Consider the following 56,406-nt stretch of genomic DNA (forward strand, 5'->3'; position numbering starts at 1 on the left):
TACTTCGACAAGTTCGATGTGCGACCCGAAACCTCCGGTCAAGAGGCCCGGTGAGCACGACACCCGACCACCACGTCGATCGTCTTGAACCTGTCTATCGCAGCAGGCCCGGCGCTGACGACCTCGCGGGTGCGTCGGCGACGGAGGCCCGCCAGGTGGCGCCCGGCGTCTGGATGTCACCGGGCTTGACCAACTCGTACATGCTGACCACCGGCGAGGGCCGCGTCATCGTCAACACCGGGATGGGATTCGAATCCCCGGTACACAAGGCCAACTTCGACGCCGTCGACAGCGGACCGGTGCGCTACATCATCTACACACAGGGCCACGCCGATCACGTCGGCGGAACCGACGCGTTCCGCGAGGACGGTACCCACATCGTCGCGCAGGCGAACTGGGAGATGTGGCGCGACGACACCGAACGACTCCTGGCGCATCGCGCCCGCAACACGATGTTCGCGTTCGTCGACAAGATCACCGCGACCGTGACGGGTATCCAGAAGCGGTTCGGCGAGGTCCTTCCCGCCCAGGCCGTACCGGACCCCGACACGATCGTCGAGGACACCCTCGCCCTGGAGGTCGGCGGCCGCCGCATCGAGCTGATCGCCACGCCGGGGGGTGAAACCACCGACTCCCTGGTCGTGTGGCTTCCTGACGAGCGGATCTGCCTGTGCGGGAACTTGTTCGGGCCGGTATTCGGGCACATCCCCAATCTCGTCACCATGCGCGGCGACCGCTACCGCGACGCCTTGACGGCCGTCGCCTCCTACGAGCGGGTCCGCCGACTGCAACCCGAGGTACTGGTCACCGGACACTTCGACCCGATCCACGGCGCCGAACTGGTCGATGCCGAGCTGACCCGGCTGCGCGACGCGGTGCAGTACCTCCACGACGCGACCGTGGCCGCCATGAACGCCGGCGACGACGTCCGTGAAGCGATGACCCGGATCACCTTGCCGCCGCACCTGGAGGTCGGTCAGGGATACGGAAAGGTCGACTGGAACGTCCGGGCGATCTGGGAGAACTACAACGGGTGGTTCCACCGGCGGTCCACCACCGAGTTGTACCCCGTCGGCCCCGAATCCGTTGCCCCGGACCTGGTGGAACTCGCTGGAGCACAGGCCATCTGCGACCGTGCCGGCCGGTACCTCGACGCGGGAGACCCACTACGCGCGATCCACCTCGGGGAGATCGTGCTCGAGACCGAGCCCGGACACCAGGCCGCCCGCGCGGTCGTCAAATCCGCCCATGAAGCGCTGCTGGCGGACAGCGAGAACTTCTGGGAATCAGCCTGGCTTCGCAAACAGATCGGAGAGCTCGCATGACCGCACGCGCAACTTATGATTTCACCGGGGCGACCGCACTGGTCACGGGCGGCACCAGCGGCATCGGCCACGCCATTGCCACCAAGCTGCGTGACGCCGGGGCCACGGTGACGACCACCGGTCGCAAGCCCCAGGCCGCAGACTACTCAGTCGACCTGAAGGGAATCGCCTACCACCAGCTCGAATTGACCGACCGAGCGGGAATCCAGGAACTGGCCGCGGATTTCAGCACCCTGGACATCCTGGTGAACAACGCCGGTGCGATCTTCGCGGGCGGACTCGACGAGTCGACACCCGACGGGTTCCGCGCCACGGTGGATCTGAACCTGTTCGGACCGTTCGAACTCACCTCCGCGCTGCACGATGCGCTCGCCCGATCGACGGCCAAAGGCGGTGCCAGCGTGATAGGACTGTCCTCGTTGTCGACGGTGCGGGCGGTTCCGATGGTGCCGGCCTACGGCGCCGCGAAGTCCGGTGTCCTGTCGATGACGAGGAACTTCGCGATGAAGTGGGGGCCGGACGGAATCCGGGTCAACGCCGTGACGGCGGGATTCATCGACACCCCGATGACGTCGCCGGAACTGGTCCCTGAATACATCGCCGAGCAGTGCGCACGCACCCCACTGGGTCGGCTCGGAACACCCGACGAGGTCGCCGAGGCCGTGATCTTCCTGTGCACCGAGAACAGTGCCTTCATCACCGGATCCGTCGTCACCATCGACGGCGGCTACTGCGTCAGCTGATCCAACCCACGACCCCTAGGAGATGCCATGACAGCAGAGACTGTGCTGCCCCGCCCCGATACCCATGATCTGGGCACGGATCCGATTCCGACGGGTCCGTACTACCTGCCCGAATACTTCGGCGCCGAACGTGAGGCGATCTTCAAGCGGACGTGGCTGGAGATCGGCCACGTCTGCGAACTCGCCGAACCCAACAGCTACATCGTCCGCGACCTCGAAGTGGCCAACACGACGGTGCTGATCACCCGCGGCAAGGACGGTGAGATCCGCGCCTTCCACAACGTGTGCACCCACCGCGCCACCCAACTGGTACTCGATCGAGGTGGGCGACGGTCGTCCTTCAGCTGCCAGTACCACGGATGGAACTTCACCCCGGACGGCCGCCTGCGGTCCGCCCCGGACTTCGGGAACTTCTACATCGACAAGGCTGCGTGCGGTCTGCCCAAGATCTCCGTCGACGTCTGCGCCGGGCTGATCTTCATCAACCTCGATCCCGAGCCGAGGCAGAGCCTGCGCGAGTTCCTCGGGCCGATGGCGGCCAAGCTGGAACTGCTGCCGGTCGCGCAGGCAACGACGTTCACCGAGTACGTGTACGAGATCGACGCGAACTGGAAACTCACCTTCGACAACTTCCAGGAGAACTACCACCTGCGGTTCATCCACCCCCGCAGCGGAGGCAATGGACCCACCGGGCCCGACAATCCGTTCGGGTATCCCACAGACATCGGGTTCTCCGGGCCGCATCGATACCAAACCGTCTGGACCAATCCGGAATTCACGCCGGCCGAGGTGCAGGGTATCGCGCTGATGAAGCAGCTGGAGGGAGCCATGGCCAGGCAACTGGAATTCAACATGGACTACCTGGTGCTGTTCCCGAACTTCTTCATCTTCGGCATGGCCATCCAACATTTCTCCCACGTCGTCTACCCCGTGTCGGCGACGAAATCACGCGGCGTCGTGCGCCTCTACTGGGTGGGCGAGGACGCGAACGCCAGTGAGCGGTTCGCCCGCGAGTACGCCGCATGCACCACCCTCGACATCCATTCCGAGGACCGCGAGGTGATCGAGGCCGGGCAGCGCGGAATCAGCAGTGGCGCACTGAGCCACATACATTTCCAGGCTCAGGAGGTGCTGCTGCGGCACCTCTATCTCCAGGTCGATGAGGCAGTATCGGACTACCGGGCGGAGGCGGGACGATGACCACCGAACAGTTACCACCCGGATTCGAGACCCTGGAACCGTTCGTCGAGCGCTGGGCGGTCGACTCCGCTGATGATCGGCTCAAGCGCAGGCTCAACAGTGCGGAGTCCGAGCGCGTCGCGTTCTTCAACGCCGCCAAGGACCGCCTTCAAGATGGACTGACGCACCTGGACAAGAAGCCGTTCGACGAGTACCACGACGACGAAACGCGGCTGATGCAGCTGTTTCTCAGCTTCGCGCACATCGCGCTGGCGGTCGAGGTACAAGGTGACGCCGAGCCCAAGCACGCCGAGGGCGCACGCCACATGACCATCACCTCGGCACCGTCGAGCGGGCGGCTGGAACGCAGCTAGGGCGCTAGGTAGGAACGAGGACGCGGGCAGCCGCCACGCAGGGACCTAACCGGTCGAGGGGTCCCACGCCGGCCTCAGCTGACGTCCGCATGGGTACTTCGAGCCCGACGTGCACATCCCGGGGCAACGCGTCGAGGATGTCTGCAAGCGGCAGAGTCCCGGTACCGGGAATCATCCGCTCGAACGTCGCGGCCATCAGGTAGTCCTCCATACCGCTGATGACCGGCATGTCGCTCAGCTGTACGTAACCGATGACCGCCGGATCCAGGGCCCGGATGTCGTCGGCACCCGCGCCGGAATACCCAAGATGCATGGTGTCGATGAGCAACCGGAAGTCGTGGCGCCCCACATGCCGTACCGCGGCGAGTGCGGTATCCAGGTCGCCCACCACGGATCCGGGCATCATCTCCAGTGTCGTCTGCATGCCACGTTCGGCGGCCAACTCGGTGAGTATGGCGAACTGGTCGAAGGTTCGGTCGCGGTCCGGGTCCAGACCGAGGGTGTTGATCCGGGGTGCGCCGAGCTCACGCATCAAGTCCAGGTCGGCAGCGTACGCGCGGCAATCGGCGCCCGGCACGACGAGAAAGCCCTCCCCCAGTGAGATCTGCACGCCGCACTCATTCATCGCCACACGCAGGTCGCGCCGCAGACCTGCATCGTCGCGCAGCGAGAAGGGAGGGTAATCGAGCGACTCCAGCGGCATCGCGGTCAGACCTGTGGAGATCTGCCCGACGCCGAGCTCGGCAGCCAGACGCACGAATTCGACCGGCGGCAAACCGAACACGCTCAGGTACTCGATGGCAAGCCTGTCGTCGGTCACAGGCCGGCCTTCAACGCGGCGCCGGCATCGATGAACAGTTGCTGCCCGGTGACGTAACGCGATTCATCGGATGCCAGATAGACCACCGCGTGCGAGATGTCGGCCGAATCGACGTAGGGAACCGGAATGGCGTGCATGAACGTGAATCCGATCTCGGCGTCGGCTCGCGTCGGCTCGGCAAGGTCGGGCCGGAAGGTCCGGTAGATCGCGTCGATGTGCAGCATGTCGGTGTCCACGTTGGTCGGGTGGACCGCGTTCACCCGGATCCGCTGATCCGCCAAGACCAGTGCGAGTGACTTCGTGTAGCCGCACAGCATGCTCTTGGCCAGGCCGTACCCGGCCGCGCCGGGACCCTGCAGGCCGAGTCCATCGCTCCTGTTGACCTGCGATGCCAACGCCGCGATCGAACCGATGGCGATGATCGAGGAACCCTCCGGCAGATGCGGCAGAGCGACGCTGACAGTGTTGACGACGCCGACGAAGTCGACGTCGAACGCATCGACGAAACCCTGTACGGGGACGGCCGGACCGAACGCGGAGATGCCGGCGTTGGCCACGATGACGTCGAGCCCACCGAGTGCTGCCACGGCATCGTCGACTGCGTCGGCGAGCCTGACTCGGTCGCGCACATCGACGGTCGCAGTGACGATGCGTCGACCGGCCTCCTCGACCAGGCGCCGGGTCTCGTCGAGATCGGCTTCTGTGGCCAACGGGTTGGGTGACGACGCGATATCGTCGCAGATGTCGATGGCGATGACATCGGCGCCCTCGGCGGCCATGTGCAGAGCGTGACTTCGCCCTTGGCCGCGGGCGGCGCCGGTTATCAAGGCGACCTTGCCCTCGAGTCGACTCATACCGCCTGTCCTGCTCTGCATTCGACGAGAAGTTGCACTATACGACTGTATAGGATCAGTGCGGCGACAACTCCGGATCGGGCCAGAATATTGCGGCGCGCGTGCTATACAGTTGTACAACTCGACGCATGCACGACCCGTGGAAGGACACCATGACGAACTCCGATGAACTCGACCAGTTGCGCAACCGCGTGCAGTACCTCGAGGACCGCACCGCCATCCTCGACTGCGTGATGAAGCAGGCCCGTGGGCACGACCGCCACGACTCCGAGTTGATGGGCAGCGTCTACTTCGACGACGGCGTCGACGAGCACGGACCCACCGTCAAAACGGGACCTGAGTACGGGGATTGGGCTAACCAGGCGCACACCGCGGTGTTCGAGGATCATTTGCACAACGTCACCACCCACACCTGCGAGATCGACGGCGACGTCGCCCATGCCGAGAGCTACGTGATGGGCGCGATGCGGGTCAAGGGCGGCAAGATCGTGTCACTGATGGGTGGCCGCTACCTCGACCGCCTGGAACGTCGCGACGGTGTGTGGAAGATCGCCCTGCGTCGGTGCACCATCGAGTGGATGATCAGCGGCGACTCCTCGATCCTGGGCAAGGGCGCGGTCAAGGGCTTCATCAAGGGCAAGTGGGACAAGACCGACGCCTCCTATCTTCGCCCGCTGAAGCTGGACGATCCCGTCGACCGGTGGTGACCGCGTGAGACTCGCGGGCCGGGTCGCGCTGATCACCGGCGGGGCGTCCGGCATCGGCCGCGCGACGGCGGTGCGGTTGGCCGCCGCGGGTATGCGGGTATGCGTGCTCGACCTCGACGGCGCGGCCGCCACCGCGGTGGCCGGTCCACTTGATGGCCTCGGATTACGTTGCGACGTCAGTGATGCCGACCAGGTCGACGCGGCCTTCGACGCCTGTGTCGCCGAGCTCGGTGTGCCGGACCTGGCGTTCCTCAACGCCGGTGTCACCATCGACTGGTCCGGTGACATCGGTTCACTGGACCTGGCCCAGTACCGGAGGTCGGTCGGCGTCAACCTCGACGGGGTGGTGTTCGGGGTGCGGACCGCCGTGCGCGCGATGCGGTCGCAGGCCGCTGAAGACCGGGCCATTCTGGCGACAGCCTCCCTGGCCGGCCTGATGCCCTGGCATCCCGATCCGGTCTACTCGCTCGGCAAGCACGCGGTCGTCGGGCTCATGCGTTCTATCGCCCCGAGTCTCGCTGCCGAAGGCATTGCCGTGCACACGATCTGCCCGGGAATCACCGAGACCGGTGTGCTCGGCGACCGGCGTCCGCTCGTCGAACGCATCGGGGTGCCGGTGATGGAACCGGAGACGATCGCCGACGCGGTGCTGGTCGCGCTCGACGCCCCGGCGGACGCCACAGGGACGTGCTGGGTGGCGCAGCACGGAAAGACCGCCTGGGCCATGGACTTCGCGTCGGTGGACGGTCCCGACAACAGGCTCAACGTGCCGGTGGCCTGCCGCTAGTCGGCGCGCGCAGCCCGGCGCGAGCGACGAGTTCGTCGTCGTCGACCAGAACCAGCATCGGTTGTCCCGGCACGCAGAACATGGTGACCACAAAGCGGCTGCGGATGTCGTTGCGGTTGTTGGCATCCGAGTAGTGAATGACGTCGCCACCGGGCTCCCAGAACGCCTCACCTGCCCGGATGACCCTCGGTGGTTCACCCTCGAGCTCGAACAGCATCTCGCCCTCCAGGACGTAGCCGAACGCCGGCCCGCCCGGGTGGCGGTGCGGCGGGGTGCCGCGACTGCCGGGCGGGTACTCGACCACCACCGTCATCGCTTCGACGTCCGTCGAAATCGCGGGCGGACTTACGCACTGCACGACGGTGACCGCCGTCTTCCACTCCTCGCCATACGCTGCGGACATCGGTGCCTCCTCAGGCCGCGCGCTGGACTGCGGTTACGAAACTGCCGCGTGCGCAGTCGCTGTCGACCAGGGCGCGACGCAGCTGGGTCCGTGCCCTCGACACCCGAGACATCACCGTGCCGATCGGGATGCTCATCAACGCCGCGGTCTCCGCGTAGGTGTAGCCCTCGACGTCCGCGTAGTACAGCACGGTCCGGAAGCCTTCCGAGAGGTGTACCAGCGCGTCGCGGACGTCGTCGTCGGGCAGGGACTCCAGCAGCTCGGCCTCGGCGGAGCGCAGCCCCGTCGAGGAGTGCGCACCGACACCGGCCAGCTCGCGGTCGGTGATTCCGTCGGAGAGCACCTCGGCCGGGCGGCGTTCCTTCCACCGGTACGCGTTGATCCACTGGTTGTACTGGATCCGGAACAGCCACGCCTGCAGGTTGGTGCCCGCCCGGAAGTTACCGAAGCCGGTGTAGGCGCGGATCAGCGTCTCCTGCAGCAGGTCCTCGGCGTCGGCGTCGTGGTGGGTGAGTCGGCGGGCGCCCCGGAGCAGCACGTCGACCAGCGGCAGGACCTCCGCGGCGAACCGGGCCTTCAGTTCGTCGCTCGACTCGGGTTCGTCGGTGTCGATGTCGATGACCTTCATGGGACTACCTCCGGTTGAGTTCTCCGGCCCCGGACGGGCCGTCGAATTCAGACTGGCGGCCGTCCGCTCCGAGGGGACCCTTGGTAGTCCGTAGTCCTGGCCCCTAGTGGGACCACGTGACGGTGCGCAGCTGCCTGCGGGAGGTGATCCCGAGCTTGACGAACACCTTCCGTAGGTGCCATTCGACGGTGTGGACGCTGATGAACAGCTGGGCGCCGATCTCGGCGTTAGTCAGCCCGTCGGCGGCCAGCCCGGCGATCTGGGCCTCCTGGGCGGTCAGCGCGTCATGAGTGCTCAGCGGGTGCTTGCGGACCTTCTCACCGACGGCGATGAGTTCCCGGCGGGCCCGCTCGGCGTAGCCGTGCGCCCCCATCCCGACGAAGATGTCGTGGGCCTGTTTGAGGTCCGGCGGGCGTCGGCGCGCCGGTTGACCCGCCGCAGCCATTCGCCGTAGCCGAGATGGGTCCGCGCCCGATGCACCACCACGCGTGACCGGCTCAGTTGGTCCAGCGCCTCGGTGAACAGCCGGTCCGCGTCGGCATCGTCGGCCAGCAGCGCCCTCGCGTGGGCCATCGCGCCGAGCCCCCACGGGGTTCCGCTGGCTCCGGCGCGTTCCTCGATGTGGCCGATGGCCTGCTGGGCGGCGTCCTGTTCACCGATGTGGACGGCGGCCTCGACGAGTTCGTGCAACGCCCAGGTGTAGAAGCCCAGATCTTCGTAGGCGCAGGCGTCCTGAGCGGCGGTGAAGGCTTCCCGGTAGCGGCCCAGCCCGTTGTACAGCACCGCAGCCGCATACCCGGTGAGCCCGACGAGTCGCCCTTCGCCGCGGGCGGCGCCGTCGGCCGCGGCGGCCTCGATCAGCCGTGTGGCGTCCGCGGGATCACCGCGCCACGCGGCGATCACCAGGAAGTAGTAGCGGACGGGTCCGGCGTGGGTCGTGGCCGCGGTGATTGAGTGCGCCTCGGCGATCAGGGTGGCGGCGGCGCTCAGTTCGCCGAACAGCACATGCACGCCGGCCCGGTACACCAGTGCCTGGGGAAGGCCGGCCAGCGCGCCGCTGTCGCGTGCCTGCCGGACGACGGCGGCCGACAGGGTGTCGACGAGGTTCTCGTCCCACAGTTCGTGGGCCGCGGATTCCTGCAGGATCGGGAACGCCGGGACGAGCCACCGTTGCAGCTGGCCGGGATCGGTCACCGCCAGTGCGGACATCGCGTCCAGTGCGGTGCGCAGGTGCTGCACGCCGCCGTCGATGCCCCCGGTGATCCGCTCGGCCATCCCGCGGAAGAACAGGTCGACGGCCCGTGGCAGGTCGGCGGTGCGGGCCATCGCCTCGCGGGCCGCCTCGGCGGCGTTGAGAAGTGCCCCGGGCTGTCCCAGCCGACCGGCGTACATCAGCGCCGCGAACGCTTCCAGATAGCACTCCCGGGAGGCGGAGTCGTCGACGTCCTCCAACTGCTTGGCGGCCTCGAGCAACGCGGGTGCGGTCTCCCCCACCGACGGTGCGCCCGCCTCGCCCGTCCGGCTGCTGACGAACGCGATCTGGGCGCGCAACCGCGCCGCCCGCGCGCGTTGGAGCTCGGACAGCGGTGCCAGCTCGGCGATGGCCAGCAGTTCGTATGCCTCCGCGGCCGCCGCGGAGTCCCGTTTCGCCTGTGCCGCGGCCAGCGCGCGGTTCCCGCGCAGCTCGGGATCGGCGGTGAGCACCGCGGCGCGCGCCAGGAATGCGGCGGCCGCGGCGATGCCACCGCGGCTCTGCGCGCGGTCCGCCGACGCCTCCAACTCCGCCGCCACCGAATCATCCGTTCCCGCCACCGAATTGGCGGCGTGCCAGGCCCGCCGGTCGGGATCGGAGGCGGCGTCGGTGGCTGCGGCGAGTGCCCCGTGGATCGCGCGACGATCGGCCGCGTCGGCGGTGCGGTAGGCGGCCGCACGCACCAGCGGGTGGTGAAAACGCATCCGCGGGCCGAACTCGATGACCCCGGCCGACTCGGCGGGTGCCAGCGCGTCCACCGCGACTCCCAGCAGCGCGGCCGCGCGCAGGAACAGCGCCGAGTCGCCGACCGGTTCGGCAGCCGCGAGCAGCAGCAGCCTGCGGGTGTCGTGCGGCAGTTCCCGCAGGCGCAGGGCGTAGCTCTCCTCGATCCTGCTGGGCGAGGTCAGTGTGCCGACAGTCCAGAATCCGCCCGCCAGTTCCGCCGGGGAATAGCTGCGCGGCACCTCCAGCAACGCCAGTGGGTTGCCACGGGTTTCGGCCACCACCCGGTCCCGCACATGGGGGTCGATGCCGCCGATCATCGCCTGATCCAAAAGGGTCCGCGCGTCGGCGTCGGAGAGACCGCGGACCGGCAGCTCCGGCAGCCCGGCCAGTACCTCGGCGCCGCCGGAGCGGGCGGCGAACACCAGTGCCACCGGTTCGGCCACCAATCGGCGGGCGATGAAGCCGAGCGTCTGCAGCGAGACCTGGTCCAGCCACTGGGCGTCGTCGACGACACAGAGCAGAGGCTGCGTTTGCGCGGCGGCGGCGAGCAGGGTCAATGCCCCCAGCCCGACGAGGAACCGTTCGGGGGCCGGTCCGGATCCCTGCCCGAACGCGACCGCGACCGCGTCCCGCTGCGGAGGCGGCAGGTCGTCGAGGTGCCCCAGCAGCGGGGCGCACAGCTGGTGCAGCCCGGCATAGGGCAGCTCCATGTCGGATTCGACCCCGGACACCTGGACGCAGCGCAATCCATCCGCCTGGCCGAGGAGATCGTCGAGCAGCGCGGTTTTTCCTGCGCCCGGTTCGCCGCGCAGCACCAGCACCTGCGACCGGCCCGCCCGCACCGTCGAGATCAACTCGCGCAGCGTCTCGGTTTCCGCCGTGCGTCCGCACAACGGCCGTCGTCCCCGCGCCTGGCTCGACATCGCCTCACCGTAGCCAGGCGATGTCCCGCGGTCTAGCGGTCGGTGACGAAGGTGACCGTCTCCGACAACGGCGCTCGGCGCGTGCGCGGGTGGCTGATGCCCGGGTCTTCGTAGCCGATGGACAAGCCGCAGAACAGGATCACCGTCTGCAAGTACACCCCGACGTCGGCCCACTGCGGCAATCCGAGCCCGCGGTCGACATAGCAGAACAGTGCGGCAGGCGCGCCGAAGCATCTCCAGTTGCCGATTGCCGCGCGGTGCCTGGCTTCCCAGTCGTCGCGGGTGATGCCGAGTGCACCGTAACGCTGCTCGGCGAAATCCCGGCGGCGGTCACGGTAGGGCGCAGCGAGATCAGCCGGATACATCTCGAACTCGCGTTCGTCCACGATTCTCCGGAGGTGGCGCGCTCGACGGCCCGTTTCTTCAGCCGCTCCAGCGGTTCACCGGTCACCACGTAGCTGCGCCAGGGCTGCAGGTTGGAACCCGACGGCGCCCACGCCGCTGTGGCCAGCACCCGCAACAACGTCTCGGTGGGCACAGGCCGGTCACTGAACCCGCGTACCGCGCGCCTACTGCGGACCGCCTCATAGATATCCACCGTGCGCCCTCCATCAGTCGTCGGTGACCTGCTCAGCCCCTGGCTGCGGTCTCCAGCACCCAGTCGCTGAAGCGGGTGTCGAATAACGTGGCGCCGTCCCCGGGAACCAGGGTGTCCTCGTCGATGTCCACGCCCCAGTACCCGGCGTCGGGATCGGCGACCACCTCGCGGGTGTCCCCCCGCGCGGTGAGCGCGGTCCGGATCAGTTCGGGCAGCCGGAACTTCTCGGGCCCGCCCACTTCGGTGATGCCGTCGACCGGGTCGTTGACCGCGGCGATGGCGACCGCTTCGGCGACATCGGCCGAGGCCATCGGCTGGAACGCCGCGTCCGAAAGCCGCACGGTGCCATCTTTGGTCGCGGAATCGGCGATGGTGGTGAGGAATTCGAAGAACTGGGTGGCCCGCACGATCGTGTACGGGGTCGGCCCGGCGCCGATCAGGCGCTCCTGCGCCAGTTTCGCCTTGAAGTAACCGCTCTCCCGGGCGAGTCGTTCGGTGCCGACCACCGACAGCGCCACGTGGTGGGCCACACCGGCATCGGCCTCGGCGGCGAGCAGATTGGCCGTCGACGCGGTGAAGAACTCCCGGGCGGCGGCCTCTTCGAAGCTCGGCGAGTTGGTCACATCGACCACCACCTGTGCGCCGGCGAGCACGTCCGCCAGCCCCTCCCCGGTGACTGCGTTCACACCGGTCGACGGTGCTGCGGCCACCGCGTCGTGGCCGTGCTCGGTGAGACCGTCCACCACCTTCGATCCGATCCGGCCTGTGCCGCCGATGACAACGATCCTCATGGTGGTTCCTTTCTGCTGACTGGGCCGAGGCCGCGATCGCTGCCTCGTGCGCCAGAACCTGCGCGCCGCGGCCGATTCATCCCGGTGGCGGTCGTCACTGCCGGATGACTGCCCGGACAGTCGCTGGTTCCAGCCGATGACACAGGAGAGGACCACTCATGGAGCTAGAGGGATTTCGGGCGCTCGTCACCGGCGGAACCGCGGGCATCGGTCTGGCCAGTGCCCGGCTGCTGGCCGAGGCCGGCGCCGACGTACTCATCGCCGGACGGCACACCGGGCACGGCGAGGCCGCCGCCGCGACCCACGGCAGGCTGCGTTTCGTCCGCGCCGACCTGGCCGATCCGGCATCGGTGGAGATGCTCGTCCGCCGGGCTGGTGACGTCGACGTGCTCGTCAACAACGCGGCCAGTTTCCCCGGCGCGATGACAGTCGACCAGGACGCCTCGTCGTTCGCCCGCACCTTCGACACCAACGTGCGCGGCACATACTTTCTGACTGCCGGGCTGGTCACGGGCATGCTCGCCCGGCGACGGGGCAGCATCGTCAACATCACCTCGATGGTGGCGGTCAAAGGCGTACCGGCGGCCTCGGTCTACAGCGCGTCGAAGGCGGCCGTGGAGTCGCTGACCCGCACGTGGGCCGCCGAATTCGGAAGCCACGGTGTCCGTGTCAACGCGGTCGCCCCCGGTCCCACGGGGACCGAAGGCGTGCAGGCGGAATGGGGCGACACCAACGACGAACTGGGCCGTGCCCTGCCGCTGGGCCGGGTGGCCGAGCCGGTCGAGATCGCACACGCCGTGCTGTTCCTGGCCTCACCGCGGGCGAGCTTCATCACCGGAGCGACCCTGCACGTCGACGGCGGCGGCGCAGCAATCTGAGCCGACGGGATGACTCTTGACGACGACGGCCGTTCTGGCGGTCGCACGCATTCCCGACCCGAAGGAGAAACCATGAGCATGACCGAAGTCCGTCTCGACGAGTTGGTCCCGTCCCGCTACGCGGTGCAGATCGGCGACATCGAGGTACTCGTGATCAGCGACGGAGTGCTGCCGATCACCGCCACGACACTGGCCACCAACGCCGAATCGGCGGAACTGGCGGGTTGGCTGCACGACATGTTCCTGCCACCGGACGTCCTGGACTGGCCCCTGAATGTGGTCGTGGTGCGCAGTGGCGGCCGGACGATCCTCGTCGACGCGGGACTGGGGGTGGAATTCCCCGGCTTCCCGCGCGCCGGTCAGACCGCCTCGCGCTTGGCGGCCGCGGGGGTCGACCTCGGATCCGTGACCGACGTGGTGCTCACCCATTTGCACATGGACCATGTCGGCGGGTTGCTCACCGACGGGCTGCAGGCGCAGTTGCGCCCGGATCTGCGGGTTCACCTGGCCGCCCGGGAGGCGGAGTTCTGGACCGCGCCGGACTTCTCCCGCACGGCCATGCCGCAGCCGGTACCGGAGGTTCTCCGGTCGGTCGCGTCCCGTTTCCTGGACGAGTATCACGGCCGGCTGCGGCCGTTCGAGACGGAGTACGAGGTGGCGCCGGGCGTGCTGATCAGCCGCACCGGTGGCCACACCCCCGGTCACAGCGTGGTCCGGTTGGCCTCCGGCGGGGACGCGCTGACGTTCGCCGGCGACGCCGTGTTCGCGCCCGGATTCGACAACCCGCAGTGGCACAACGGCTTCGAGCACGACCCCGAGGAAGCCGCCCGCGTCCGCGTCGCACTGTTGCGTGAGCTCGCGGCGACCGGGGAGTCGATGGTGGCCACGCACCTGCCGTTCCCGTCGGTCTGCCACGTGGCCACCGCAGGCACGGCGTTCCGTTGCGTGCCCGCGGCCTGGGACTACTGACCCATCAGCGCGGGCATCGAATCCCAGCCGCGCACCGTCGCGGTGGGGGCGCGAACCGCGTTGTCCTCATCGATCGTCCAGTCCGGCCAGCGCTTCAGGATCTCTTCGAGGGCCACCTGGGCCTCGATGCGGGCCAGGGACGTCCCGAGACAGAAGTGCGCGCCCCGACCGAACGTCAGATGGTTGGGGTTGCGCCGGATGTCGAAGACGTCGGGGTCGTCGAACCTGCGCTCGTCCCGGTTTGCCGCACCCGCCATCAACAGCAAAGCACTACCGGCCGGCACGGCCTGGCCGTGGTATTCCACGTCTTTGGCCACGTATCTGGCGATACTGTGGACCGGCGGTTCGAAGCGCAGCACTTCCTCGATGGCGCCGGGAATCAGGGACGGGTCCGCCGCGAGCTCACGGCGCTGGTCCGGATGGTCGGCGAGCACCTTGCCGAGCCAGCCGAAGAGGCCCACGGTCTCGGTCCCGGCGTTGGCGATGACACCGAGGAACACCAGCAGTTCCTCCTCACGCAGCTTCCGCTTCTGACCGTCGACGTCGTCGAACTCGACGTTGAGTAGCTCGGTGACCAGATCGTCGGACGGATTCTCTTTACGCCACGCGACGTAGTCACGAAACATGTTGCCGTTGAAGTACTTGTCTTTCTTCACCGGCAACGGCTCGCCCGGCTTGTTGCGCAACCGCTCGCCGGCGACCTTGCGAACGCTGCGCTGGAGCGAGTCCGGCATCCCGACCAGCATGCCGATCACCCGCATCGGCATCTCCGACCCCAGGTCGAGTGTGAAGTCGAAGCGGTCACCGCCTGTCAGCGGATCCAGGCATGCCGCGCAGAACGTCCTGATCTGCTCCTCGATCTCCTTCATCTTCCGCGGGGTGAAGGCGCGCGATACGAGCAGTCGGTGCACCGTGTGCACCGGCGGGTCCTCGTTGATGAACACCCCTTCCGGCATCACCGGTTCAGCCTTCACCACCTCCAGGATGTCCCCCTTGGCGTTACTGAGGTTATCGACGTCGCGCAGCGCGGCTTCCACGTCGCCGAACCGGCTCAGCGCCCAGAAGTCGAACTTCTCGTTGTAGTACAGCGGCGCTTCGTCGCGGAGCCGCGCGTACACCGGATACGGGTCGACATCGATCTCGACGTGGTAGGGGTCGTAATACAGGCCACTCACCTGTACGATCGTACAGCACAGTTGCGCTGCGAGGGAGAGTCGATGCACATCGGATTCGTCAGCATGAACACCCCGGACGACCTCGACCCCGGGACCTTGGCCCACGAGCTCGAGGAGCGGGGATTCGAGTCGCTGTGGGTCGGTGAGCACCCCCAGATTCCGGTCGCGGCCGCAGGCACCATGCCGACGCCGCTGCTGCATGCCCAGCAGCGGATCTGGGACCCGCTGTTGTCCCTGCTCATCGCAGCGCAGGCCACGTCCACGCTGCGGCTCGGTACCGCGGTCGCACTCCCGTTGGAGCATGAATTGTTCACGTTCGCTAAGCAAGTCGCGACCTTGGACCGGTTCAGCAACGGCCGTGTGGCGCTCGGCGTCGGTGTCGGCGTACGTGCCGAGCTCGCCGTCTCGAACCGGATCGCGTGGGCGGACCGCTACCGGGCGCTGGCCGACATGGTGGCCGCGCTGCGAGTGTTGTGGACCAGGGACGAGGCGTGCCATCACGGGGAGTTCTACGACTTCGATCCGGTGTGGTGCCATCCCAAGCCGCAGCAGCAGCCGGGCCCGCCACTGCTCGCCGCAGCCACGGGACCCAGGGCGATCGGCGAATGTCTGTCATGGGCCGACGGGTGGCTCCCCGGCGACGCCGCGTACCGCGATCTCCCCTCGGCGGTGCAGGATTTCCGGCGGCGCGCCGAAGAGGCGGGACGGGATCCCGCCGAACTGGACCTGACCGTCATGGCGTGGGGTGATCCGTCGGCGAACCGCCTCGCCCGCTACCGCGACCTCGGTTTCACCCGCGTCGTGATCGGTGGCGGTCGCCGCGACAGCGGGGACCCGACGACCACGCTGCCCTTCCTCGACCGGTACGCGGCGATGGCCACCGAGCTCCGTTGACCGGTGACCATCGCGGCGGGCTCTCAGGAGGCAGGTACCGGACGCACCCGTTCGTTCACCAGCTCGATCAGCTGACCGTCGGGATCCCGGACCATGCAGGCGAACCCGCCACCCGGGTCTGCGACGACGGATCCCCCGGCGGCCGTCACCGCAGCCTGCGTTGCGGCGAGGTCAGCCACCGCGATCGACAGATGGGTCAGCCCCGCGCCGACCATTCCGCGCTCAGGCTCATCGGGGGCGGGATGCCCGGCGAACGTCAGCAGCTGTAACACGACTCCGCCGTTGCGCAGATACACCGCCTCGAAACCGATCGGCGGCGCCAACCCCAGCAGCCCCTCGGCCACCTGGTCGGGCACGGTCAAGCGCTTCACCTCGGCGAATCCCAGTGCCTCGTAGAACTTCTGCGACGTGTCGAGGTCGCGTACCCGGACACCGATGTGGCTGAGATCCATGCTCACACCCCCGCCGGACCGGGGCCGCCGTGCATGTAGAGCGTCTGCCCCGAGCAGTAGCTCGACGCGTCGGAGGCGAAGAACAGCACTCCGTAGCCGATTTCGTCAGGATCGGCGATGCGGCCCGACCCGTTGGTCTGGCCGATCATGTCGATGTCGAAGCCCTGGCGTTGCGCGTCGGCCTCCAGACCGGGCGTGCGGATGGCACCGCAGGCGATGCAGTTGACCCGCACGCCTTTCCTGGTCCAGGCCGCGGCCATGGATCCGGTGAGGTTATTCAACCCGGCCTTGGCCGCGGCGTACACCGGCGCCTGCGGCATGGCCAGCAGGCTCGCACCGGACGAGATGTTCACGATCGCGCCCCTGCCCTGCGCGATCATCGGCTTGGCCGCCGCGCGCGACAGATACCAGGCGCTGGACAGGTTCAGGTCCAACACCTGGTGCCATTCGTCGTCGGTCCACTTCATCAGGGACTTGGTCTGGCCGCCGCCGGCGTTGTTGAGCAGCACGTCCAGCCGGCCGAACTCGGCGAGCGTGGCGTCGACGAGCGCCTGGCACTGACCGGCATCGGTGACGTCTGTGGGGACCGCGATCGCGCGCCTACCGAGTGCCTCGATGTCGGCGGCAGTCGCCTTCAACGGCTCCTCACGCGGCCGGCGAGCACGATGTCGGCGCCGTGCTGGGCCAGCACCAGTGCCGAGGCCCGTCCGATGCCGGTGCCACCGCCGGTGATGACCGCGACCCTGCCTTCCATCGAAAACCTATCGCTCACAGCATGACTCCTGTCGGCCGGGACCACTTTGCAGTACGACTGTACAGCATTGTGGTACTGGACACTCCGGCTTGCGTCGAGTACACCAATGGTCATGCCGCATCCGACGAACGACGTCTGGGAAGTGCTGTCCACCGCACGATCGATCCGGCGGTTCACCGACGAGCCCGTCGACGCCGAGACGCTGGACCGCTGCCTGCAGGCGGCGACCTGGGCACCCAACGGCGCCAACGCCCAGCTGTGGCGGTTCATCGTGCTGGACGGGGCCGAGCAGCGCGCGGCGGTCGCCCAGGCGGCCCAGATCGCATTGCAGTCAATCGAATCCATCTACGGCATGACTCGTCCCGACGCTGACGACGGCAGCCGTGCCGCACGCAACAACCGCGCCACCTATGAACTGCACGACCGCGCAGGCGAGTTCACCTCGGTCCTGTTCGCCGCGTACAAGAACGAGTTCTCCTCGGAGTTCCTGCAGGGCGGCTCGATCTATCCCGCGCTGCAGAACTTCTACCTCGCCGCGCGCGCCCAGGGCCTCGGCGCGTGCATCACCAGCTGGGCGTCCTACGGCGGCGAGCAGGCGCTGCGCGACGCGGTGGGCATCCCCGACGAATGGTTCCTGGCCGGGCACGTGGTGGTCGGATGGCCGCGCGGACAGCACGGTCCGGTGCGGCGACGACCGTTGTCGGACGTGGTGTTCCGCAATCGCTGGGATCCCGAGCGCGCCGACATCACCTACGGCCGGGGAGCCAGACCCCGCGGCAAGTGAGCGTCGCCGCGCACCGCCTCACCGCATCACGTGGGCCTGCTGCTGCACCGGATGCACATCGAAAAGTTCCCGATACGAAGGTGGTTGGCGGTCGCCCTCGTCCTTGATCCCGTACTTGGCCGCCAGCTCCGCTCCGATCAGCGTCTGGCCGCTCACCGCCATGACGTCGGGGTCTCGGTACAGCTCCCAGATCACGTGGCCGGTCAGCTCCGGTGTCTCGGCGCTGTCGAGGATGTGGCCGAACTTGTCGGGATTGCTCGCGACGATGGCGCGGACCCGGTCGGTGAGCAGCGAGCCCATCCAGATCGACACCGCCGCGATGCCGACGTCGCGGAAATCGTAGGCCATGTCGGCGGCCATCTTGTCCACGCCGGCCTTCGGCACACCGTAGGCCGGCCCGAACGCATAGTGCACGGCACCGGAGGACGAGGTGAACACCACCAGGCCCGCACGGTTGGGCACCATCAGCGGCGCGGCCAGAACGGTGGCGGCGTAGCTGCTGCGCAGACCGACGTCGAGGGTGTCGACGACGCTGAGCGGTTCTTCCCAGAACTTGGTGCGGCCCATCATCTCGTCACGGATGATCGCCGCGTTGTTGACCAGGATGTCGACGCGGCCGTGATCTCGCGCCACCCGGTCGAAGAATGCGGCGACCTGCTCGTCGTCACCGTGGTCGACACAGACCGGGATGCCCTCTCCGCCTGCGGCGGTGACCCGGTCGGCCGTCTCTCCGATGGTGCCGGCCCGCGTGCCGCCGGGGTCGACGGTGCGTCCGGTCACGTAGACGGTGCAGCCGTGCGCACCCAGCGCGTGTGCGATGCCTGCGCCCGCGCCGCGACTGGCTCCGGTGACCACGGCGACCGGGCGTCGGGGGGTCATGCGGTCTCCCCGATGCGCGCAGCGGCCTTGAGTGCGGTGATCGGCCGTGCCGGGCCCTGGTCGTTGGACACGTACGGACAGCGCGCCAACTCGAACACGGCGTCGCTGCCCGCGGCCACCCAGTGCCCGTCGTAGGTGTCGGTCCACGCCGGCGGGCACGCGCCGTGCATCTCCTGGGTGATGTCGAGGAACCTGTCCCGGTGGTCGGGGCCGTGCCGGTCGAAGTGGTAGCGCGGCACGGACTTCGCCGAGCCTGCGCAGAGATCGCCGTTTTCGTCCAGAACACGATCTGTGCGCACTCCCGGTGCCTGTGCACGTTCAGTATTCACAGGACCGCTCCACCGTTGACTCCGATGACCTGCCCCGTCACATAGCCGGCGACATCCGAGCACAGGAACGAGCACACCGCCGCGACGTCCTCGGGACCGCCGGCCCGCCGGGATCGCCTGCGTCAAGTACTCGTCCGGGGGCAGCTTGCCCTCGGCTTGCTGCTGACGCAGCATCGGTGTCTCGATCGCGAAGGGCGGCACGGAGTTCGCGGTGATCCCGTGCCGGGCGTAGTCGCGCGCCACGGTCTTGGTCATCGCGATCACACCACCCTTGGCCGCCGAGTAGTGCCCCTGCCGCGGTGCGCCCTGCTGACCCGCGGCCGATGAGATCGTCACGACCCTGCCCCAACCCGCAGCGACCATGTCCGACAGTGCAGCCCGGATGCACAGGAACGTGCCGGTCAGGTTGACCGCCAGATAGCGGTTCCACTCGTCGAGGGTGATCTTGTCGAATCGGGTGAATCCCCCGATCGCGGCGCTGGTCACGAGGACCTCTACCGCGCCGAATTCGTCTCGGACAGCAGCGAATGCGGACTCCACCGCCGATTCTTCCGCAACATCGACCGGCACCGCGACGGCCTGCGCCCCGGTGTCGCGCAATCCGGCGGCGAGCCGGCCGGCCGCGTCGGCGTTGACATCGAGGATGGCCACTCGATGGCCGTCGGCGGCCAGACCGGCGCTGATCGCCTCGCCCAGGCCCGACGCCCCGCCGGTCACCACCGCTACTCGACTCACCGTTTCTCCTCATCGCCGCTGTACGAATGTATAGCACATGCCCCGTCGCCGAAATTGCATTCCACGCGGCCAATCCCGGGAATCCGCCGCGTGGAATGCAATTTCGGCGGGAGTTGGGTCAGTGGCCGTCGAGGATGAAACCGGCTGCCCGCCAAGCCATTGCCATGACCGGCCCGTTGAGGTTTCCGGCGACCATCGTCGGCATCACCGAGCAGTCCACCACCCGCAGCCCGTCGACGCCGCGGACGCGCAGCTGACTGTCGACGACGTCCTCGTCGTCGGGTCCCATCGCGCACGTACCGACGGCGTGGTAGCCGCAGTAGCCGCCTGCCAGCGCGGCGTCCACCAGATCCTCGTCGCTGCGCACGTCGGTTCCGGGGTAGGTCTCGTGACTGATCCGCTCGGCGATCGGTGACTGTTCGAAGATCATGCGCATCCGCCGCAGCAGATTCGCAGTCGCCTCGCGGTCGTGGGCGGTGTCCAGGTAGTTGGGGTTGATCCGGAGTGCCGCAGCAGGATCGGCGGCTGTGATCTCGACATAGCCCTGGGACGTGGGTCGCAACACCATGCCCAGACAGGACAACCCCGGTTCACGTTCGATGACCACCGGCTCGCCGGTGTTGTACGGCGGCAGCGTCCACGGGCCCATCATGATCTGCGCGTCGGGCCGTTCGGCGTCGGGTTGCGCTTTGACGAAGCCGACGATGTCGAACGACGGCGCGGCCAGCGGACCCTTGCGGGTGGCCAGGTACTTCATGCCGGTGAGCGCCTGCCCGAAGCTTGTCGCCAGCCGCTTGTTGTAGCCGAGGTCCTCGTTGAGCCGGTATCGGACTGTGGCACACCGGTGCTCACGCATCCGGCGTCCCACGTTGTCCCGTTCCAGGTAGACCGCGACGCCGGCGTCCGTCAGCACATCGCGCGGACCGAGGCCGGAAAGCTGCAGCACCTTGGGCGAATTCAGGCTGCCCAACGACAGGATGACCTCCCGGTCGGCGCGCAGTTGTTCAGACCCCGACCCGGCGGTCACCTCGACGCCGACCGCCCGCCCGCCCTCGAACAGCACACGTTCCACCACGACACCGGTGCGCAGAGTCAGGTTCGGCCGGCGCAGCGCGGGTCTGAGAAACGCGGTGGCGGCGCTGACCCGGCGTCCGCGCCGGATCGTGGAGGTGGCGTAGCCGACGCGTTCCCCGTCGGACTCGTTGATGTCGGGCACCCGCCAGAGCCCGGTGCCCGCGGCCGCGTCGATCATCTCCTCGCACAACGGGTCGGGGTCACGCGGCACCGAGATGTGCAGCGGACCCCCGACGCCACGGGTCGCCGACGCGCCGAGCTCGTTGTCCTCGAAACCTTTGAAGATGGGCAGCATGTCGTCCCAGCCCCAGCCTTTGTTGCCGAGTCGTTCGAGGCCGTCGTAGTCGGCACGGTGGCCGCGGTTGTAGATCATCCCGTTGATCGAGCTCGACCCACCGATCACCTTGCCGCGCATCCACTGTTCGACGTGGGTGTCCGGACCGAACGGCGTGGTCTCGTAGTGCCACATGTGCCGTTCACTGTCGAACAGCTTCCCCGAGCCCTTGGGGATGTGCAGCCACAGGTTCCGGTCCCCGCCGCCCGCCTCGAGCAGCAGCACGCTGACCTTCGGGTCCGCGGACAGCCGGTTGGCCAGCACACACCCTGCCGAGCCGGCCCCGGCGATGATGTAGTCATAGCGCGTCACAACCAACGTCCGCCTCTCCGCCCACCCGCTGTACGGACGTATAGTACGTGGGCTCCGTGGGGTTCGTCGGCAAATCGTCCGGGCCGCGGTTGGACCCGCGCGGACGTGGGTAGTCCGCCGGGGTGGAGCGGGCACGGATCGCCGCGGTAGGGGTCGCAGCACTGGTGCTGGCGGCGTGTGGGACGACCGCGCAGCAGGACACCCAGAGTTCCCCGCCACCGCCGCCCACCCCGACCGCCGCGAGCCCCGCCCCGACGAGTGCGCCGCCCGCAGCCGCCCCGTCGACGTCGGGCTTCGCGGACGTGGTCGAGCGGGTCAGCCCCAGCGTCGTCACCATCCAGATCGAGGGCGGCGTGGGCAGCGGCGTGGTGCTGCGCCCCGACGTCATCGTCACCAACGCGCACGTGGTGGGCAACGCCCGCGAGGTGACCATCGGCTTCGCCGACGGCGTCACCGCCCGCGGCCAGGTGCTGGCCACCGACGACGTGACCGACCTCGCGGTGGTGCGGTCCGAACGCGGCGAACTCCCGGTGCCTGAGTACCGCAGCGAACTGCCCCGCCCCGGCGAGATCGCGATCGCCATCGGCAGCCCGCTCGGGTTCGAGAACACCGCCACCGCGGGCATCATCTCCGGGCTCAACCGCAACATCCCCGACTCGGCGCTGGAAGGTTCGTCGCTGGTGGACCTCATCCAGACCGATGCGTCGATCTCGCCGGGCAACTCCGGCGGCGCGCTGCTCGACGCAGACGGCCGGGTGGTCGGCATCAACGAGGCCTACATCCCGCCCACCGCAGGCGCGGTGTCTCTGGGGTTCGCCATCCCGACGTCGACCGTGCTGGATGTCACCGGGCAGTTGCTCGCCGACGGCCGGGCTACGCACACGTTCCTCGGCGTCTCCACCAGCCGTCTCACCCCGGCGATCCGGCAGGAGCTGCGGGTGCCTGTGGACAGCGGGGCCCTGGTCCGCGGCGTGGAGCCGGGCAGCCCTGCGGCCGCCGCGGGAGTGCGCCCCGGAGACGTCATCGTCGAACTCGGCGACGACTCGGTGAAGTCCGTGGAAGACCTCCTCGGCGCGCTGCGCCGGACCGCGCCCGGGTCCCGGCAGCCCCTGGTTGTCGTGCGCGGCGGACAGCGGGTCACGCTGCAGGTGACCGTGGGGTCGCGCGGCTGAGCCCGTCGGCGCGGTGGCGACAATGGTGTCGATGAATCTGCCCGTCATGCCTCCGGTGTCGCCGATGCTGTCGAAATCGGTGCCGTCGATTCCGGCCGGCGCCTCCTACGAGCCCAAGTGGGACGGGTTCCGCTCCATCGTGTTCCGCGACGGCGACGAGGTGGAGCTCGGCAGTCGCAACGAGCGGCCGATGACCCGGTACTTCCCCGAACTCGTCGACGCGGCGCTGACGGAGCTGCCGGACAAATGTGTGGTCGACGGTGAGATCGTGATCGCCCGCGCCGGCGGGCTGGACTTCGAGGCACTTCAGCTGCGGCTGCACCCCGCGGCATCGCGGGTGAAGATGCTGGCCGAGAAGACGCCCGCGGCATTCGTCGCGTTCGACCTGCTGGCCCTCGGCGACACCGACTTCATGACGCGTCCGTTCGTCGAGCGGCGGGCCGCGCTCGTCGCCGCGCTCGCCGATGCGGGCCCGACGTTCCACGTCACGCCGGCCACCCGGGACGTCGAGACCGCGACACGGTGGTTCGACGAGTTCGAGGGAGCGGGGCTCGACGGCGTGATCGCCAAGCCGCTCGACGGCCTGTACCTGCCGGACAAGCGCGCCATGTTCAAGGTCAAGCACCAGCGCACCGCGGACTGCGTGGTCGCCGGGTACCGGCTGCACAAGTCCGGCCCCGACGCGGTCGGCTCGCTGCTGCTGGGCCTGTACGACGACGCCGGTTCGCTGGCGTCGGTCGGGGTGATCGGTGCGTTCCCGATGGCGCGGCGGCGCGAGTTGTTCACCGAACTGCAGCCGCTGGTGACCACGTTCGACCGGCATCCGTGGAACTGGGCCGCGCACGTCGACCCGGACGTGGTGCGCCGCCACGGCGGCGGCTCCCGCTGGAACGCGGGCAAGGACCTGTCGTTCGTGCCGCTGCGGCCCGAACGGGTCGTAGAGGTGCGCTACGACCACATGGAAGGTCAAAGGTTCCGGCACACAGCGCAATTCAACCGCTGGCGGCCTGACCGCGATCCGCGGACATGCACGTTCGACCAGCTGGAGCAGCCGGTGACGTTCAGCCTCGACGACATCGTTCCCGGCCTCATCCAGCAAGGCGGAAGCTAGCGGGCACGACGGTACTCCGCATTCCCTACCGCGGCGCCGCTCGAATCCATGGCGGTGATCGGACTCGGCATCGGGGGAGTTAGCTGCAACAGCCGTATGAGCGGCGGCGAGAGAAGTGCCCGATTTCTCGTGATCAGCGAATACGATTCCAAATATTCTGTGCGCCTTGCATTCCTTGGGCTTACGTGGTCTATTCTCTTCTAGAACATGTTCTAGAAATTGACGCGGGTGTCTAACGCGGCAAACGCAGGGGAATTAGCCGGGATACCAGATGCTACGGAAATGGCGCTCGCCCGTAGCCGTGATGCCCGAAGTGGACTATCGGCTCGCCCTCCTTCCTCTGCCATACCGCTGCACTCGATGGCGAAAGGGCGTTGATGACCGCAGCAACGGAGTCGACCAGTCTGGGCCGAGCCGGGGACGCGTTCCCGCCCTACCCGTACAGCTGGTATGCAGTGGCTTTCGCCCGTGAAGTCGCCCCCGGCACTGTCCTGACGAGACGCTTCCTCGACGGCGAGATCATCGTCTTCCGGACGACCTCGGGCACCCTGTCTGCCGCCGAACCCTACTGCCCCCACCTCGGCGCGCACATCGGGAAACGCGGTTGGGTCGACGGCGAGGCGGTCGTCTGCCCGTTCCACGAGTTCAAGTACGCAGCCTCGGGGCAGTGTGTCTCGACTCCCACCGGGGAACCGCCGCGCGGTGCGGCACTCAAGACGCTGCCCGTCCGTAATCACCTGGGCATGATCATGGTCTACCACGGCCCGCCCGGACAGGAGCCGGCGTTCGAACTCGACCTACCCGAATCCGATCCCGACTGGCATCCCATCGCCACGAAGAAACTGCACTTCAAGACCCACCCGCAGGAAGTCAACGAAAACGGGCTCGACCACGCGCATTTCGCGACAATCCACAAGTTCCGCAACTTCGTCGTACCCAAGCCCATGCAGATCGAAGGTCCGCGAATCTACACCGAGTACGGTGGCACCAAACCCGTTCCGGTGATCGGTGGCGTCAGCTTCCACTTCAATTCCGTGCTCATCGGTCTGGGCTTCTCACTCGTGGAGATCGCCATTCAGGGCGGCCTGAAGGTCCGTCAGATGGTGCTGCCGACACCGGTCGCCGAACGTCACGTCGACATCTACATCGGAATCAGCGCCAAGAAACGGGCACGAAGCAAGGTGTTGCGCGCGCTGCTGGCACCGATCGAACGGCTCCTGGGCTGGATCGTGCTGCAGGTTGTGTCGTCGGAGGTGCAGCGCGACCAACTGATCTGGGACGACAAGGTGTACCTCGAGCATCCCAAGCTCACACCGGGGGACGGTCCGATCGGCAAGTACCGGCACTGGGTGCGACAGTTCTACAGCGCATCGTGACGAGCACTGCCGCCACCCCGCCGGACAGTCGCGCTGAGCGTGTCAGCGGCATGGATGCCTGGCAGTTGTACCAGGAGACCAGCCTGCAGGTCGGCAATGGGATGTCGCTCATCCTCGTCGACCGCAGTTCCGTTATCGGTGATCTCCGTGAGTACGTGGTGTCCGCGCTGAACAACCGGATGCATCTGATGCCGGCGTACCGCAAAGTGCTCTACGACCCCTGGTTCAACCCGGACCGGCCGATGCTTGTCGCCCGACCCGAGATCGACGTGTCCGCACACGTGACGGCCCTTCCGATGCCCGCTCCCGGAGGCGCGGTCGGCGCAGCCAAGGCGCTGGCGCAAGTGCGTGCCATGCATCTGAATCGGCGGGAGCCGTTGTGGCACATGTACGTCCTCGATGACGAGGACACCGAGCGGTCCTACCTGATTTCGGTCGTCCACCACCTTCTCGTCGACGGCGACTCGACGATGGAGGTCGTCGGCTGCCTGATGACACCAGGGGATCTGAGCGCCCGGCCGCCCAAGCTGATCCCGGCATCCTCGACGTTTCCGGCCCGGCCATCGGCGGTCGTGCGAGATGCTCTCGCGCGTAAGGGAAACCGACTGCGTCGGCTGCCACGGTTGGTGGCGACCTCAGCGCGGATCGCGCGCAGCAAGTGGGCGGCCCGCCACCTGGACGTCAAGGCGCCCAGGACAGCCCTGAATTGCTCGCTGTCGGGCTCCTCGACCGCGGCGGTGGCCGTTCTGCCGATGGTCGATCTGCAGACGGTGGCCGAAAAGTACTCGGTCACCATCAATCACGTTCTGCTCAGCTGTGTGGGCGCGGCATTGAACGAAGTTCTGCGCCGACGGGGGGCGCGTCCCGCCGAGCCGTTGGTCGCGGCCGTACCGTATGCGATGCGCGCTGCTGACACCTCCGACTATGTCACCGACGGTGTCGGGACCACCACCGTGCTGCGAGTCAATCTCCACACCACCGTCGACGACCCGGTGCGGCGCCTGCTCGCGGTCGCCGAACATGCCCGCGCCGTGAAAGCGGTGCAGGAACAGCGCGGTGTCAACCTGTTCCGGCAGTGGAACGAGTACGCCCCGGGCCGGGCGGTTAATCTGATGTTTCGAACTATCGAGCGTTTCGGCCTGGCCGAGCGTATTTCGTGGCCGTGCAACGTGATCGTCTCGAATGCCAGCGGGATCGCCGTCGAAGATCCGGTGTTTCTCGACCTACCCGCGTTACGTTTCCACCCGGCCGGCCCGCTCTATCACGGCATGGGGCCCAGTGTCATCGCGATGTCGTGGGACAGCAACCTGTGCCTTTCGGTGACGGCGGACACCCGCCACGTTGCCGACGCCGCCGTCATCACCGACGGGATCGCCGCCGAGTTCGCGGCCCTACTGGGCTCGGCGCGTTAGGGGGCAGGTGTTCACTCTGCGGTTCGACATGCGCGCGCCCGCCGGTGGCACGCCGCCATCGATCCTGTATCCGGCCGCGCTGGAGATGGCCGAATGGACCGAGACCCGCGGGTTGATCCTGCTGGTCGTCTCCGAGCATCACGCCGCCGAGGACGGATTCCTGCCAAGCCCGCTGCCGATGGCCGCAGCACTGGCGGCCCGCACCAAGTCGGCACCGATCGCGGTGAGCGCCCTGATCCTGCCGCTGTACAACCCGGTCCGGTTGGCCGAGGACATCGGTGTGCTCGACCACCTCAGCGGTGGGCGCATCTCCTACACCCTGGGAATCGGGTATCGGCCGGAGGAGTTCGAATCTCTGGGGGTGGACTACCACCGCCGTGGTGAGCTGGCCGACAGCCACTTGGACATTCTGCTGAAAGCCCTAGGCGGCGAGCGGTTCAATGACGACGGACGCAGTGTCCTGGCTCAGCCCGCGCCCGAGGGTAAGGTGCGCATCTCCTACGGTGGGGGGACGCCACAGGCCGCGCGACGCGCGGCCCGGTTCGGGTTGGGGTTCAACGCGCAGAACAATCTGCCCGAGGTGGTGCAGGCCTACTACGACGAGTGCACCCGGCACGGCCACGCGCCCGGGAGGGTGCAGCAGCCACGGCCGGGATTCCCGACCACTGTGTTCGTCGCGGATGACGTAGATCGCGCCTGGCAGGAGATCGGGCCTTACCTGTTGCATGACGCGGTCAGCTACGCGCACGGCCATCACGACCCCCACATCGTCAGTCTGTCCAAGGCGAACACCATCGATGCGCTGCGCGCCGAGAACGGCAGCCACCGCATCTACACCGTCGAGCAGGCGGTCGAAGCCATCGCCCGGGACGGTGTCCTGTCATTGCATCCGCTGTGCGGCGGACTGCCGCCTGACATCGCGTGGACATACCTGCGGCGCGTGGTCGACGAGGTGCTGCCGCAGGTGCCCCGCTAAAACGTCACGCCGGTGAGAGATTCGGCGGCTTCCCACAGCCGCGCGGCGGTGAGCGGATCACGGGCTGATGCGGCGGAGTCGACCTTGACAGGCGGCCCGATGGTCTGGAATCGGCCACCGGGGCCGTAGAAGTCACCGGCCACGGCTGCCGGGTCGGCCGCGGCACGCAGGATGGGCAGCGCTCCGGCGTCGGCGTCTTGAACGAACCACGATGTGGAGAAACGCAGCAGCGGGTGATAGGCCAACTTCTGCCAGCCCTGGTCGCGCAGCAGGGCGGTGCGGGCGCTGCCGGGATGAGCGGCGAGACAACATGCACCGTGTCTACGGTTCAGCTCGTACATGAAAAGTACTTGTGCGAGTTTCGAATTGGCGTATGCCCGCGCACCGCGGTACTTCCTGTCGCTGTTCAGATCGTCGAAATCGATGATGCCGCGACGGTGCGTAACGCTGCTCACCATGACCACGCGTTGTGTTCTGTCATTCAAGAGCCCGGTCAGAGCGAAGTGGCCCAGAAAGTTCACACCGAAATGAGTCTCGAAGCCGTCGCTGGTCTCGGCACGCGTTCGCTGCCTGATGCCGGCGTTGTTGATCAGCAGGTCAATTCGGCTGTGCCGCTGGCGCAGAGTGTCGGCGCAGCGTCGCACCGAGCTCAGGTCGGCGAGATCCAGTGGGGCGAACTCGGTCACTGCGCGGGGATGGCGTTGCGTGATGGCTGCCCGGGCTGTGGTCGCCGCGTCACGGCTGCGGCAGGCCAGCACGACGGTGGCGCCGAGCGTGGCCAGCCCCTGAGCGACCTCCAGGCCGATGCCACTGTTGGCGCCGGTGATCACGGCGACGCGCCCATCCTGGCGGCTGGCGTCGGTCAGGGTCCACGGCGTGCTGGTCACTGTCGCTGAGGATAGCTGGGCGCCCGTCCGGTGGGGGATGTTGGGCTGAGCTTCCGCACATCCACAGGGCGGTCAATGGTCAGCCCCGAACCACGTCCGTAACGCGTTCGACCTACTCGCGCTCGGCGACACCGCGAGACCGCGATCGTGATGCCCGACGACGGATCCCCGGCACGGTGGATCGACAGCATCGCCGCCGCGGTCAAGCAGCTCGCCGAGCTCGGCTGACGTTTCCCCCGCGATGGTGACCCTTGACCTGAACGGAGGTTGAGGTTGCACGGTGGAGCGCATGAAACACGTACTCAGCGATCTGTGGGAAACCGCAACCTTCTCACCGTTTCCCGGCCTGACCACGCACGCCTACCTGTGGCAGCCGGCCAACATCCTGTTCTACTCCCCGGGCACCGACGCCGAGTTCGACGAGCTCGCCTCGCTCGGCGGAGTCAACGACCAGTACCTGTCGCACCGCGACGAGGCCGGTCCGATGCTCGCCCGTATCGCCGACCGTTTCGGCTCCACCCTGCACGCCGCGGCGGCCGACCTGTCCGACATCACCGGTCACGCCCACGTCGACGTCCCGTCGAAGGGCCGCTACGTCGATCACAACGGTGTCGAGATCATCCCGACCCCCGGCCACTCCCCCGGCAGCGTCTGCTACCTGGTGACCGGCGCCGACGGTCGGTACCTGTTCACCGGCGACACCCTGTTCCGCAGCCCCGAAGGCCGGTGGTGGCCGGCTACATCGAGGGTTTCCACCAGCCCCACGATGCCGACACCATCGCCGCGAGCCTGCGCGTACTGGCCGACGTCTCCCCGGACTTCGTGATCTCCAGTGCTTTCCAGGGCGATTCGGCGGTGCACGAGGTCGATCACGACCGGTGGCGCGGACACATCGCCGACGCGATCGCCGGGCTGCCTAGCGCTGCGCGTACATAGCCACCAGGCCGCGCGCCACCGCGAACCGCGGCCCGTGCGCGCCGTCGATGTCCGCGCGCCCGACCACCACCCGGGCGCCGCGCAGCGCCTCGGCGACCGTGCGCAGCAACTCGTCGTCGAGCGCGCCACCGCCGGCCAGCACCAGCGCGACGGGCGGCGCCTCGAACGCGGTGAGGCAGCGGGCGATGTTCGCCGCGACCGTCTCCTGTTTGATCGCCAGCCGCAGGCTGCGCCACTCCTCGGCAGCCAGCCTGTCCGAGAACGGCACCAGTCCGGCACCGCCGCGGGTGCACAGCCGTCCGATGGCATCCGAGGAGGCCGGCGTGTCCAGGAATACCCGTCGCCCGTCCTCCTCGTGCGCGACGTGCGGGCCCTCGACCCGTACCGCGGGGGTACGTTTGACGGTCTCGGCCAGCCCCCGCGGGATCCCCAGCACCCGGGCCACCGCGACGGTGATCGACTCCCCGGCCCCGGCAGCGACGGCCGTCCGGTCGTCACCGATGAGATCGACTGTGCCACCGCCGATATCGCACACCACAGCGCCGGCCGGGATACCCGGGGTGGTGCGCGCGCCCCACGCCGCCGCCTCCGGCTCCGAACCCAGCGTGTACGTGGGCCGCCCGGTCAGCTCCCCGAGGGTGGCGGCCGCGTCGGCGGCCTCCTCCGCGGCCAGCAGTGCGACGACCGTGCCCTGCGCGTCGGCGACACCGCGCCGCAGCCAGGCGCCGTTGTCGATCGTCGTCAGATCGGTGAAGAACGCATCATGCACGGGAAGGCCGTCGGCCGCGGCCGGACCGTACGCAGCCGCACCGCCCTGACACAGCCCGGCGCCGACCGCCGCAGCACCCCGTGCGCCTGCCCGGGGGTGTATCGCGCGAGCGCGCCGTCGATCACGATGTCGACGTAGTCGTCGTCCGGATCGGGGGCGGCCTGGGTCTCCGTACGCGCGGTCACCGCGATGGCCGCCGAATCGGCCAGCTCACGGCAGAATTCGGCGACCTCGTGCAGCCGGTCGGCGGGCAGCCGCAGCGCCGCCGACAGCGCGATCGGATCGGCGAGGGCGCGGTAGGCGCGTCCTTCCTCGACCACCTCGACCGCGACCAGCACACCCGGGGCCAGCCCGGCGACGTCGGCCTCGTCGACGACGGGCACGTCCACCGGGATCCGGTTGCGGATCAGCACCGCGTCGTCCTGGGCGACCACCACGCCGACCACCTGCCAGCCGCGAGCGACGGCCGCGCTGATCTCACCGGCGGCCACCTCGAAGTCCGTGGTGTCGTCGACCGAGACCACCACCGGCCCCCGAATCGGTTCCTCACCCAGTCCGGTCAATGGGACATGTTGGCCGACAGCATGTCCGGCACCGGCCGGGGTGGACGCATCCGGCCTGCGCAGACTCCGCACGGGCGCCGACGCCGAGTAGGCGGGCGGGATCGGCGCGGTCGCGGTGTCGACCGGCCGCAACGCCGCCAGCAGCAGTTCGTCGGCGCGCAGGCCCGCCTCGACCTCGATCTTGTGCAACAGCGCCGCGGCGCCGCGCAGTGATTCCACGCCGCCCTTGCGCCCCCGGGTCGGCGCCTGCCCGTGCGCCACGGTGGTGACGGCGCCGTCCACCACCCGCGCGAGCATGATCTCGGTGGTGTGGTTGCCGACGTCGATTCCCGCGACCACCGGACCTGGTGTGGTCAACGCAGCAGGCCGCGACGGACGTAGGCTGCGGCGGCCTGTTCGACCAGTGCGGCGCAGCGCGGGGCGCCGCGGGCGAGCAACGTGGTTTGCAGCTCGGCCAGTTCGGTGGCCGTCGACCGGTACGGGCGCAGCGCCTCGTAGAGCGCCATCACCTGTTCGTCGTCGAAAGTCGCCAATTCGGCTGCACGCAGCAGGTTCTCGGCCAGTTGCGGGTTGCCGCCGACGGCGGCCACCTCGGCTTGATGCGTCAGGACCGCCGGATCCATCCGCAGATCGCCCAGGCCGAGCTTGCCGTCCACCGCGTTGCCGACGGTGATATCGCTCATGGCTTCTCCACCTTCACCGTGACCGGGGGCAGCCCGGGTTCGAACGCGTCGCGCTCCAGCGCGACGAGCGCCACCGCCCTGGCGTGGTAACGCGCGGAGATCGATTCGTCGGTGCCGCCGGTGAAAATCGGCACCGGTGCCATCCCCTTGGCGTGGCGGGCGGCGTTCTTGCCGAGTTCGCGGTACATCTTCGCGGTCAGCAACGGTGCCACGCTGAACAACTCCAGGTTCGCCAGCGGCGCCAGGTCTCGGCGGTGGATCAGCGCGGTGCCCTTGCCCTGCAACCCGATTCCGATACCGGAGCCCGACAGTCGGGCAGCGGTCAGTCCGATCAGGCCGACGTCGATCGTCGAGCGCACCCGCACCGTGCGCGCGATGCAGCCCTCCTCCTCCAGACCCGCCGAGATCTGCCTGAGCACCTCTCCGATCGGCAGCCCGCACAGGGAGAGCCACACGCTGCGGCCCCAGGCCGGCGAGAGCCCGATGCACACCTCACGCGGGTCGCTGCCCTGCCCGGCAGGCTCCACCTCGGTCACCAGCACGTGCCCCCGGTGCTGCTCCTGGTCGGCGGTCAGTTCGGCGCTGCTGCGCGCCTGCCGGATCGCGTCGATCTCGGCACGGCGCTGGTCGGTGAGTGCGTACCCCGTTGCCGGGCCGCGATAGTCGTTGGGGTCGGTGAGCTTGGACAACACCCGGAACTGCTCGTCGAAGATCGCCGAGGTCTGCAACTGGTCGCCGCGCAGCCGTTCGCGGGTCAGTGTCGCGATCGACTCGGCTTCGTCGGTGAACCCGGTGCGGTGCAGTGACGCAATCACGTCGAACACCGTCAGCTGCCTGGCCTCGATCGACGCCGCGGCCTCGGCCACCATCTTCGGGTGGCCGGCAGGCAGGTCGCGAGACCCGTTGGCCGCCACCACTTCCTCGACCCGGGCGTCGTCGTAGTCGGCCAGACCGAGGTCGCGGTAGACCGCCTGGACGGCCTTGGCCGCGCGTCGGCGCACCGCGGCCAGGTGCTCCGGGGACACGGTGCGCAGCCCGCCGTCGGCGCCCCAGTCGCGCTGCAGCACCAGGAAGTCGTCCATGTCGTCGGCGTTGAAGTTCGACAGCGCGAACGCGTTGTCGTAGCGCGGGATGGACCCGAAGCCGGAGAAGATGAAGTCCGCCCCGGCCAGCAGTACCGGCAGCGTGTGGGCGCTGCGCCGGATGTCGGATTCCGAGATCAGGTTGTCGTTGCCTGCGCACGACTCCAGGTCGCGCATCATCACCATCAGGTTCTCGGCGAGCAGTTCCTTCATACCCTCGGGCACCGAGGCCACCACCCCGACCCCGTCGATGCCGCCGTTCTGCACACCCTGCGAGCCCAGCGCGCGCGCCAGCGACACGCAGCGCGACTCCAGGTACAGGATCGAGCACTTCTCGGCGGCGCCCATCAGCACCTCGGCACCGCCACCGCTGGTGACCCGCATCTTCAGGCCGCGCGACGCGTACGCCGACGTCAGAATCGCCTTGCTGAACGGGGTGTCGTCGCCGTCGATGAACACCTGCTCGGTGCCGTAGATCGAGATCGTCTCGGCGTAACTGGTCAAGCCGCGCAGACCGAGCCGCAGCTCCAGAGCCTCCTCGATCGAGCACTGCGCCATCGCCCCGGGCGTGCCGACCTGGCTGCCGATCAACAACGCGACCGCATTCGACGGCGCATCCCCGAGTACCGGAACCGTCGTCTCCACCTCACGGAAGCCGTACGCGACGGCGCTGGCCGCGTCGGCGGCGATCAACAGCGGATCGTCGAGTTGGTTGGTGACGTGGGCCTGGTTGCTCGGTGTCCGGCGGGCCCGCATCTTGGCCATCGCCATCTGCATCTCCACCGGCGACAGCAGCGCGACGACCCGCGCCAGCTTGGCGGGGGTGGTGCCGCCGATCAGCCGCACCACCTCCGCCCGCGGCACGTTGATGTCGACCACCATCCGCGCCAGCGTCTGGTCATCGAGGGCCATCGCCTCTTCGGCGACCTCGAGGTCGATGCCGTAGCGGGCGATGAACTCGTCGATGACGTCGAACTCGACGACGCCTTTGGCGTCGAGTTCGACTACCACACCGTCACGAACGACCAGCGACGGTGCGGGGTCATGCGGGCTGCTCATCGCGATCAGCCCGAGTGCGGCGTCCGGGACGCTGAACCCGTCGAGGTTGACAGGTTTCGAGTCCAGGACCCGGAACCTGCCCAACTCGTCAGCCACTGAAGAACCCTTCTATTCGCGGATCTCGCTGTCGTCGTACACGATCCGGCCGATCAGCTCGTAGCGCCGCGTGTCCTTGAACTTGAAGTACAAGGCCATCGCCGCGCCGAAGGCGAACACGCCGACCACGATCCATGGTGTCAGCTTGAACAGCAACGTGCCCGACGCCGCGCCCGCGGCGGATTCCTTGTGCTCCCACAACAGGTACACCACGTAGAGCATGCCGAGGCCGCCGGTCAGCGGCGCCAGGAACGTCTTGAACCAGTGCGCGCTGGAGGGATGGTTCTTGTGGAAGTGGAAGTAGGCGATCACGGAGAAGGCGCACAGCGACTGCACGATCAGGATCGCCATGGTGCCCAGGATGGCCAGCAGTGTGTACATGTGGATGTAGGGATCCATGCCCGCGAAGAAGAAGGCCAGCACCAGCACCAACGCGATGCCGCTCTGCACGAAGGAGGCGATGTAGGGCGACCCGTGCGTCTTGTGCGTGGCGCCCAGCGTCTTCTGCAGACCACTGGAGAGGCCTTCGCGACCCAGCGCGTACAGGTAGCGCGACGCACAGTTGTGGAACGCCATACCGCACGCGAACGAACCCGTCACCAGCAGGATGTTGAACAGGGTGATCGCCCACTCGCCGTAGGTGTCGCGCACCGGGGCGAAGAAGATCTCCGAGGAGGTGTCCGCACTCTGCGCCAGCTCGACCGCCTGCTGGGTACCGGTGCCCGCGATGGCCATCCACGACACGAAGACGTAGAAGACACCCACGCCGAGGACCGCGATCATGGTGGCACGCGGGATGATTCGCTTGGGGTCTTTGGACTCCTCGCCGTACATCGCGGTCGATTCGAACCCGACCCACGACCAGAACGCGAAGAACAGACCTAGGCCGGCGCTGGCACCGGCGATCGCGGCGGGCTGGAAGGCGCCGACGGGGTTGAGGATCTCGCCGACCGCGAAGCCGTCGGGTCCACCGCCCTTGACAGCGACCGCGACGGCGCCGAGGGCCAGCATGAAGATCTCGGTGATCAGGAAGACGCCGAGGACCTTGGCGGTCAGGTTCACGTCGAAGTAGGTCAGCACGCAGTTCAGTACCAGCATCAGCAGCGCCGGGATCAGCCAGTGGATGGTGACACCGAGCTGGGATGCGAAAAAGTTCTGGAAGAAGAACGCGAAGATGCCGATCAGCGACGCCTCGAACACGATGTAGGCGAGCGTGATGATCAGGCCGCTGGCCATGCCCATGACCCGGCCCAGGCCGTGTGAGATGAAGCCGTAGAACGCGCCGGTGGCGGTGATGTGTTTGGCCATCGTCGCGTAACCGATCGCGAACAGGCCCAGCACGATGGTGGCGACCAGGTAGCCGGCCGGCGCGTGTGAACCATTTCCGAACCCGACCGCGATCGGCACGTTGCCGACCATCGCGGTGATCGGCGCGGCGGTGGCCACCGCCATGAAGATGACGCCGAACGTTCCGACGGCGTTGCGTTTGAGCCGTTGGACCGAGTCCGGGGCGGATGTTTCACGGGGAACGACGTCTTCTGTCATGTGCAGAGACCTTCCAGGGCGAAGGAGGAGATAGTGGTTCAGCGCAACTGGTCATCCGCACTGTGGTCTAGACCACAGTGCGGAACTCAGACATATTGGCACTACCAATTAAGCTGTGCAACCCCTGTGAATGGCGGGATTGACAGAAATGGTCCTACCCTTTAGCTTTTTGGTCACACCCCGGCCGACCGCACGACAGGGAGTCCCGTGTACGACTACGGCACGTTCTCGTTCGATTCCAAAGCCCAGGTGCTGGAACGTGCCAAAGAGTTCTGGAACCCGGACAAAACCCAGTTCTGGACCGACTCAGGCGTCGACCTGGTGATCGACCGACGCGAAGCGTACTTCCTGTGGGACATGAGCGGACGCCGGCTCATCGACATGCACCTCAACGGCGGCACCTACAACCTCGGGCACCGCAATCCCGAAGTGATGCAGGCGATCACCGACGGCATGCAGCACTTCGACGTCGGCAACCACCACTTCCCGTCGGTCGCCCGGACAGCGCTGGCACAGAGACTCATCGAGTCCGCGCCCGCGTCACTGAGCAAGGTGGCGTTCGGGTCCGGCGGCGGTGAGGCCATCGACATCGCGCTCAAGAGCGCCCGGCACGCCACCCAGCGCCGCAAGATCGTCTCGATCGTGAAGGCCTACCACGGGCACACCGGCCTCGCCGTCGCCACCGGCGACGACCGGTTCGCCAAACTGTTCCTCTCCGACCGGCCCGACGAGTTCGTCCAGGTCCCGTTCGGCGACACCGACGCGATGGAACAGGCGCTGCGCGGCCGCGACGTCGCCGCGGTGATCATGGAGACCATCCCCGCCACCTACGGATTCCCCCTTCCCCCAATCGGATACCTGGAAGCCGTCAAGCAGTTGTGTGAGCGCTACGACGCGCTCTACATCGCCGACGAGGTGCAGACCGGGCTGATGCGCACCGGCGAGATGTGGGGCATCACCAAGCACGGCATCGACCCGGACATCATGGTCACCGGCAAGGGACTCTCCGGCGGCATGTACCCGATCACCGCCGCACTGCTCAGCGACCGCGCCGCGCAATGGCTCGAACAGGACGGTTTCGGCCACATCTCCACCTTCGGCGGCGCCGAACTGGGATGCGTGGCCGCCCTCAAGACCCTGGAGATCACCAGCCGCCCCGAGGTGCGCTCCTCGGTGCACTACATCGCCGACATCTTCGCCGAGGGCCTGGCCCGGATCCAGGCCGACAACCCGGGCTGGTTCGTCGGCATCCGGCAGAACGGGGTGGTCATCGGTCTGGAGTTCGACCACCCCGAGGGGGCGAAGTTCGTGATGCGCGAGCTCTACCAGAACGGGGTGTGGGCGATCTTCTCGACCCTGGATCCCCGTGTCCTGCAATTCAAACCGGGCCTGCTGCTCAACCGTGACCTCTGCGAGGACGTACTCGACCGTGTCGAGGTCGCGGTCGGGCGGGCGAAGCTGGCCGCGACCGGACGGAGGAAGCCGTGACCCCGGTAGCCCGCGCAGGTCAAGTACTCGAGCGGGCGCGCTTCGCCGCGGCCGCCTACGCCGACTACGACCACGCCTCGGCGAGCCGGATCGTCGACGCCGTCGCCGATGCCGGCCATCGCAACGCCGAACGCTTCGCCGCGGCCGCCGTCGCGGAGACGCAGATGGGCGTCGTCGAGGACAAGGTGACCAAGAACCGCGCCTGCTCACGCGGCATCGTCGAGTTCTACCGCGACCAGGACTACGTGACCCCGCGGGTCGACAACGCCCGCAAGATCGTCGAGATCCCGCGTCCCGCGGGCGTGGTGCTGGCGCTGACCCCGACCACCAATCCCGTCGCAACGGTGTACTTCAAGGTGATCCTGGCGCTGATGACCCGCAACGCGGTGGTCGTCGCCCCGCATCCCCGGGCCAAGCAGTGCTCGGCGGACGCCGCACGACTGCTGGCCGAGGCGGCCGTCGCGGCCGGTGCCCCCGACGGCATCGTGCAGGTCGTCGACGAACCGTCGCTGCCACTGGTGGAAGCGCTGATGTCCGACGAGCGCACCGACGTCATCGTCGCCACGGGCGGCACCGGCGTTGTGCGCGCCGCCTACTCGTCGGGCAACCCGGCCCTGGGCGTCGGCCCCGGTAACGTCCCGGTGTTCGTCGACGCGACCGCCGACATCGACGCGGCCGCCCGGCGGATCGTCGCCAGCAAGGCCTTCGACAACTCGGTGCTGTGCACCAACGAGTCGGTCCTGATCGTCGAGGACGCGGTCGCGTCGCGACTCAGCACGGCGCTGACCCGCCACGGCGCCCACATCCTCGACACGGATGCCGCGATCCGGCTGCGCGAGTACATGTTCCCCGACGGCGCGCTGAACACCGAGGTGGTCGGCCGGGACGCCGCGTGGATCGCCGACCGCATCGGTCTGCGCGTCACCGCGAAGACCAAGGTGCTGATCGCGCCGTTCACCGATGTCATCGGTGAGGAGGTGCTGACCCACGAGAAGCTCTGCCCCGTGCTGGGCATGACGACCGTCGCCGACGCGCGCCGCGGCATCCGCGCCGCCCGTGCGGTGGTGCGGATCGCCGGGGCCGGACACTCCGCCGCCATCCACAGCGAAGATCCCACTGTCATCACCGAATTCGCCGCCCAGGTGCCGGTGCTGCGGGTCTCGGTGAACGTCGGCAACAGCACCGGAAGCTCCGGACTGGAGACCAACCTCGCCCCGTCCATGACGATCGGCACCGGATTCGTCGGGCGTAGCTCCATCGGGGAGAACCTGCAACCCGAGAACCTGCTGAACTGGGCCCGGATCGCCTACAACGCCGACTCCGCGGTGGCGATGCCGAACTTCGCCGGCCTGTCTCCGTGGCGGTCCCCGGCAGGCCCGGTGCCCGCGTATCCGCGCGCGTCCAACGACCCGTCCGCCGCCGCCCCCGCGGCGCCCGCCGGCCCGCACCGCGCCGCGCCGCCGATCCCGGTATCGAGGCGCTGCGCGCCGAGCTGCGCGCGCTGGTGGCCGAAGAACTCGCCCAACTGATCAAGAGGTGACCCGTGGCTGAACTGCGTTCGTTCATCTTCATCGACCGGCTTCAGCCGCAGACGATGTCGTACCTGGGCACCTGGATCAAGGGGGCGTTGCCCCGCGCCGGGATGGCCGCCCAGATCATCGAGGTGGCCCCGGGTCTGGACATCGAGGGCGTCACCGACGTGGCCCTCAAACACGCCGAGGTGCAGGCCGGGATCCTCGTGGTGGAGCGGCAGTTCGGCTACCTCGAGTTCCACGGGGAGACCTCGGCCGTCGAGGCCGCCGCCGACGCCGCGCTCACCGAGCTGGGCGGGGACACCGGCTCGGCGACCGCACCCGAGATCCTCGCCTCGCGCATCATCTCCAGCATCGACCGCCAGCACGCGTTCCTGATCAACCGCAACAAGATCGGTTCGATGGTGCTGGCCGGCGAAACCCTGTACGTGCTGGAGGTGTCCCCGGCGTCATACGCGATCCTGGCCACAAACGAGGCCGAGAAGGCCGCCGACGTGAAGGTCGTCGATTTCCGGATGATCGGTGCGACCGGCCGCGTTTACCTCTCCGGTAGCGAGTCCGACATCCGCCAGGCCGCATCCGCGGCCGAGGAGGCGCTCGCCCGGAGCGTGCGGTGAGCATCGACCGCGACACGCTGCGCCAACTCGTCCGAGAGGTGATCCGTGAGAGCGTCGGCGACCTGGTGGCGGCATCTCCCCCGCCGCCCCCGAAGCCGGTACCCGCGCCGCCTGCGGCCGCGCCGGCGAAGGTCCCCGACGGTCCCGTAGCGACCGGGCCGCTGGCCGCCGACGAACGGTCCCGGGTGGACACCGTCCGCATCGGCAACGACCGCGACCTCGACGTGTTTGTCCGAAACCTGCTGCGGCTCTTCGAGAACCCGAAGACCCGTGCCGACCTGCGGCACGGTCGGCTGTCGTTCCGGCTCGCCGGCACCGAGCGCGGCGGAGCCGGCAGCACCCGACGCGTCGACCGGGGCGCGGTCACCGAACGGCAGATCGCCGACGTCGCCGCCGCCGGCGCATCCCTGGTCCTCGGCCCCCGCGCCGTGCTGACCCCGCTGGCCCGTGAGCGCGCCCGCGCGCTGGGCGTGACGATCCACAAGGAGCGAAAATGATCCGTGGCACGGTCATCGGCCAGGTCTGGTCGACCCGCCGCATCGACGGCATTCCGGCCGGCGCATTCCTGGAAGTCGAGGTCGACGGCTCCGGCTCCCGGCTGATCGCATTCGACGTGCTCGGCAGCGGCGTGGGCGAACAGGTGCTCGTCACCCAGGGCTCGGTCGCGGCGAGCTGGTTCACCGGCACCCCGCCACCGGTCGACGCACTGATCATCGGTTCCATCGATCCCACCGGCTAGCCGCACGGCTGCGGCCCGCCCACGTCAGATAACCGACACAAAGGAGAAACACCATGGCCAGCAACGCGATCGGAATGATCGAGACCAAGGGTTACGTCGCCGCGCTCGCGGCCGCCGACGCGATGGTCAAGGCCGCCAACGTGACGATCACCGATCGCCAGCAGGTCGGCGACGGGCTGGTCGCGGTCATCGTCACCGGTGAGGTCGGCGCCGTCAAGGCCGCGACCGAGGCCGGCGCCGAAGCCGCCTCCCAGGTCGGCGAACTCGTCAGTGTGCACGTGATCCCGCGGCCGCACAACGAGCTCGGCGCACACTTCTCCGTCGCCGGGCAGTAGTCTCCGGCCGTGGCTTTGTCGAACGCACAGAGCGGGTCCGCGACGGTGTCGCCGGCGCTGGCGCGCACCGACATCCGCGTCTACCTCCTCGTCGAGGATCTGCAGCAGCAGTTCGCCGCATATCTGGGCACCCCGACCCGGGCGCGCGGCTACCCGCCGTACGCCGGTGAGCACGCGCTCATCGTCGAGGTGTCCCCGGCGTTGGCGATCGAGCGGGTCATCGACCTGGCGTTGCGCGAGGTACCGGGTATCCAGCCCGGAATCCTTTACGTCGAACGGCAATTCGGCGTCCTGGAGATCCACTCGGGCGATCTCGCCGATGTCCGCCGCGCCGGCGAGGCCATTCTGAGCGGCACGCAGAGCGCCGCGACCGACCAGTTGCGGCCCCGGATCCTGTACTACGACGTGATCGAGGACATCACCGATCAGCACGCGGTGATCCTCAACCGCAACCGGCAGGCGTCGATGGTGTTGCCGGGGCAGTCGCTGTTGGTGTACGAGATGACGCCTGCACTGTTCGCCGCGGTGGCGGCCAACGAGGCCGAGCGCGCGGCGCCCGGTCTGACGCTGGTCGACGTGCAGATGATCGGTGCGGCTGGCAGGCTCTACATCAGTGGCAGCACCCAGGATGTGGTGGCGGCTCGGGACCGGATCACCGAGGTGCTGGGAGCGATCGAAGGACGTGACCATTGAGCGCAGACGACGTCGACGACGACCGGTTGGTCGCCGAGAAGGCGCTGGCGGCGTTCGACCTGCCGCAGGGCTCGGCACTGCGGCTGCTGAACCTGTCCGAGAACGCGACCTACTCGGTGGAGGAACCGGGCTGCGGACACCGGTCGATCCTGCGGGTCCACCGTAAGGACTACCACCGCATCGACCAGATCGAGTCCGAACTGCTGTGGCTGGACGCGCTGCGCCGCGACAGCGACATCACCGTGCCGACCGTGATCCCGGCGCACGACGGCCGCCGGGTGGTCACCGTCGAGCACGAGGGCACCGACCGCCATGTCGTGCATTTCGAGATGGTTCCGGGCGCCGAGCCGGACGAGAACACGTTGAGCTCCACCGACTTCCACACGCTGGGCGGTATCACCGCGGCCCTGCACGACCACTCGCGCAGTTGGCAGCGCCCCGCCGAGTTCAACCGGTTCGCGTGGGACTGGGAGAACAGCCTGGGGGGTGCACCGCGGTGGGGCCGCTGGCGTGACGCGGTCGGCGTCGGCGACCACGAGGCCGAGGTGCTCAGCCGGGCCGCAGGGCTGTTGAGCAGTCGGCTCGCCGAATACGGCACCGGACCCGACACCTTCGGCCTGGTCCACGCCGATCTGCGGTTGGCCAACCTGCTGGTCGACGGCGACACCATCACCGTGATCGACTTCGACGACTGCGGATTCGGCTGGTACTTCTACGATTTCGGCACCGCGGTGTCGTTCTTCGAAGACCACCCCTCGGTGCCGGAATGGCAGGACGCCTGGGTGGCCGGGTATCGCACCCGCAGGCAGATGAGCGCCGCCGACGAGGACATGCTGGCCTCGTTCATCCTGCTGCGGCGGCTGCTGCTGCTGGCCTGGATGGGCAGCCACAGCCATTCCAAGGAATCCCAGGCGATCTCCGTGACCTATGCCGCGGGCAGCTGCAAGCTCGCTGAACAGTATCTGACCTCCGACGGTCACCGGCTTTTCTGATCACGCTCCGAAAGGGCTTATCGCTATGTTCAACTCGCTGCAGGGCCGCTCGGCCGTCGTCACCGGCGGAAGCAAGGGAATCGGCCGGGGCATCGCCGAGACGTTCGCCAAGGCGGGCGTCAACGTCGTCGTCACCGGCCGCAACCAGGACGACATCGACACCGCCGTCGCGGATCTGGCCGGGCTCCCGGGGACCGTCACAGGGGTCGCCGCCGACGTCGCGAGCCCCGAGGACTGCCGGCGCGTCGTCGCGACCGCGACCGAACGCAACGGCGGCCTGGACATCCTGTGCGCCAACGCCGGAATCTTCCCGTCCGGCCGGATCGAGGACCTGACCCCCGAGGACATCGAGCAGGTCGTCGGCGTGAACTTCAAAGGCACCGTCTACATGGTGCAGGCCGCCCTGGACGCGCTGACCGCCAGCGGGCGCGGCCGAGTCGTGATCACCTCGTCGATCACCGGCCCGATCACGGGTTTCCCCGGCTGGTCGCACTACGGCGCGAGCAAGGCCGCGCAGCTGGGCTTCCTGCGCACGGCCGCCATCGAGTTGGCGCCCAAGAAGATCACCGTCAACGCGGTGCTGCCGGGCAACGTGATCACCGAGGGCCTGATCGAGATGGGCCAGACCTACATGGACCAGATGGCGGCCTCGGTGCCTGCGGGCAAGCTCGGCGAGGTCGCCGACATCGGCAACGCCGCGCTGTTCTTCGCCACCGACGAGGCCGCCTACATCACCGGGCAGTCCCTGGTGGTCGACGGCGGCCAGATCCTGCCCGAATCGCCCGAGGCGCTCGCTGACCTCTGACCGGTAGCCTACATTTGGTTATACCAATTCTGTAGGTGAGGAGGTCCGGTGGCGACCCAGACCGAGGACCTGCGGCGCCGGATCGTGGCCGACATCAACGCCGGGGTGCCCGGCACCAAGCTCGGCAGCGAGCGCGAACTCGCCGAGCGGTACCGGACCAGCCGCTCCAGCCTGCGCCAGGTGCTGGCCGCGCTGGAGGAGGCCGGGCTCGTCGACCGGGTGATCGGCCGCTCGGGCGGGATCTTCATCAGCCACGCCCAGGTGCAGCGCAGCCTCACCGACGTGGTCGGGGTCCCGGCGTTTCTGGCCAGCCAGGGCTACGTCGCGGGCACCCGGGTGCTCTCGACCAGGATCGCCGCGCCCGACCCGACCACCCAGCAGGCGCTCAACATCGGCCCCGACGACTTCGTCATCGAGATCCACCGGGTGCGCCTGGCCGATGGTTCACCGATCTCGCTGGAATTGGCCCAGTTCCCGGCCGAGGCGTTCCCGGGCCTGCTGGAGCAGCAGCTCGGGGGGTCCCTCTACGAGATCCTGGAGAGCGAGTACGGGGTGGTCACCGCCCGCGCCGACGAACGCATCGAGGCCGTCAACGCCACACCGGAAGAGGCCGGCCTGCTCGGCGTGAAACCGAAGTCGGCGCTGCTGCTGATCACCCGCATCACCTACGACCAGCACGACACCCCGTGCGAGTTCTCCCGCGACCTGTTCCGCGGTGATCGCACCCGGCTCGCGGTCACCGCACAGGGTCGCGGCGTCGGCGGCACGCCCTCGGTGGCCGCCGCATCGGTCGCGCTGCAGAGCCAGGCCTGAGACCCCTCGCGAACGTGCATTCCCGGTAGTGGTTCACGCGCGGCGGCTACCGTGACCGCACGCTCGCGGGCAAAGTGGTACCGGTGACCGACTTCCCCGGCGCAGGCAGGTTCGCGCCCAGCCCTTCGGCGGACCTGCACATCGGCAACCTGCGCACCGCGGTGCTGGCGTGGCTGTTCGCCCGCTCGAGCGGCCGCCGGTTCCTGATGCGGGTGGAGGACCTCGACGACCGCACCGACACCGGCATCGCCGAACGGCAACTGGCCGATCTCGCCGCGATCGGTCTCACCTGGGACGAACCCGCGACCTGGCAGACGCAGCACCGCGAACGCTACGACGCCGTCGTCGCCGAACTGGCCGAACGCGGCCTGCTGTTCGAATGCTATTGCAGCAGAAAGGACATCGCTCAGGCGCCGCGCGCGCCGCACGCTCCGGAAGGCGCCTACCCGGGGACCTGCCGCGACCTGACCGACAGCGAACGGGAGAAGCGCAGGCAGGAGACGGGCCGGCCGCCCGCGCTGCGGTTGCGCACCGACACCATCACCTTCACCGTGCACGACGTACTGCACGGGGACTACACCGGCCTGGTCGACGACTTCGTGGTGCGCCGCGGCGACGGGGTGACCGCCTACAACCTGGCCGTGGTCGTCGACGACGCGGCATCCGGGATCGACCAGGTGGTGCGCGGCGACGATCTGTTGGCGTCCTCGCCGCGGCAGGCCTACCTGGCCCGGCTGCTCGGCCATCCCGTGCCGGTGTACGCGCACGTGCCGCTGGTGCTCAACCCCGACGGCGCGCGGCTGGCCAAACGTGACGGCGCGGTGACGCTGGCCGAGATCGGGGTGTCCGAAGCAGTGGCGCAGATCGCCGACTCGCTCGGGTACTCCGCACGCACCGTCGAGGGCATGCTCGACGAGTTCGATCCGGTGCGGTTGCCCCGCGCTCCGTGGGTATACCGCCCCGGGTGAGCAGAACCCTTCAGCTGAGGCCTCCGGGTTGCTACGGTCCGCCGATGCGCTACCCACGCAGGATCCTGTTCGCGGTGCTGGCCGCGGTCGCCGTATTGCTGAGCGCGTGCGGTTCCTCGGAGCCCGGGAACGCGGTGGAGTCCAGCGGCGTGCTGCGTGTCGGCACCGAGGGCGTGTACGCGCCGTTCAGCTTCCACGACCCGGCCACCGGCGAGCTCACCGGCTACGACGTCGACGTCGCCCGCGCGGTCGGCGAGAAGCTGGGCGTCGACGTCGAATTCGTCGAGACGCCGTGGGACTCGATCTTCGCCGCGCTGGAGGCCGACCGCTTCGACGTCGTCGCCAACCAGGTGACGATCACTCCCGAGCGCCAGGAGAAATACGACCTGTCCGAGCCGTACTCGATCGGTGAGGGCGTGATCGTCACCCGCGCCGACGACGACTCGATCACTTCACTGGACGATCTGCGAGGCAAGCGCGCCGCGCAGAGCACCACCAGTAACTGGGCGCAGGTGGCCCGCGACGCCGGTGCGCAGATCGAATCGGTGGAAGGCCTCACCCAGGCGATGGCGCTGCTCAGCCAGGGCCGGGTGGACGTGGTGGTCAACGACAGCCTGTCGGTCTACGCCTACCTGGCCGAGACCGGCGACACGGCGGTGAAGATCGCAGGCACCACCGGCGAGAAGAGCGAGCAGGGGCTGGCCGCGCGCAAGGACAGCGGCCTGCTGCCGGACCTCAACACCGCGATCGAAGAACTCAAGACCGACGGCACGCTGAGCGCGATCTCCGAGAAGTACCTGCGCACCGATGTATCCGGCGGCGAGGACGCCCCGCAGGCGCAGCCCCGCTCGGCCTTGCGGCTGGTGCTGGACAACCTGTGGCCGCTGGCGAAGGCCGCGCTCACCATGACCATCCCGCTGACGCTCATCAGCTTCGCCATCGGCCTGGTCATCGCGCTGGGTGTCGCGCTGGCCCGGCTGTCACCGAATGTGCTGCTGTCCAACGCCGCCCGCTTCTACATCTCGGTCATCCGGGGCACCCCGCTGCTGGTGCAGCTGTTCATCGTGTTCTTCGCGCTGCCGGAGTTCGGCGTGCGGATCGACCCGTTCCCGGCGGCGGTCATCGCGTTCAGCCTCAACGTCGGCGGCTACGCCGCCGAAATCATCCGGTCGGCGATCCAGAGCATCCCGAAGGGACAGTGGGAGGCGGCGGAGACGATCGGCCTGAACTACACCGGTGCGCTGAGACGGATCATCCTGCCCCAGGCCACCCGGGTCGCCGTGCCGCCGCTGTCGAACACGCTGATCTCGCTCGTCAAAGACACTTCGCTCGCCTCCACCATTCTGGTCACCGAGCTGCTGCGCCAGGCCCAGATCATCGCCGCACCCACTTACGAGTTCTTCGCGCTCTACGGCACGGCGGCCGTCTACTACTGGGTGATCTGCCTGGTGCTGTCGTTCGGGCAGGCGCGGTTCGAGCACCGACTGGAAAGGTATGTGGCGAGATGACGAGCGCTTGCGCGAGGAATAGAAGATGATGACCGAAGACCGGATCGTCGCCCGGGATGTGCGTAAGTCCTTCGGGTCGCTCGACGTACTCAAAGGCGTGTCGTTCGCGGTGCCGCGCGGCACGGCCACCGCGGTCATCGGCCCGTCTGGCTCGGGCAAGACCACGCTGCTACGCACGCTCAACGCGCTCGACGTCGCCGATTCCGGGGTGATCAAGGTCGGCGACGTCGAGATCGATTTCGGCCGACCGGTGCCCAGGGACGAACTGCGCCGCTACCGCGCCCAGAGCGGCTTCGTGTTCCAGTCGCACAACCTGTTCCCGCACAAGACCGTGCTGCAGAACGTCACCGAGGGACCGCTCGTCGCGCAGAAGCGGCCCCGCGAGGAGGTCGAGGCGCAGGCGCTGGAACTGCTCGACCAGGTGGGCCTGCGGGACAAGCGGGACCAGTACCCGTTCCAACTGTCGGGCGGGCAACAGCAGCGGGTCGGGATCGCCCGTGCGCTGGCGCTCACGCCGAAGGTGGTGCTGTTCGACGAGCCGACCTCGGCGCTGGACCCCGAACTCGTCGGCGAGGTCCTCGGCGTCATCCGGGATCTGGCGCTCGAGGGCTGGACGATGGTGGTGGTCACCCACGAGATCCAGTTCGCCCGTCAGGTTTCCGAGCAGGTGCTGTTCCTCGACCAGGGCGTGATTCTCGAGCAGGGCCCGCCGGCTGCGGTGCTCGGCGATCCGAAGGAGGAACGGACGCGCCAGTTCCTGCAGCGCATCCTCAACCCGCTGTAGCCGCCGCCGTGAGACAGTGACGGGCATGGCACGCCACGAGGCCGATGTCCTCATCGTCGGGGCAGGGCTGTCCGGGCTGATCGCCGCGCGCAGCGTCCTGGCCGCGGGACTGACCCCGTTGATCCTTGAGGCCGACAACCGGATCGGCGGGCGCATCCTCACCGAGGATCTGGCCGGGTTGCCGGTGGACCTCGGAGCGCAGTGGATCGGCGACACCCACCACCGGATGTTCGCGCTCGCCGCCGAGCTCGGCGTCGAGACCTACCCGCAGTACGACGACGGCGAGACCACCTACGAGTTCGCCGGTGCAGGTGTGCTGCGCGGCAACGAGTTTCACGACAGATTCGCCGCCGAGCTGGCCGAACTGACCACGGTGCTGCACCGGCTCGACGAACTGGCCGCGCAGGTCGACCCGGCCGCGCCGTGGACGGCGCCGCAGGCTGCCGAGTGGGACGCCGTCACCGCCGGAGCCTGGTACGACGCGCAGGGACTGTCCCCGGTGGCCCGCACATTGCTGGAGATCTGCACGGTCGGGATCCTGGCCGTCCCCACCGTGGAGGTGTCGTTTCTGCACCTGCTCTTCACGATCCAGACCTGCGGGGTGACCTCGGAGTTGTTCGCCGAGTCCGAGGGCGGCGCCCAGACCACCCGGTTCGTCGGCGGCACCGCAGAGATCCCGAAACGGCTGGCGGCGATGCTGTCCGGGCATCTGGTGCTCGACGCCCCGGTACAGCTCATCGAGCACGGCCCCGACCGCGTCACCGTGCACTGCCGGGGCGGACGGGCGGCCCGCGGCCGGCGCGTCATCGTCGCGGTGTCCCCGATGCTGGCAGGACGGATCATGTACGACCCGCCGCTGCCGGGCTACCGCGACCAACTGACCCAGCGGATGCCGAACTCGTCGGCGATGAAGGCGTTCTTCGTCTACGACGAGCCGTTCTGGCGCGCCGACGGTTTGAACGGCCAACTCATCTCCGATGTCGGTCCGGCCCGGATGTCCAACGACACCTGCGTCCCGGGCGACGACCGCGGCGTGATCCTGCTGTTCCTCGAAGGCGAGCAGGCGCGCGTCCACACCCGATGGTCTGCCGAGGAGCGACGTGCCGCGCTGACCGACGAACTGGTGCGCCATTTCGGGTCGCGCGCCGCCCACCCCGCGCACTACGTCGACGGCGAGTGGAGCGACCGGCAGTGGACCCGCGGCTGCTACAACGCCAACTGCGGGCCGCTGGTGTGGACCGCCTACGGGCCGGCGCTGACCCCGCCGATCGGACCGATCCACTGGGCCTCGACCGACACCGCCACCGAGTGGAGCGCCTACATGGAGGGCGCGGTGCAGGCCGGTGAGCGGGCGGCGGCCGAGGTCATCGCGGCGCTGACGCGCTAGTCGGACTCGCCACTCGGAGCAGTTCGTCGAGTCCGGTCCGGTGCAGCATCTCGGCCCGCAGCCGGTCCGTCACCGCAAAACCCACGTCCGCCCCGTCCTGTGCGGGATCGATGTGCACCCGGAACGGCCGCTGCCCGTGAGGTGTCCCGACAACCGACACCACGGCCCGCGCCACGGCGGCCGGATCGGCGTCCGCGGGCATGATCGCGTCGAAAGCCCCCTGCACCCGGGTGGCGAACCCCGAGTACGGCCCGTTTTCGTAGGCCTCGGCCACCCCGGTATCGGCGGGGCTGCCTGCGTGGGCGAAGTGGTTGGTTCCAGCGGTGAAGGCGCCGGGGACGATGATCGACGTCTCGATCCCCCACAACGCCAGCTCCCGGGCGTAGGTCACGGCCAGTGCGTCCAAGGCCGCCTTCGCCGCGAAATAGGGTCCCCGATAGGGCGGCTCTGCGATCGAATCCACCTGTGCGGCATTGTGTCCGATGGTTCCCCGCATCGACGCATAGACCGTGTGGCCGGAATCGGCCAGCGCCTCCGCGGCGAGCCGGCCGAATCCGCTGGACGCGCCGGTGACGAGGATGATCAGCTGTTCCATGGCATTGCTCTCAATTTCCGTGCGGGTCCGCGGAATTGACCGCGGCGACCACGTCGTCGTATTCCCCGCGCGCCTCGGCGAAGCGCAGGAACTTCACCCGCTCCACCTGGATCTCCTTGACGTCCGGTTGCGACTCCAGGATATGCATGACCTCGGCGACGAAGTCGTCGAGCGGCATGGCAAAGTCGCTCTCTCGTTGCCCGGGAAGTAGATCCGTTGCGACCGACGGTGGTTCGAGTTCGATGAACTGCACGGTGGTGTCCGCGAGTTGCATTCGGACGGACTCGGTGAGTATGTGGATCGCGGCCTTCGAAGCGTTGTAGCTCGGCGTGGCCTTCAACGGGGTGAACGCCAATCCCGAGGAGACCGTGACGACGGTGGCCGACGGACGGCTCTGCAGGTGCTCGATGAACGCGGCGATCAGGCGGATCGGGCCCAGGACGTTGGTCGTGATCACCGACTCCGCCGAGGCGAGGAATCCGTCGGGGTGATGCCAGTCCTCGATCTTCATGATCCCCGCCATCGCGATGAGGGCATCGAGCTCCCGGTGCTTCGCGATGACCTCGTCGGCGGCGCGCCGCACGGAGGCCGGGTCGCTGGTGTCGACCAGCACGGTGCCGAACTCCGGGCGTTGCGCGGCGATCTTGTCGAGAAGTTCGGCACGCCGACCTCCGATGATGACGGTGTTGCCGCGGTCGGCGAGCGCGTTGGCCAGCGCCAGGCCGATGCCGCTCGTCGCTCCGGGGATGAAGATGGTGTTGCCGCTGATGTTCATCGCGGTCGTCCCTCCTGTTGTGGCGGTGTCCTCACGCTCGACAACACGACGGTTGCACAATCCCGTCCATATTCCTCATGCATTTCTATGATCAGCACTATGCATGTGCTGCATACGCTGCGCGCGGACCTCAACCTCGTCCCCGCGTTGGCCATACTCCTCGAGGAACGCCACATCTCGCGCGCGGCGGCCCGGCTCGGCCTCAGCCAGCCGGCGACCAGCCGTGCGCTGCAACGACTTCGGTCCCTGCTCGGCGACCCGCTGCTCATCCGCGAGCGTGACGGCTATCGGCTCACCGCACGCGCCCAGATCTTGCGGGACCAACTCGAAGGCGTGCTCCCGGCTCTGGAGGCGCTGGTGTCCCCCGACGACTTCGATCCCGCAGTCTCGACGACAGAGATCCACCTCGCGGGCACCGACTTCGCCGTGCAGACGTACGGGCCCGCGATCTGCGCCACGTTGATGCACGAATCTCCCGGCTCCGGGGTGCGTTTCCACAGCTGGCGGTATGACTCGATGGCCGAGGCGATTCACCGGGGCCGTGTCGAACTCGGCCTTTTCGGCGTGCATTCGTCGGGTGACCTCTCGGCGGCCGACCTGCTGACCGAGCAGTTCGTCTGCGTGGTGGACGCCGATCACCCGGCCACCGGGCCGGCGCTGATGCTCGCGGAGTACTGCCGCCTTCGGCATCTCGTGATCGATGTGACCGACGGACTCCAGCCCGACGTCGATCTACCCCTGCAGGAACGGGGTTTACGACGAAGGGCGATGGTCACCGTGCCCTACCACTCCGTCGTCCCGCTGATACTGGCCGGGACCGATCTCGTCGCGACGATTCCCGCGAGCCTCGCCCGACAGTGGCCGGCCGGTCACCGTGTGCGCATCCTGCAGGCACCGGCGGAGGTTCGGCGGCTGACCTACCGCATGGTGTGGCATCCCGCCTACGACAACGACCGCCGGCACCGCTGGTTGAGATCGACGGTGCGCACCGCGGCCCTGACCGCAGGTGCTACCCCAGCTTGACCGGAAGCGTCGACATGCCGCGCAGCGTCACGTTCTGTTTGTAGACGGGCTCGGCGGCCAGCGTGGAATTGGGGAACCGTGACGTCAGCACGGTGAGCGCGACGGTGGCCTCCAGCCGGGCCAGCGGTGCGCCGATGCAGAAGTGCGGGCCCTTGCCGAAGCCGAGATGGCGGATCACCGGCCGGTCGGGGTCGAACTCGTCGGGCCGCTCGACCGCGTCGGGGTCGCGGTGCGCGGCCGCGGTCAGCAGCAGCATGTTGTCGCCCTTCGGGACCGTGACGCTTCCCCCGATCGTCATGTCCTCGCCGGCGATCCGTCCGACCAGCTGCACCGGCGGGTCGTAGCGCAGGGTCTCCTCGATCACCACGCCGGCCCCGTCCGGATCGGCGGCCAGCGCGGCCCACTGGCCGTCGTTGCGCAGCAGCGCCAGTGCGGCGTTGGCGATCAGGTTGACCGTCGTCTCGTGTCCGGCCACCAGCAGCAGGTTGCAGGTCGCGACGATCTCGTCCTCGGTGAGCTGGTCGCCGGACTCCTCCACGTGGATCAGCCCTGACATCAGGTCGTCGCCGGGATCGCGGCGGCGGCGAGAGATCAAGCCACGCAGGTAATCCCGCAGCCAGAGCCCGGCCTGCATGCGCTCCTCGAACCCGTCGCCGGCGGCACCTGTCACGGTGATGAACGGATCCAGGGACTGGGCCAGCAGTGCCGAGGCTGCGCTGAACTCCGGCTCGTCCTCCAGCGGCACCCCGAGCAGCCGGCAGATCACCGCGACCGGAAGCGGATACGCCAGACCCTCGATAGCCTCGAACGGCTCCGCGCCGCCGGCGGCCTCCTCCAGCAACCCGTCGACCAGCGCGACGATGTCGGGCTCGAGAGCCCTGACGACCTTGGGCACGAACGCCTTGCTGACCAGGCGCCGCAGCCGGGTGTGGTCGGGCGGATCCAGGAACAGGAACCCCGGCGGCCCGAACGGGCGCTCCTCGGCGCCGTCGGCGATGGCGCGCTGGGCCACCGTGGACTTCAGCCGGTCGCTCGCCGAATCCGGGTGGCGCAGCACCTCGTCGCAATCGGCGTAGGACGAGAACACCGTCAGATTGTTGGCCGGCAGCTGCATCGGCCCGTGCGCGCGGATCTGCTCATAGACCGGGTACGGATCCGCTCGCCGGTCGGGCGCGAGCATCTGCAGCAGCAGCGACTGCGTTTCCGAGGCGGTCGTCATGCACTTATTGTGCACACGTTCAAAAGCGTGCAGGTCAGGTGAGGTCCAGTGTGGGGGTTGTGCACGCCATTCCGCCGACCGGCGTGCACAGGCCCCACAGTCGTGCGCTCAGGGCTTGTTCGCGTAGTACCGGCCCAGCACGTGCTCACGCAGATCGTCGAACCGGCCCTCGGGGATGCTCTCCCGGATCTGGTCGACCAGCCGGACGATGAACCGCTCGTTGTGGATCGTGCACAACGTCGCCGACAGCATCTCCTTGGCCTTGAACAGGTGGTGCAGATAGGCGCGGGTGTAGTGCGCGCAGGTGTAGCAGTCGCACTCGGGGTCGATCGGGGTGAAGTCGCGCCGGTAGCGCGCCCCGGTGATGTTGAAGCGGCCGTCGGCCGAGTACACCGCGGCGTTGCGGGCCACCCGCGACGGCGACACGCAGTCGAAGGTGTCGGCGCCGGCCTCCACCGCGGCGAACAGGTCGTCGGGCTCGCTGATTCCGAGCAGGTGGCGCGGCTTGTCGTCGGGCAGTTCGCTGCTGACCCAGCCGACGATCGTGGCCAGGTTCTGCTTCTCCAGCGCCCCGCCGATGCCGTACCCGTCGAACCCGCGGCCGTCCTCGTCCACGATCTGCGTCAACCCGCGCGCGGCCTGCCTGCGCAGGTCCTCGTACTGAGCGCCCTGCACCACTCCGAACAGCGCCTGCGGCGGCTTGTGCGCGCGCTCCACGGACAGCCGGCGATGCTCGGTCAGGCAGCGCACCGCCCACTCGTGGGTGCGCTGCACCGAGCGTTCCTGGTAGTCGCGGGTGTTGACCAGCGTGGTCAGCTCGTCGAACGCGAAGATGATGTCGGCGCCGAGTTGATGCTGGATGCCGATCGACACCTCCGGGGTGAACCGGTGGATGGACCCGTTCAGGTGCGAGCGGAAGGTCACCCCGTCGTCGTCGACGTGGGCCAGCCGCTCCTTGCCCTCGGCGATCACGTCGTCGGCCTGGACCCGTGAGGTGTCCATCGCCAGCACCTTCTTGAACCCGACGCCCAGCGACATCACCTGGAAGCCGCCGCTGTCGGTGTACGTCGGGCCCGGCCAGTTCATGAACGCCCCCAACCCGCCTGCCTCGTCGACGATGTCAGGCCCCGGCTGCAGGTAGAGGTGGTAGGCGTTGGCCAGGACAGCCTGGGCGCCAAGCTCTTTCATGGTCTCAGGCAGGACCGCCTTGACGGTGGCCTGGGTGCCGACGGCGATGAACGCCGGAGTCCGGATGTCTCCGTGCGGCGTCCGGATGACGCCGGCGCGGCCTGCCCGGCCGGGCAGGTCGGCGGTCACCGAGAAGAAGGGATCAGCGCGAAGCGGGTGGTCAGGCACGCCGTAGATTCTGCACTGTGTTGACACGCAGGTCTCTGGCCGCCGTACTGAGCTCGACCCTCCTGACCGTCCCGGTCCTCGCCGGATGCTCGTCGCCGACGCCGGAGTTCCAGCCCCCGCCCGGGGCGCTGGTGGCGGGAACCGCGCAGGTGACGATCAACGGCCGCGACGCCGGAACCACCGATTCGGTGCGGTGCGACCCGGCCGGGACGCTGACGATGATGAACACCGGCGACCCGCACGACCCCGAGGCCTCCGGCATCTCGGCGACGATCTCCAGCGAGGACGAACTCATCGTCCGCGAGGTCGGGATCCGCGACCTCGGCGGCTTCACCGGCAGCTACAACCAGGGCCTCGGCGGCGACGCGACCGTGACGATGACCGGGCGCACCTACGACATCCAAGGCACCGCCGACGGCTTCGACACCGACAACCCCAGCTTCCGCACCACAGGGGACTTCCAGATAAAGGTCGCGTGCTGAGCTGCAACCCAAAAGTGACGTGTGGGCCTGAGGTTGTGTGGCCATACTGCGAGAGATGATCCGCCGGTCTCGGCGAATCGCACGATACGAAGGAGAGCCGCGATGAAGCGCGAAATCCTCACCGCCGTGGGCGGCGCAGCGATCGTCATGGTCGGCCTGTCGGGCTGCGGATCGGACAAGTCGGACACGTCGGGAGAGACGTCGCAGGCGGCGGCCGCCGAGGGCAGGAGCACCGTCACCATCGACGGTGCCGACCAGGAAGTGCAGGGCACCGTCGTGTGCTCCGACATGGGCGGCAACACCAACATCGCGATCGGCGACGCGACCACCGGGATCGGCGCGGTCGTCAGCACCGGCGACGAACCGACCGTCGTGTCGGTCGGCCTGGGCAACGTCAACGGGGTGACCCTCGGCTTCCAGAGCGGCGCAGGCCAGGGTGAGGCAAGCGCCGAGAAGGACGGCCAGACCTACAAGATCTCGGGCACCGCGACCGGCGTCGACATGGCCAACCCGATGCAGCCGGTTAACAAGCCGTTCGAGATCGAGGTGACCTGCCCGTAGTCAGTTACCGGTGTAACCGGCGGCGGACTGCCGCAACTGCCAGATCTGCGCCGGGCAGAGTTCGTTGACGGCCTGATTGATCAGGTAACCCGCCTGGTAGTAGTCGGTGGTGTGGAAGTCGGTCTTCACCTGGTTCACCAGTTCGCGGTAGCCCATCGTGGCCGCGACGCGGTCACAGATGGTCTGGCCGTACCCGATGGCGGCGTCGGCGTTCGGGAAGTTGTATCCCGGACGGACGTGGACGTTGACCAGATAGGCGACGGTGTCGGCGTGCGCCGCGGGCGCCGCTACCAGCGTGGCGAAGGGCAGCAAGCCCGCCGACAACACCCCGATCAGCGTTTTCATAGGCCAGACCTTACCCACCGCCGCAGCCCCCGACAGCAAATGCCCACAAGGCTGCCCACGACCACGGCACCTCCACTTAGGGTGTAGCCCATGAAGTGGATGGCTGCGTGGGCAATCGCCGGTGTGCTGGCCGCGCCGTTGACGGTGTCGGTCGCCGGGCCCGCTTCGGCGACGCCGAGCACGTGCGACGGGGCCGGCTGCGTCCCGTTCGTCGCGCACGACGCGCAACTGGGCGAGCGCTGCAACCAGAAGACGCGCTACAACTTCGGGCTCGACGGCTCCGGCAACACGCTGGCGTGCAACTCGAAGAGCCAGTGGGTGTCGTTCCCGCCGCTGGTCGGGGTCCGGACCCTGCGGTCGGTGTGCGGCGACGCGACCGGGGTGGCGCAGAGCCCCGACGGGGTGCCGCTCAAATGCGACCGCGGCGCCTGGTCCGCCGATTACTGGGTGATGTTCTACGGCTGACGTCGCCCGAAGCCGCTGCCGCTGCGGATCAGCGGCAGCGTCGCGCTCGTCGCGAAACCCGGCGGTGCCTCGCACACCGCGGGCACCGCGTTGAGCACCTGCATCGCGGTCGCCACGTTCGCCGACCGCACGTGTTCAGCCATGCTCGCGGCCCGGTCGAAGCTCGCCAGCGAGAAGAAGTGCGTCTGCATCGACGGATCCCCCTCGATGGTCAGGGTCCAACCGTGCCTGGGCTTGGGCCAGTGGCCGGGATACTCATTGCCCACCGTCCAGAGCGTCTCGATCTCCACGAGCACCTGCCCGTCCCGTCGACCGCTCCACACCCAGCGTTGTCCGGCCGTGGTCCCGGCCTGCAGCAGGTGATCGAAGATCTGGTGGTCCTGTTGCGCCGCAACGGCTTCCACGGTAGCCGTAACCTCGTCCAGGTCGGCGTCGAGCGCGTCGCCGAGGAACCAGACCTGCTCGGTGAAGATCGAGCTGTTGAACGCCAGGAAGTCGGTGGCGGTCGGGCTGATGGAATCGACCGGCCGCCCGAAGGCCATGTTGTCGAACGTGATGCCGGTGCTCTCGTACACCGACCAGTCGGCCCGCTCCTGCAGGGTGATCTTCTCGATCGTGCGGCTCATCCCCGACAGGGCCAGTGGGAGCACCCCGGACAGATTGCCGGGGTTGATACCGCTGCCGTGCACCGTGCTTCGGCCCCGTTCGCATGCGGCGAGTACCCGGTCGCGGTCCGTCGGGTCCATCCGCCGGGGATGGAACATGAACGCCGTGGTGGCCACGTTCTTCCCGCTGGACAGCAGCGCGCACACGTCGTCGACGTGCGCGGTGCGGGGCGTGTAGAGCACGCAGTCGGCGTCCAGGGCGAGGATCGCGTCCACGTCGGTCGTACCGACCACCCCGACCGGCTCCCGGCCGAGCAACTCCCCCAGATCAGCGCCGTCCTTGTCGGCGGAGTACACGCGGGCCCCGACCAGCTCCATGTCGTCGCGGTGATCGAGGATGGCGGTCATCATCTCCGACCCGACAGCACCTGTGCCCCACTGAATCACCCGATACACAGCCGGACCGTAGCAGGATGGCGCCGTGACCAATCGCGTTCAACGACTGTTCGGCGTGCAGTTCCCCGTCGTGCAGGCGCCCATGACCTACATCGCGCGGGCCGAGCTGGCGGCCGCGGTGTCCGAGGGCGGTGGCCTCGGCATGATCGAGACGCTGACCCCCGAGGGACGCGCGGACCTGCTGCGGGTGCGCGACCTGACCGACCGGCCGGTTGCGGCGAACCTGATGATCCAGGGCTGGAAGCGCGACCCGTCGATCGTCGACGTGCTGGTCGCCGCCGGGGTGCGGCACGTGTTCACCTCCGCCGGCGACCCGGCACTGTTCACCGCCCGGTTGCACGACGCCGGGATGACCGTGGTGCACGTCGTCGGATCGCTCAGAGGCGCACAGAAGGCCGCTGACGCCGGAGTCGACGCGCTGGTCGTCGAAGGAGTGGAGGGCGGCGGATTCAAGTCCGCGCTCGGCGCGTCCACGATGGTGCTGCTGCCGCTGATCGCCGAGCGCGTGGACCTGCCG

54 protein-coding genes and 7 pseudogenes (2 of these 61 running past the window's edge) are annotated in these 56,406 nt (G+C 68.4%); 36 read left to right on the forward strand and 25 right to left on the reverse strand.

Features of this window, described 5'->3' with window-relative positions; translation table 11 throughout:
* The 5 genes in view from C6A87_RS26250 to C6A87_RS26270 are tightly spaced (at most 27 nt apart) and all read left to right on the forward strand, a layout consistent with a single transcriptional unit that may run on beyond the window.
* A protein-coding gene (locus C6A87_RS26250) for a sulfotransferase (RefSeq protein WP_311114916.1) crosses the window boundary here: on the forward strand, nt 1-54 show its final stretch. 1,221 nt of this gene lie to the left of the window's left edge; only the last 54 of its 1,275 coding nucleotides appear in the window; its start codon lies off the left edge, out of view; it ends in the stop codon at nt 52-54.
* A complete protein-coding gene (locus C6A87_RS26255) occupies nt 51-1,325 on the forward strand; it encodes an alkyl sulfatase dimerization domain-containing protein (protein ID WP_311114917.1) in 1,275 nt (424 codons plus the stop codon). Before C6A87_RS26250 ends, C6A87_RS26255 begins: the two co-directional genes overlap by 4 nt.
* Nucleotides 1,322-2,068, forward strand: coding sequence for an SDR family oxidoreductase (locus tag C6A87_RS26260; protein ID WP_311114918.1), 747 nt, complete (start codon nt 1,322-1,324; stop codon nt 2,066-2,068). Before C6A87_RS26255 ends, C6A87_RS26260 begins: the two co-directional genes overlap by 4 nt.
* Nucleotides 2,069-2,095: 27 nt before the next feature.
* A complete protein-coding gene (locus C6A87_RS26265) occupies nt 2,096-3,268 on the forward strand; it encodes an aromatic ring-hydroxylating dioxygenase subunit alpha (RefSeq protein WP_311114919.1) in 1,173 nt (390 codons plus the stop codon).
* Nucleotides 3,265-3,621: a hypothetical protein gene (locus C6A87_RS26270; RefSeq protein WP_311114920.1), complete on the forward strand. Its 357-nt coding sequence runs from the start codon at nt 3,265-3,267 to the stop codon at nt 3,619-3,621. Before C6A87_RS26265 ends, C6A87_RS26270 begins: the two co-directional genes overlap by 4 nt.
* Before the next feature lie 4 nt (nt 3,622-3,625).
* Here the strand turns inward: C6A87_RS26270 and C6A87_RS26275 are convergent, their stop codons facing one another.
* Nucleotides 3,626-4,441, reverse strand: a complete 816-nt coding sequence (locus C6A87_RS26275) for a TIM barrel protein (RefSeq protein WP_311114921.1) — start codon at nt 4,439-4,441, stop codon at nt 3,626-3,628.
* On the reverse strand, nt 4,438-5,295 hold the full coding sequence (locus C6A87_RS26280; protein WP_311114922.1) for a mycofactocin-coupled SDR family oxidoreductase: 858 nt from the start codon (nt 5,293-5,295) through the stop codon (nt 4,438-4,440). The genes C6A87_RS26275 and C6A87_RS26280 overlap by 4 nt, the downstream gene beginning before the upstream one ends.
* Nucleotides 5,296-5,447: 152 nt before the next feature.
* On the opposite strand from C6A87_RS26280, the gene C6A87_RS26285 reads away from it, so the two are divergent.
* Nucleotides 5,448-6,002 (forward strand): nuclear transport factor 2 family protein, encoded by a 555-nt coding sequence (locus C6A87_RS26285; protein ID WP_311118087.1) that lies wholly within the window; start codon nt 5,448-5,450, stop codon nt 6,000-6,002.
* A 4-nt stretch (nt 6,003-6,006) separates the two neighbouring features.
* Nucleotides 6,007-6,789, forward strand: a complete 783-nt coding sequence (locus C6A87_RS26290; RefSeq protein ID WP_311114923.1) for an SDR family NAD(P)-dependent oxidoreductase — start codon at nt 6,007-6,009, stop codon at nt 6,787-6,789.
* Here C6A87_RS26290 and C6A87_RS26295 read toward each other — a convergent pair.
* The 5 genes and pseudogenes from C6A87_RS26295 to C6A87_RS26315 all read right to left on the reverse strand — a co-directional run bounded on the left by C6A87_RS26295 (nt 6,764) and on the right by C6A87_RS26315 (nt 12,110).
* Nucleotides 6,764-7,192: a cupin domain-containing protein gene (locus C6A87_RS26295; RefSeq protein ID WP_311114924.1), complete on the reverse strand. Its 429-nt coding sequence runs from the start codon at nt 7,190-7,192 to the stop codon at nt 6,764-6,766. The genes C6A87_RS26290 and C6A87_RS26295 overlap by 26 nt on opposite strands.
* Before the next feature lie 10 nt (nt 7,193-7,202).
* Nucleotides 7,203-7,820 carry a sigma-70 family RNA polymerase sigma factor gene (locus C6A87_RS26300; RefSeq protein ID WP_311114925.1) on the reverse strand — a complete coding sequence of 206 codons (618 nt, stop codon included), beginning with the start codon at nt 7,818-7,820 and terminating at the stop codon, nt 7,203-7,205.
* 103 nt (nt 7,821-7,923) lie between these two features.
* A pseudogene (locus C6A87_RS26305) lies at nt 7,924-10,721 on the reverse strand (AAA family ATPase).
* A gap of 32 nt (nt 10,722-10,753) precedes the next feature.
* A pseudogene (locus C6A87_RS26310) lies at nt 10,754-11,319 on the reverse strand (nitroreductase family protein).
* 32 nt (nt 11,320-11,351) lie between these two features.
* Entirely contained in the window at nt 11,352-12,110 is a 759-nt protein-coding gene (locus C6A87_RS26315) for an SDR family oxidoreductase (RefSeq protein ID WP_311114926.1), read from the reverse strand.
* 158 nt (nt 12,111-12,268) lie between these two features.
* On the opposite strand from C6A87_RS26315, the gene C6A87_RS26320 reads away from it, so the two are divergent.
* The gene (locus C6A87_RS26320; RefSeq protein WP_311114927.1) at nt 12,269-12,988 is read left to right on the forward strand and encodes an SDR family oxidoreductase; all 720 of its coding nucleotides are present in this window, start codon (nt 12,269-12,271) and stop codon (nt 12,986-12,988) included.
* Nucleotides 12,989-13,060: 72 nt separating this feature from the next.
* A complete protein-coding gene (locus tag C6A87_RS26325; RefSeq protein WP_311114928.1) occupies nt 13,061-13,957 on the forward strand; it encodes an MBL fold metallo-hydrolase in 897 nt (298 codons plus the stop codon).
* On the opposite strand, the gene C6A87_RS26330 is transcribed toward C6A87_RS26325, so the two are convergent.
* The gene (locus tag C6A87_RS26330; protein WP_311114929.1) at nt 13,951-15,132 is read right to left on the reverse strand and encodes a cytochrome P450; all 1,182 of its coding nucleotides are present in this window, start codon (nt 15,130-15,132) and stop codon (nt 13,951-13,953) included. The genes C6A87_RS26325 and C6A87_RS26330 overlap by 7 nt on opposite strands.
* Nucleotides 15,133-15,174: 42 nt before the next feature.
* On the opposite strand from C6A87_RS26330, the gene C6A87_RS26335 reads away from it, so the two are divergent.
* Nucleotides 15,175-16,026 (forward strand): TIGR03619 family F420-dependent LLM class oxidoreductase, encoded by an 852-nt coding sequence (locus tag C6A87_RS26335; protein ID WP_311114930.1) that lies wholly within the window; start codon nt 15,175-15,177, stop codon nt 16,024-16,026.
* A 23-nt stretch (nt 16,027-16,049) separates the two neighbouring features.
* Here C6A87_RS26335 and C6A87_RS26340 read toward each other — a convergent pair whose 3' ends face one another.
* A complete protein-coding gene (locus tag C6A87_RS26340; RefSeq protein ID WP_311114931.1) occupies nt 16,050-16,478 on the reverse strand; it encodes a VOC family protein in 429 nt (142 codons plus the stop codon).
* Nucleotides 16,479-16,480: 2 nt separating this feature from the next.
* A pseudogene (locus C6A87_RS26345) lies at nt 16,481-17,250 on the reverse strand (SDR family NAD(P)-dependent oxidoreductase).
* 94 nt (nt 17,251-17,344) lie between these two features.
* On the opposite strand from C6A87_RS26345, the gene C6A87_RS26350 reads away from it, so the two are divergent.
* Nucleotides 17,345-18,016 (forward strand): nitroreductase family protein, encoded by a 672-nt coding sequence (locus tag C6A87_RS26350; RefSeq protein ID WP_311114932.1) that lies wholly within the window; start codon nt 17,345-17,347, stop codon nt 18,014-18,016.
* An 18-nt stretch (nt 18,017-18,034) separates the two neighbouring features.
* Here C6A87_RS26350 and C6A87_RS26355 read toward each other — a convergent pair whose 3' ends face one another.
* From C6A87_RS26355 to C6A87_RS26370, 4 genes and pseudogenes are all read right to left on the reverse strand, one after another.
* A complete protein-coding gene (locus C6A87_RS26355) occupies nt 18,035-18,895 on the reverse strand; it encodes an SDR family NAD(P)-dependent oxidoreductase (RefSeq protein ID WP_311114933.1) in 861 nt (286 codons plus the stop codon).
* Complete coding sequence (locus C6A87_RS26360) at nt 18,892-19,194, reverse strand: hypothetical protein (RefSeq protein WP_396836943.1); 303 nt, start codon at nt 19,192-19,194, stop codon at nt 18,892-18,894. Before C6A87_RS26360 ends, C6A87_RS26355 begins: the two co-directional genes overlap by 4 nt.
* Before the next feature lie 26 nt (nt 19,195-19,220).
* A pseudogene (locus tag C6A87_RS26365) lies at nt 19,221-19,959 on the reverse strand (SDR family NAD(P)-dependent oxidoreductase).
* Between the two features lie 118 nt (nt 19,960-20,077).
* Nucleotides 20,078-21,679, reverse strand: a complete 1,602-nt coding sequence (locus C6A87_RS26370; RefSeq protein ID WP_311114935.1) for a GMC family oxidoreductase N-terminal domain-containing protein — start codon at nt 21,677-21,679, stop codon at nt 20,078-20,080.
* Between the two features lie 122 nt (nt 21,680-21,801).
* Here C6A87_RS26370 and C6A87_RS26375 point away from each other — a divergent pair, with 122 nt between their 5' ends.
* The 5 genes from C6A87_RS26375 (at nt 21,802) to C6A87_RS26395 (ending at nt 27,726) form a co-directional block, all read left to right on the forward strand.
* On the forward strand, nt 21,802-22,851 hold the full coding sequence (locus C6A87_RS26375; protein WP_311114936.1) for a trypsin-like peptidase domain-containing protein: 1,050 nt from the start codon (nt 21,802-21,804) through the stop codon (nt 22,849-22,851).
* 31 nt (nt 22,852-22,882) lie between these two features.
* Nucleotides 22,883-23,962: an ATP-dependent DNA ligase gene (locus C6A87_RS26380; RefSeq protein ID WP_311114937.1), complete on the forward strand. Its 1,080-nt coding sequence runs from the start codon at nt 22,883-22,885 to the stop codon at nt 23,960-23,962.
* 377 nt (nt 23,963-24,339) lie between these two features.
* Nucleotides 24,340-25,338 carry a Rieske 2Fe-2S domain-containing protein gene (locus C6A87_RS26385; RefSeq protein ID WP_311114938.1) on the forward strand — a complete coding sequence of 333 codons (999 nt, stop codon included), beginning with the start codon at nt 24,340-24,342 and terminating at the stop codon, nt 25,336-25,338.
* A complete protein-coding gene (locus C6A87_RS26390; RefSeq protein ID WP_311114939.1) occupies nt 25,335-26,750 on the forward strand; it encodes a wax ester/triacylglycerol synthase domain-containing protein in 1,416 nt (471 codons plus the stop codon). The genes C6A87_RS26385 and C6A87_RS26390 overlap by 4 nt, the downstream gene beginning before the upstream one ends.
* A gap of 7 nt (nt 26,751-26,757) precedes the next feature.
* Nucleotides 26,758-27,726 (forward strand): LLM class flavin-dependent oxidoreductase, encoded by a 969-nt coding sequence (locus tag C6A87_RS26395; RefSeq protein WP_311114940.1) that lies wholly within the window; start codon nt 26,758-26,760, stop codon nt 27,724-27,726.
* Here the strand turns inward: C6A87_RS26395 and C6A87_RS26400 are convergent.
* Nucleotides 27,723-28,613: an oxidoreductase gene (locus C6A87_RS26400; RefSeq protein ID WP_311114941.1), complete on the reverse strand. Its 891-nt coding sequence runs from the start codon at nt 28,611-28,613 to the stop codon at nt 27,723-27,725. The genes C6A87_RS26395 and C6A87_RS26400 overlap by 4 nt on opposite strands.
* Before the next feature lie 289 nt (nt 28,614-28,902).
* Here C6A87_RS26400 and C6A87_RS26405 point away from each other — a divergent pair.
* Nucleotides 28,903-29,549: pseudogene (locus C6A87_RS26405) on the forward strand (MBL fold metallo-hydrolase).
* Here C6A87_RS26405 and C6A87_RS26410 read toward each other — a convergent pair.
* From C6A87_RS26410 to C6A87_RS26425, 4 genes and pseudogenes are all read right to left on the reverse strand, one after another.
* Nucleotides 29,530-31,178 (reverse strand): annotated as a pseudogene (locus C6A87_RS26410) (diol dehydratase reactivase ATPase-like domain-containing protein). The pseudogenes C6A87_RS26405 and C6A87_RS26410 overlap by 20 nt on opposite strands.
* A 56-nt stretch (nt 31,179-31,234) precedes the next feature.
* Nucleotides 31,235-31,564, reverse strand: a complete 330-nt coding sequence (locus C6A87_RS26415) for a diol dehydratase small subunit (RefSeq protein WP_311114942.1) — start codon at nt 31,562-31,564, stop codon at nt 31,235-31,237.
* Entirely contained in the window at nt 31,561-33,801 is a 2,241-nt protein-coding gene (locus C6A87_RS26420; RefSeq protein WP_311114943.1) for a propanediol/glycerol family dehydratase large subunit, read from the reverse strand. Before C6A87_RS26420 ends, C6A87_RS26415 begins: the two co-directional genes overlap by 4 nt.
* A gap of 12 nt (nt 33,802-33,813) precedes the next feature.
* Nucleotides 33,814-35,346, reverse strand: a complete 1,533-nt coding sequence (locus C6A87_RS26425) for an APC family permease (protein ID WP_311114944.1) — start codon at nt 35,344-35,346, stop codon at nt 33,814-33,816.
* 207 nt (nt 35,347-35,553) lie between these two features.
* On the opposite strand from C6A87_RS26425, the gene C6A87_RS26430 reads away from it, so the two are divergent.
* From C6A87_RS26430 to C6A87_RS26495, 14 genes and pseudogenes are all read left to right on the forward strand, one after another.
* The gene (locus C6A87_RS26430; protein WP_311114945.1) at nt 35,554-36,834 is read left to right on the forward strand and encodes an aminotransferase class III-fold pyridoxal phosphate-dependent enzyme; all 1,281 of its coding nucleotides are present in this window, start codon (nt 35,554-35,556) and stop codon (nt 36,832-36,834) included.
* A pseudogene (locus tag C6A87_RS26435) lies at nt 36,831-38,374 on the forward strand (aldehyde dehydrogenase family protein). Before C6A87_RS26430 ends, C6A87_RS26435 begins: the two are co-directional and overlap by 4 nt.
* Before the next feature lie 3 nt (nt 38,375-38,377).
* On the forward strand, nt 38,378-38,983 hold the full coding sequence (locus C6A87_RS26440) for a BMC domain-containing protein (RefSeq protein WP_311114946.1): 606 nt from the start codon (nt 38,378-38,380) through the stop codon (nt 38,981-38,983).
* Nucleotides 38,980-39,480, forward strand: coding sequence for a hypothetical protein (locus tag C6A87_RS26445; protein WP_311114947.1), 501 nt, complete (start codon nt 38,980-38,982; stop codon nt 39,478-39,480). The genes C6A87_RS26440 and C6A87_RS26445 overlap by 4 nt, the downstream gene beginning before the upstream one ends.
* A complete protein-coding gene (locus tag C6A87_RS26450; RefSeq protein ID WP_003931210.1) occupies nt 39,477-39,722 on the forward strand; it encodes a EutN/CcmL family microcompartment protein in 246 nt (81 codons plus the stop codon). The genes C6A87_RS26445 and C6A87_RS26450 overlap by 4 nt, the downstream gene beginning before the upstream one ends.
* A 53-nt stretch (nt 39,723-39,775) precedes the next feature.
* The gene (locus C6A87_RS26455) at nt 39,776-40,057 is read left to right on the forward strand and encodes a BMC domain-containing protein (RefSeq protein ID WP_311114948.1); all 282 of its coding nucleotides are present in this window, start codon (nt 39,776-39,778) and stop codon (nt 40,055-40,057) included.
* Nucleotides 40,058-40,066: 9 nt separating this feature from the next.
* Entirely contained in the window at nt 40,067-40,750 is a 684-nt protein-coding gene (locus C6A87_RS26460) for a microcompartment protein (RefSeq protein ID WP_311114949.1), read from the forward strand.
* Entirely contained in the window at nt 40,747-41,742 is a 996-nt protein-coding gene (locus C6A87_RS26465; RefSeq protein WP_311114950.1) for a phosphotransferase, read from the forward strand. The genes C6A87_RS26460 and C6A87_RS26465 overlap by 4 nt, the downstream gene beginning before the upstream one ends.
* Before the next feature lie 25 nt (nt 41,743-41,767).
* Nucleotides 41,768-42,547 carry a 3-oxoacyl-ACP reductase FabG gene (gene fabG / locus C6A87_RS26470; protein WP_311114951.1) on the forward strand — a complete coding sequence of 260 codons (780 nt, stop codon included), beginning with the start codon at nt 41,768-41,770 and terminating at the stop codon, nt 42,545-42,547.
* A 48-nt stretch (nt 42,548-42,595) separates the two neighbouring features.
* Nucleotides 42,596-43,360, forward strand: a complete 765-nt coding sequence (locus C6A87_RS26475; RefSeq protein WP_311114952.1) for a GntR family transcriptional regulator — start codon at nt 42,596-42,598, stop codon at nt 43,358-43,360.
* An 83-nt stretch (nt 43,361-43,443) separates the two neighbouring features.
* The gene (gene gluQRS, locus C6A87_RS26480) at nt 43,444-44,328 is read left to right on the forward strand and encodes a tRNA glutamyl-Q(34) synthetase GluQRS (RefSeq protein ID WP_311114953.1); all 885 of its coding nucleotides are present in this window, start codon (nt 43,444-43,446) and stop codon (nt 44,326-44,328) included.
* A 44-nt stretch (nt 44,329-44,372) separates the two neighbouring features.
* Entirely contained in the window at nt 44,373-45,836 is a 1,464-nt protein-coding gene (locus C6A87_RS26485; RefSeq protein ID WP_311114954.1) for an ABC transporter permease subunit, read from the forward strand.
* 28 nt (nt 45,837-45,864) lie between these two features.
* Entirely contained in the window at nt 45,865-46,620 is a 756-nt protein-coding gene (locus tag C6A87_RS26490; protein ID WP_311118088.1) for an amino acid ABC transporter ATP-binding protein, read from the forward strand.
* 25 nt (nt 46,621-46,645) lie between these two features.
* Nucleotides 46,646-48,007, forward strand: coding sequence for an FAD-dependent oxidoreductase (locus C6A87_RS26495; protein WP_311114955.1), 1,362 nt, complete (start codon nt 46,646-46,648; stop codon nt 48,005-48,007).
* Here the strand turns inward: C6A87_RS26495 and C6A87_RS26500 are convergent.
* Together C6A87_RS26500 and C6A87_RS26505 are read right to left on the reverse strand one after the other, a co-directional pair.
* A complete protein-coding gene (locus tag C6A87_RS26500; protein WP_311114956.1) occupies nt 47,985-48,602 on the reverse strand; it encodes a hypothetical protein in 618 nt (205 codons plus the stop codon). The two genes, C6A87_RS26495 and C6A87_RS26500, sit on opposite strands and share 23 nt — an antisense overlap.
* 10 nt (nt 48,603-48,612) lie before the next feature.
* Nucleotides 48,613-49,377, reverse strand: coding sequence for an SDR family NAD(P)-dependent oxidoreductase (locus tag C6A87_RS26505; RefSeq protein WP_311114957.1), 765 nt, complete (start codon nt 49,375-49,377; stop codon nt 48,613-48,615).
* Between the two features lie 99 nt (nt 49,378-49,476).
* On the opposite strand from C6A87_RS26505, the gene C6A87_RS26510 reads away from it, so the two are divergent.
* The gene (locus C6A87_RS26510; RefSeq protein ID WP_311114958.1) at nt 49,477-50,400 is read left to right on the forward strand and encodes a LysR family transcriptional regulator; all 924 of its coding nucleotides are present in this window, start codon (nt 49,477-49,479) and stop codon (nt 50,398-50,400) included.
* On the opposite strand, the gene C6A87_RS26515 is transcribed toward C6A87_RS26510, so the two are convergent.
* Both C6A87_RS26515 and tgt read right to left on the reverse strand, forming a co-directional pair.
* Nucleotides 50,387-51,619, reverse strand: coding sequence for a cytochrome P450 (locus C6A87_RS26515; RefSeq protein WP_311114959.1), 1,233 nt, complete (start codon nt 51,617-51,619; stop codon nt 50,387-50,389). The genes C6A87_RS26510 and C6A87_RS26515 overlap by 14 nt on opposite strands.
* A 108-nt stretch (nt 51,620-51,727) precedes the next feature.
* Nucleotides 51,728-52,936: a tRNA guanosine(34) transglycosylase Tgt gene (gene tgt / locus C6A87_RS26520; RefSeq protein WP_311118089.1), complete on the reverse strand. Its 1,209-nt coding sequence runs from the start codon at nt 52,934-52,936 to the stop codon at nt 51,728-51,730.
* A 56-nt stretch (nt 52,937-52,992) separates the two neighbouring features.
* Between tgt and C6A87_RS26525 the strand changes: the two genes are divergently transcribed.
* Both C6A87_RS26525 and C6A87_RS26530 read left to right on the forward strand, forming a co-directional pair.
* Nucleotides 52,993-53,457: a lipoprotein LpqH gene (locus tag C6A87_RS26525; protein WP_311114960.1), complete on the forward strand. Its 465-nt coding sequence runs from the start codon at nt 52,993-52,995 to the stop codon at nt 53,455-53,457.
* 102 nt (nt 53,458-53,559) lie between these two features.
* On the forward strand, nt 53,560-54,018 hold the full coding sequence (locus C6A87_RS26530; RefSeq protein ID WP_311114961.1) for a lipoprotein LpqH: 459 nt from the start codon (nt 53,560-53,562) through the stop codon (nt 54,016-54,018).
* On the opposite strand, the gene C6A87_RS26535 is transcribed toward C6A87_RS26530, so the two are convergent.
* A complete protein-coding gene (locus tag C6A87_RS26535) occupies nt 54,019-54,363 on the reverse strand; it encodes a DUF732 domain-containing protein (RefSeq protein ID WP_311114962.1) in 345 nt (114 codons plus the stop codon).
* A 90-nt stretch (nt 54,364-54,453) separates the two neighbouring features.
* Here C6A87_RS26535 and C6A87_RS26540 point away from each other — a divergent pair, with 90 nt between their 5' ends.
* Nucleotides 54,454-54,828: a hypothetical protein gene (locus C6A87_RS26540; RefSeq protein WP_311114963.1), complete on the forward strand. Its 375-nt coding sequence runs from the start codon at nt 54,454-54,456 to the stop codon at nt 54,826-54,828.
* Here the strand turns inward: C6A87_RS26540 and C6A87_RS26545 are convergent.
* Nucleotides 54,819-55,844, reverse strand: a complete 1,026-nt coding sequence (locus tag C6A87_RS26545; RefSeq protein ID WP_311118090.1) for a dihydrodipicolinate reductase — start codon at nt 55,842-55,844, stop codon at nt 54,819-54,821. The genes C6A87_RS26540 and C6A87_RS26545 overlap by 10 nt on opposite strands.
* A 70-nt stretch (nt 55,845-55,914) precedes the next feature.
* On the opposite strand from C6A87_RS26545, the gene C6A87_RS26550 reads away from it, so the two are divergent.
* Nucleotides 55,915-56,406: the 5' portion of a nitronate monooxygenase gene (locus C6A87_RS26550; protein ID WP_311114964.1), read on the forward strand. Its footprint extends 426 nt past the window's final position; 492 of the gene's 918 nt are visible here — the first part of the coding sequence; its start codon is at nt 55,915-55,917; its stop codon lies beyond the right edge, outside the window.

It is taken from the genome of Mycobacterium sp. ITM-2016-00317, assembly GCF_002968295.1.
GTDB lineage: Bacteria > Actinomycetota > Actinomycetes > Mycobacteriales > Mycobacteriaceae > Mycobacterium.

Coding starts and splice junctions, on each gene's coding strand:
- C6A87_RS26385 (WP_311114938.1), top strand. CDS start 24,340: ATGACCGCAGCAACGGAGTCGACCAGTCTGGGCCGAGCCGGGGACGCG.
- C6A87_RS26535 (WP_311114962.1), bottom strand. CDS start 54,363: ATGAAAACGCTGATCGGGGTGTTGTCGGCGGGCTTGCTGCCCTTCGCC.
- C6A87_RS26540 (WP_311114963.1), top strand. CDS start 54,454: ATGAAGTGGATGGCTGCGTGGGCAATCGCCGGTGTGCTGGCCGCGCCG.
- C6A87_RS26530 (WP_311114961.1), top strand. CDS start 53,560: ATGAAGCGCGAAATCCTCACCGCCGTGGGCGGCGCAGCGATCGTCATG.
- C6A87_RS26380 (WP_311114937.1), top strand. CDS start 22,883: ATGAATCTGCCCGTCATGCCTCCGGTGTCGCCGATGCTGTCGAAATCG.
- C6A87_RS26320 (WP_311114927.1), top strand. CDS start 12,269: ATGGAGCTAGAGGGATTTCGGGCGCTCGTCACCGGCGGAACCGCGGGC.
- C6A87_RS26300 (WP_311114925.1), bottom strand. CDS start 7,820: ATGAAGGTCATCGACATCGACACCGACGAACCCGAGTCGAGCGACGAA.
- C6A87_RS26280 (WP_311114922.1), bottom strand. CDS start 5,295: ATGAGTCGACTCGAGGGCAAGGTCGCCTTGATAACCGGCGCCGCCCGC.
- C6A87_RS26340 (WP_311114931.1), bottom strand. CDS start 16,478: ATGGATCTCAGCCACATCGGTGTCCGGGTACGCGACCTCGACACGTCG.
- C6A87_RS26485 (WP_311114954.1), top strand. CDS start 44,373: ATGCGCTACCCACGCAGGATCCTGTTCGCGGTGCTGGCCGCGGTCGCC.
- C6A87_RS26265 (WP_311114919.1), top strand. CDS start 2,096: ATGACAGCAGAGACTGTGCTGCCCCGCCCCGATACCCATGATCTGGGC.
- C6A87_RS26270 (WP_311114920.1), top strand. CDS start 3,265: ATGACCACCGAACAGTTACCACCCGGATTCGAGACCCTGGAACCGTTC.
- C6A87_RS26315 (WP_311114926.1), bottom strand. CDS start 12,110: ATGAGGATCGTTGTCATCGGCGGCACAGGCCGGATCGGATCGAAGGTG.
- C6A87_RS26545 (WP_311118090.1), bottom strand. CDS start 55,844: ATGATGACCGCCATCCTCGATCACCGCGACGACATGGAGCTGGTCGGG.
- fabG (WP_311114951.1), top strand. CDS start 41,768: ATGTTCAACTCGCTGCAGGGCCGCTCGGCCGTCGTCACCGGCGGAAGC.
- C6A87_RS26355 (WP_311114933.1), bottom strand. CDS start 18,895: ATGACCCCCCGACGCCCGGTCGCCGTGGTCACCGGAGCCAGTCGCGGC.
- C6A87_RS26495 (WP_311114955.1), top strand. CDS start 46,646: ATGGCACGCCACGAGGCCGATGTCCTCATCGTCGGGGCAGGGCTGTCC.
- C6A87_RS26260 (WP_311114918.1), top strand. CDS start 1,322: ATGACCGCACGCGCAACTTATGATTTCACCGGGGCGACCGCACTGGTC.
- C6A87_RS26450 (WP_003931210.1), top strand. CDS start 39,477: ATGATCCGTGGCACGGTCATCGGCCAGGTCTGGTCGACCCGCCGCATC.
- C6A87_RS26425 (WP_311114944.1), bottom strand. CDS start 35,346: ATGACAGAAGACGTCGTTCCCCGTGAAACATCCGCCCCGGACTCGGTC.
- C6A87_RS26350 (WP_311114932.1), top strand. CDS start 17,345: ATGCCGCATCCGACGAACGACGTCTGGGAAGTGCTGTCCACCGCACGA.
- C6A87_RS26515 (WP_311114959.1), bottom strand. CDS start 51,619: ATGACGACCGCCTCGGAAACGCAGTCGCTGCTGCTGCAGATGCTCGCG.
- C6A87_RS26295 (WP_311114924.1), bottom strand. CDS start 7,192: ATGTCCGCAGCGTATGGCGAGGAGTGGAAGACGGCGGTCACCGTCGTG.
- C6A87_RS26490 (WP_311118088.1), top strand. CDS start 45,865: ATGACCGAAGACCGGATCGTCGCCCGGGATGTGCGTAAGTCCTTCGGG.
- C6A87_RS26500 (WP_311114956.1), bottom strand. CDS start 48,602: ATGGAACAGCTGATCATCCTCGTCACCGGCGCGTCCAGCGGATTCGGC.
- C6A87_RS26415 (WP_311114942.1), bottom strand. CDS start 31,564: ATGAGCGATATCACCGTCGGCAACGCGGTGGACGGCAAGCTCGGCCTG.
- C6A87_RS26510 (WP_311114958.1), top strand. CDS start 49,477: ATGCATGTGCTGCATACGCTGCGCGCGGACCTCAACCTCGTCCCCGCG.
- C6A87_RS26455 (WP_311114948.1), top strand. CDS start 39,776: ATGGCCAGCAACGCGATCGGAATGATCGAGACCAAGGGTTACGTCGCC.
- C6A87_RS26335 (WP_311114930.1), top strand. CDS start 15,175: ATGCACATCGGATTCGTCAGCATGAACACCCCGGACGACCTCGACCCC.
- C6A87_RS26325 (WP_311114928.1), top strand. CDS start 13,061: ATGAGCATGACCGAAGTCCGTCTCGACGAGTTGGTCCCGTCCCGCTAC.
- C6A87_RS26505 (WP_311114957.1), bottom strand. CDS start 49,377: ATGAACATCAGCGGCAACACCATCTTCATCCCCGGAGCGACGAGCGGC.
- C6A87_RS26285 (WP_311118087.1), top strand. CDS start 5,448: ATGACGAACTCCGATGAACTCGACCAGTTGCGCAACCGCGTGCAGTAC.